Here is a 57,671-nt window from a genome sequence, read left to right as displayed (position 1 = left end):
TCAGAGGGCCGAAGGACAACTGCGCGTCATTCGCAAGGTCCTGTCGGTGCTGCCGGCAGTCAGCATCCCGGCCTGGCTGTTCGGAGGTTGGGGACTGGACGCGAGGATCGGGCGGATCACTCGCGAGCACGGTGACGTCGAGTTCTGGGTCGAGCGCCGCCACGCCGAGCGATCGAAGGTGGCGCTCGCGGACGCTGGGGCCATGGCTCTGGCGACCCAGCCGCCAGCGGAATCCTGCGAGTTCACCTGGGGCGATGTTCCGTTCAGCACCGCGTACTTCGACAGGTGGCCAGACGGGTCATTCAGTCAGCCCATGGGCCGATGGTCTGACTGGCTATTCCCACCGGGGTCCTTCGGTGAAGAGCGTGTGACGCTCGATGGCACGGCGATGTTAGTCATGAGTGCCGCTGGCATGCTCGCCATGAAGGAGCAGTTTCCGCGCCTGCGCCATGGCCGGCCATGGCGGCCGAAGGATGTTGCCGATATCGAGACACTCCGAATACTGGTCGCCCAGGAGAGGGCGGCACATCGGATACAGGTCGAGACGCGGGAGACGCGGGAGACGCCGTAGCGTGCCGGCGCGGGCACGATCGGGCCGTTGTCCGTGTAGACCACCCGAACCTCTGGCGCTTGGGGTGCCGGGGCAGTCCTTCGTCGGGCTCCGTTCCCATCAGCCGGTGGAGCCCGACGTCGGCGGCGGCTGCGCTTCCGACGCCGATACTGGATCGGTCGCGCGGGATCTCGCAGAAGATCGGGGGCCGGTCTTGCTGCCAGCGGAGGACGCTCCGCCTGGGCTTCACCGCAAAGCCGGATCTCCGCATTATCCGATCTTCGCCGGGCGACAAGCCCGCGCGATCAGCCCAGGAGGTGCCGTGCCGAGGGCGATTCTGACGCACCTCTCCGACAGAATCTGCCCAGCGGACCCGGGGCGGCTCAGACGAGACTGCCCACCTCGGCCGCGGCCCGCGCGGCGAGCAGGGTGTTGCGCAGCAGCATGGCGATGGTCATCGGCCCGACACCGCCGGGGACCGGGGTGAGCCGGCCGGCGACCTCGCGCACGGCGTCGAAGTCGACGTCGCCGCGCAGGCCCTGCTCGGTGCGGTGCATGCCGACGTCGATGACGGTCGCTCCGGGCTTCACCGCATCCGGGCCGATGATCGCCTGCTTGCCGGCGGCGACGACCAGCACGTCCGCGCCGCGGCAGACGGCGGCCAGGTCCCGGGTGCGGGAGTGGCAGATCGTGACGGTCGCGTTGCGTCCGACCAGAAGCTGGGCGACCGGGCGGCCGACCAGCTCGGAACGGCCGACGACGACGGTGGGGGCACCGCTGAGCTCCACGTCGTAGGCGTCGAGCAGCTCGATGATCCCCGACGGGGTGCAGGGCCGCAGGCCGGGCAGGCCGCGGGCGAGCAGGCCGACGCTGGCCGTCGTCAGGCCGTCGACGTCCTTCTCCGGCGGAATCCGGCCGACCAGGGCCGCTCCGTCGAGTCCCTCGGGGACGGGAAGCTGCAGCAGGATCCCGGAGACGGCCGGGTCCGCGGCGAGGGAGTCCAGCAGCGCGGCGATCTCGTCCTGGGGGGTGTCGGCGGGCAGGTGCTGGTGCAGGTCGGCCATGCCCGCCTCGACGCAGGACCGACGCTTGCCGCCGATGTAGACGGCGGACGCCGGGTCGTCGCCCACCAGGACCGTCGCGAGACCCGGCTGGCGGCCCGTGGCCGCACGGAACTCGGCGACGTCCCGGGCCACGTCCGCCCGCACCCGGGCGGCAACGGCCTTACCATCGATGATCACTGCGCTCATGTCGGCCTTTCGCCCTCACGATGTCCGGTCGGATCCGCCGTCGCGACCCCGAGCGCCGCCGTGCACCGCGACACGCGGCCGGCGTCGGCGACGGCCCGACCGAGCACGCTACGCCATTGCGCCCCGGCGTGACCTGCGGGCGTCACCGCCACCCGTCGAGGGGGCGCCGAGGGGGCTTAGCCTCGACGGGTGGCGGATTCCGTGAGCTTCGACCGCATCGCCGACCGGTACGACGCAACCCGGGGCGGTGACGAGCGGGGCCGGCTCGTCGCCGAGGCGGTCGCCCCGCGCCTGCCCGGGCAGCGGTTGCTGGAGATCGGCGTGGGCACGGGGCTGATCTCGCACGCCTTCGCCGAGCGGGGCCGGTCGGTGCTCGGCGTCGACCTGTCGGCCCGCATGCTCGCCCAGGCCCGCGGGCGCCTGCCCGGGCGGATCGTCCGCGCCGACGCGGCGGCCCTGCCGTTGCGCACCGCGACCGTGGATGCCTGCCTCGCCGTGCACGTTCTGCATCTCGTCGGGGATCCCGATCGGGTCCTCGCCGAGGTCGCCCGGGTGCTGCGGCCCGGTGGCCGGCTCGCGGTCGTCGGCGCGGGGCAGCACGCGGGACGCAGCGACGTCACCGCCGTGCTACGGGACCTCAACGAGGCGCTGCGAGCCGAGCGACCCCGCCGGGACCGGCCGGAGCTCCTGCTGCCGGCCGCGGAGCGCTGCGGGCTGCGGCTGGTCGAGGAGTTCTCCTTCGCCCGGGAGGAGCGCGAGACGCTCACCCCGGCCGAGGCCTGCGCGCAGATCGAGAGCCGGGTGTGGTCGACCCTGTGGGACCTCTCGGATCGGCAGTGGGCGACGATCGTCGAGCCGGCCATGGCCGCGCTGCGCCGGCTGCCCGACCCGAACCGTCCCCGGCCGGCCGGCCGGGGTTCCCACGCGATGATCCTGCGGTTGGTGGACGCCGCTGGCGCGCCACCACAGCGCTGACCACGCCCTTGGCCGGCGACGGCCACCTGCTGCCGGCCACCTGCTTCCGGCCACCTGCTTCCGGACAGCCGCCGCCGAACGACGGATCAGGTGCCGAGCGGGCCCGCGGACAGCGACCGCACCATCGGCAGGCTCGGGGCAGCCACGGCCCCGAGCCACAGCCGCACCTCCCGGGCGGTGCACAGCCGCACCACCCGAGCGGCGGCACCGTGCGCGTCGAGGGCCCGCAGCAGGCGGACCCGGCTGTCCCGCGGGTAGTTCCACAGCCAGCGCAGGAATGCCAGGTCCAGCTTCTCCGGGCATCCGGGGGCGGCGTCGGGACGGTTGCGGCCACGCCACCGGGCCCAACGGCGCAGCACCCGGGTCATCGTGATCCGCCGTGGCAGGTCGAGGAAGACGATGAGCTCGGCGGCGGGGATGCGCAGGTCCAGTGTGCCGCTGTAGTTGCCGTCCATCACCCACGCGGGCTTCGCGACGAGGCTGGCGACGATCGCGCGCCACTCCTCCACCGGCGTCGCAACCCAGCCGGGCCGCCAGAAGTGCCGGTCGAGATGCACCACCGGCAGGCCCGCCTGCCGCGCGAGCTCGCGGGCGAGGGTGCTCTTGCCGGCGCCGCCGCTGCCGACGACGAGGACCCGCTGGACGTCGGAGGTCATCGACGGCGGGCCCTGCGGGCCCCTCCCGAGCGCATTCACGATGCCAGTGTCCCACCGGGGCGATCGTTCCGCGTGCGGAACGTGCCGCTTCGACCCACCCGTGCCCACCCGGATCGGGCGCGCCCGGTGGCTCCCCTCAGCCGGCGAGGGTGTGGTGGGTGAAGAACTCCCACATAACGACGGAGGCGTTCGGTGCGGGCGGCGGCGGATCGGCCTGCTCGCGTGGTCTGCTGCCCCCCGGCCAGGCGTGCCCGGCGCCGGTGATGCTGTACAGCTCGACCGCGCCGCCGGGCGCGCACGGGCCGTAGACGTCGTGGACGACGGCGCCCTGCCGGGAGCGGACCGGGGTCGCCGGGCAGCCGTCGCGGCGGGTCCAGTAGGCCATCGCCTCGGCCACGGACCGGTCGGCGCGCTCATCGCCCTCGCGCAGCCCGATGGACGACTCGCCACCGTCGTAGCGGACCTTGTCGTCGGCGGTGCCGTGAAAGGCGATGACCGGCACGGGCCGGCTCGGCGTGCAGGAGGTCGTGTTCAGGGCACCGGAGACGGGGGCGATCGCCGCGATGCGCCCGGCGAGTTCGCAGCCCAGCCGGTAGGACATCATGGCGCCGTTGGACATGCCCGTGACGTAGATCCGCGCCGGATCCACCGGGTAGTCCCGCGGCAGCCGGTCGAGAAGGGCGGCGATGAAGCCGACGTCGTCGACGCCGTTGCCGTGGGCGTACCCGCAGCAGGTGCCCGCGTTCCAGGTCAGCAACGCCGTCTGGCGCCGGCCGGTGCCGTCAGGGTAGACGGCGAGAAAGCCCGCCCGGTCGGCGACGGCGCTCATCCCGGTCTGCTGCTCGGCCTGGCGGGCCGATCCGCCGCCACCGTGCAGGACGAGCACGACCGGCAGCCCGTGTCCGACCGCGGTCCCCGTTGCTGTGGCGGTCCCCGTTGCTGTGGCGGTCGCCGACGCCGTAGCGGCCAGAGTCGTGGTGCCGGGAGAGCGCGGCGTGCCGGCCGCGGTGGCGACCGAGGGCGGCACGTGGACGAGGTAGGTACGCTGCCGGCCGTCGGGGGTGGTCAGCGTGTGGCCCGTGGTGCCGGGGCGCAGTGCCGGCCCGCCGGCGCCCCCGGCCGTCCCTGGCGAGGTCGACCTCGGCGTGGCGTCGGGTACGGTCGGCCCCGAGCGGCCTGCGGCCTCCCCCGCGCCGGCCGACGCGCCGCCCCCGCACGCGGCGAGGGCCGCAAGCAGCACGGCGCCGACGGCGAGTCCGGCCACCGCGGTCCGTGTCGGACCCGGGAACCGCCGACGCCACCGCCGGCCACGCGCCGTCCCGACCGGTCTCTCGCGGTACGTCCCGGACCAGTTCCCCGGACGACCCCGCCTGGTTGCGCCGGCGGTGTCCCGCCGCATCGACGACCTCACGGGGCGACGGTAGGTCCGCCGGATGTGAAGCGGATGAGACCGGATGTGAGGGAGGTGAGCGGTCGCCCGGACGGCTCAGCCGAGGCCGCGGGAGTCCTGCTTGAGCGCCGTGTCGATGGTGAGGGCGGCGGCGACGACCATGCTGTGCAGTGGCTGCGGCAGCGGCCGGTGGAGCTGGACGACGTAGTTGTCGGCCGTGGTGAACATCGTCCGCATGAGGCCCTCCCAGGTCTTGGTGACCCGGGCGACCTCGACGTCGGTGTGGTCGACGATCGAGAAGTTCCACGCCCGCCAGTTCTCGGCCTTGATCGCGCCGATCGTCGTGCCGCCCGCCTGCAGGTCGAACCGGATCCGGCCGAAGACGTTCTGCTGTGCGATGACGCCGAGTTCGGACCCGTCCGGCAGCGAGACGATCACCTTGGACTTGAACACCTTCGCCGGGCGGTGCAGGAGCAACTGGACGGTGCCGGCGGCGTCGCGGACCTCCAGGCGGTGGGAGAGGAACTGGTCCCACGAGGTGAGCACCCGCGCGGCCTTCTTCAGCGCGCTCTGGCCGACCTCGACGACCGAGCCGATCTGGTGGCCGCCCTGATCGAAGACGGCGTACTCGTTCGTCACCTCGATGATCTTGGCTTTTTGGTTGACCACGAGCACGGGCTCGCTGAACAGCGTCCCGCCACCCGGACCCGTCGGCTGCACCCCGGCCCGCTCCTGGACCTGCCGCTGCACCTGCTCGGCGCTGTGGTTGGTGTGCACCGCACCCGGCTGCACCCCCAGCGGCGTGCCCCACGTCTGCCCCGGCACGGCCGCGACCTGGCCCTGGCCGTACTGCCCGCCCTCGCCGTACTGGGCAGCCCCGCCGCGCTGGGCAAGCGGCGCCGGCTGGGTGTGCTCGGTCCACTGGTTTCCGTCCCACCATCGGGAACCGTGCTGCCCGCTCGGATCGGTGTACCAGCCTGGCGGGACGGTCTGCGTCATGACGCCACTCTGGCATCTTCCGCCCGCGCCGGGCCAGACCGTCACCGCTGCGACACCAACCGGACTCTCCGTCCCGGCGACGCGAGGCCGGAGCCCCGCGTCACCGAGAATTCCGGAGGATGCTCCGGCCTTCAGGCCGGGGAGGAATCCGGCTCCCCGCACCCGCACCCGCGGAGCGGGGTAGGGATAGGCGATGCACCATCAGGTGAACTGCCGTGCGAACGCATCCTGTAACAGGTGGATGATTTCCCTGTTCGGTGAATAGTCGTCTTCTTTGATGGTTTCGGTGATGTGGGATCGCGGGTAGTCCGGGAATCTTGGGCCCGTCTTCTTCGCGGCCCTGGTGGTGGGTTAGGATCGGTTTATGTCGAGGTTCCGGCTGTATCCTGACGTGGCACAGGAAGAGGCTCTTCTTGTGCATTGCGGGCATGCGCGGTTCGTGTGGAATCTGTGTGTGGAGCAGCAGTCGTGGTGGAACCCGTGGCGTGGTCCCGCCCCCGGCTACGCCGAGTGGAACCGGCAGTTGACCGCGGCGCGCGGCGCGTGCGACTGGCTTGCTGCTGGGAGTGTGATCGTGCAGCAGCAGGCGTTGCGGGACTTCGCCACCGCGAGGGCGAACTTCTTCGGGGGGTCGCATCGGCGACCGACGTGGCGCCGACGCGGGCGGGGTGAGGGTTTCCGGATCGTCGCGGTCAGGTCGGGTGATGTGCGGCAGGTCACCCGCCGCTGGTCCCAGGTGCGGATACCCAAGGTGGGCTGGGTCCGGTTCCGCCGCAGCCGCACCGTCCCGGACGCCAGGTCCTATCGGGTGACGCGAGATCGTGCGGGTCGCTGGCATGTCGCGTTCGCCACCGTGCCCGACCCGATTCCCGCCCCGGGTACCGGTGGGATCGTCGGGGTGGACCGGGGTGTGGCAGTGTCGGCGGCGTTGAGCACCGGGGAGTTGCTGCGCTGCCCCGGGCTGCGCCCCGGTGAGGCGACCCGACTGGTCCGGTTGCAGCGTCGCCTTGCCCGAGCGAAGCGGGGATCGCACCGGCGGGCCCGACTGGTCGGGCAGATCGCCCGAGTGAAAGCCAGAGAAGCCGCCCGGCGTAAGGACTGGGTCGAGAAAACCAGCACCAGTCTTGCCCGCCGGTACGACCTGATCCGGGTCGAGGCATTGCCGGTCGGGGCCATGACCCGCTCGGCGAAAGGTACCGTCGCCGAGCCGGGGCGCAACGTGCGGCAGAAAGCCGGCCTGAACCGAAGCATTCTCGCCCACGGCTGGGGGCTGCTCGTCGCCCGGTTGGAGCAGAAGGCCCCCGGCCGGGTCGAGAAGATCAACCCTGCGCGGACGTCGCAGACCTGTAACACCTGCGGGACCCGGGATGGGGAGGCGCGCGAGAGCCAAGCCGTCTTCCGGTGCCGGGCCTGCGGGCAGCAGGCGAACGCGGACGTGAACGCGGCACGCAACATCGCCCTGGGACATCAGTGGGAAACCACGTGGGTGACTGCGCGGGGAGGCGACGCCGGTAGGCGGCCTGCGAACCGCGAACCTCAACACTGCACACCCCCTCTCCTGGTGGACGGGTAGATGTTGGAATCCTCCGCGTTCACGCGGAGGAGGATGTCAAAGCGCCTTCTCGGTGACGAGACCGCCGTCGACTTGCAGGCGGCGGTTGACCGCGACGGTGTCGAGCATGCGGCGGTCGTGGGTGACGAGCAGCAGCGTGCCGGTGTAGCCGGCGAGCGCCTGTTCGAGCTGTTCGATGGCGGGCAGGTCGAGGTGGTTGGTGGGCTCGTCGAGAACCAGGCAGTTCACCCCGACGGCCTGCAGCAGCGCGAGACCGGCCCGGGTCCGCTCCCCCGGCGACAGCGAGGCGGCGGGGCGGGTCACCTGGTCCGGGCCGAGGCCGAACTTGGCGAACAGGGTGCGGACCTCCGCCGCGGGCCATGTCGTCGCCCGCTCGGCGACGGCGAGGGCGGTGGTCTCGCCCCGGAACAGGCCCCGGACCTGGTCGATCTCGCCGAGCCGCACACCGGCGCCGAGGGACTGGCTCCCCGCGTCGAGCGGAAGCCGGCCGAGCAGGGCTGAGAGCAGGGTTGTCTTGCCGCCGCCGTTCGGTCCGGTGATGACGATCCGGTCGGCCCAGGCGACGGTGAGGTCGACCGGGCCGAACGTGAAGGCGGGTCGGCGCACGACCGCACCGGTGAGGGTCGCGACGACGTCGCCGGAGCGGGGGGCGGCCGCGATCGACATGCGTAGCTGCCACTCTTTGCGTGGCTCCTCGACCTCCTCCAACCGGTCGAGGCGGGACTCGATCGACCGGACCCGCGCGGCGCTCTTCGTCGCCGCCTCGATGCGCGCGCCCCGGGCGGCCCGGTCGTTGTCGGACATCCGCCGCTTGGCTCGCACCGAGCCGCGTACGGACTGCTCCCGCTGGCGCTGCGCCTGCGCGGTGAGACCGTCACGCTGGTCGGCGTAGTCCTCGTAGCGGTCGCGGGCCTGCCGCCGGGCGACCTCGCGGGCCTGCAGGTAGGCCGCCCACCCCCCGGCGAACAGGGTGAGGCCGTGCTTGTGCGGGTCGATCTCGGCGACGGTGTCGATGGTGCGGTCGAGGAACTCGCGATCGTGGCTGACGACGACGAGCGCGCCGGACACGCCACGGACGAAGCGTTCGAGCCGGTCCAGCCCGTCGAAGTCAAGATCGTTGGTGGGCTCGTCGAGCAGGGTGATGTCGAACCGGGACAGCAGAACGCTCGCGAGCGAGCCGCGGGCGGCCTGCCCACCGGACAAGGCGGTCGTGGGGCTGTCGAGGGCATCGGCGGGCAGGCCCAACTCGGCGCAGACCTCCTCGGCGCGAACGTCGAGGTCGGCGGCGCCGAGGGCGAGCCAGCGCTCCAACGCGACGCTGTACCGGTCGTCAGCGCCGGGGACGCCCGCCGACAGCGCCTCCCCGGCGTCGTCGAGTTCCCGCTGCGCGGCGCCGACCCCGGTGCGGCGGGCGAGGAACGCCCGCAGGGTCTCGCCGGGCAGCCGGTCGGGTTCCTGGGGCAGCAGGCCGACGCCCGCGGTCGGCGGCGCGAGATCGACCCGCCCCTCGTCGAGGGGGACCAGGCCGGCGAGGGCCCGTAGCAACGTCGACTTACCGACGCCGTTCGGCCCCACCACCCCGAGCCGGTCGCCGGGTGCGACGGTGAGCGAGATGCCGTCGAGAACGGTCGCCCCACCGCGGGTGACGGTGAGGCCGGAGGCGACGAGAGTTGCGGACACCTGGCCAGTCTCGCGCATAACCGGCGCGCGTCGGCCGCCCGCCCGCGTACCGCGGCCGCGAGGGCAGCCAGGCCACGCATGATCATCCCCCGAACCCGGGCAGGGCGAGCTGCTCGTCGCGGCGGCCCGGCCCGGCGGGGTCGGCCGGCACTGCCCGCTCGGCCGCTCCGTCGGGCTGCGGCGCGGACGCCGCGAAGCGCCCACCCGGACGCGGCACCGCGGCTCCGATGCGGGCCCGTTCGGCGAGCTCCCGCACCTGCGCCGCAATCCGATCCCGATAGACGCGCGGCGCGTATGCCCCGGACCCGTAGAGCCGGCGGTACGGGCCGACCAGCGCGGGATGGTGCTCGGCAAGCCAGGCCAGGTACCACTCCCGGGCGCCGGGCCGCAGGTGCAGCACCAGCGGCGTGACCGACGACGCGCCGGCCTGTGCGATCTGCTCCACCGCCCGGGCGAGCGCCGCAGGGGAGTCGGTGAGATACGGCAGGATCGGCGCCATGAGAACCCCGGTGGGGACCCCGCGCTCGCCCAGCGCCGCGCACGCCTCCAGCCGCCGCCGGGGATGTGGGGTCCCGGGCTCGACGAGCCGCCACAGCTCGTCGTCGACGAAGCCGACGGACAGCGCGACGCCGACCTGCGTCACCTCCGCGGCAGCGGCAAGCAGATCGAGATCGCGCACGATGAGCGAGCCCTTCGTGAGCACCGAGAAGGGGTTGCGGGCGTCGCGCAGGGCGGCGAGGACCCCCGGCATGAGCCGGTAACGACCTTCGGCCCGCTGGTAGGGATCGACGTTCGTGCCCATCGCCACGTGTTCGCCGCGCCAGCGGGGCGCGGCGAGCTCCGAGCGCAGCCGCTCGGCGACGTTGACCTTGACGACGATCTGGGTGTCGAAGTCGCGCCCGGTGTCGAGATCGAGGTAGGCATGGGTGCCCCGGGCGAAGCAGTACCGGCAGGCGTGGGAACAGCCACGGTAGGGGTTCACCGTCCAGCGGAACGCCATTCGCGACGCCGGCGGAACCCGGTTGAGCACGGACCGGGCGTGGATCTCGTAGAAGGTCAGACCGGCGAACCCAGGGGTGTTGAACGTACGGGTGACGGCGCCCCGGGCGAGCAGCGACGGCGCACTCGCGCCGGCCGCGACGGGCTGCTCGGTGGCGGCGAGCCGGAGGTTGTCCCAACGCATGCCTTATGGGAACATGTGTTCGACAGATTGTCCAGTCCGAGCGAGGTCCCGCCCGCAAGCAGGCCGCAGCCCGCAAGGCTGCCGGCCTGCGACGGGCGCTGACCTCGGGCAGGCGGACTTGGGGCAGGCGGACTTGGGGAGGCTGCGGGGATAGTGAAGGGATGCGGCTCAGTGGGCTCGAGGCCCGGAAGCGGTTCGCGGCGGCCCGGGTGGCCCGGCTGGCCACCGCCGGCGCGGACGGTCAGCCGCTCGTGGTGCCCGTGACCTTCGCCGTCGAAACGGGGGGCGCCGGCGGCGACCGCGGCGACGCTCGCGGCGGTGCGGACCCACCCGCGACGATCGTGACCATCGTCGACCACAAACCGAAAAGCACCCGCACCGAGCTGCGACGCCTGCGCGACATCCGCGCCAACCCGCTGGTCAGCCTGCTGGTCGACCACTATGACGACGAGTGGGCGCGGCTGTGGTGGGCCCGGGCCGACGGGCTGGCCCGCATCGTCGAGGCCGGGGATCCACGGCACGCCGCGGCCGCTGCGGCCCTGACCGCGCGCTACCGCCAGTACCGGCAGGTCCCACCGACCGGTCCGGCCATCGTCGTGGCCGTGACCCGCTGGTCCGGCTGGGCCTACTCCGAATCCCCCACGGCCCCGTGAACCGCGCCGGGTTCGTCCGCCCAGGCCCCGGGATCAGGCCCCGGGATCAGGCCCCGGGATCAGGCCCCGGGATCAGGCCCCGGGATCAGACGCGGGGACGGTCCCAGCCGGTGGGCAGCGCGTCGGGGGTCTGCCAGGATGGTTCCGGGCGGAAGTCGGTCCAGGTGCCGTCGAAGGGGAACGCGCCGGCCTCCACCAGCCGCAGCAGCCGCTCCCCCTCGGCCCGCACCGCGTCCGGATCGGGCACCCAGTAGTGCTCGGGGAAGGCGAGGCGTTCCTCCAGCTCGTGCTCGTCCTTCCACTCCCAGGTCCGCTCCGGCGTGACCCACAGGTCGAGGTCATGATCGGTGGTGTCGACACCGACGAGGCCGTCGTGGCGCCAGGCGACGGCGGGCTCCTCCAGGTTGATGTACCAGCGGACGAACCGGCCCTGCCAGTCCCAGAACCACCACACCGAGTTGGCTCCCTGCGGCGGGACCAGCATGAAGATGTTCGGCCCGCGCCAGACGGTCGTCGTCATCACCGTCGGCTGGCGGACCCACTCGGCAAAGGGCATGTCCCGCAGCCCGCGGCCGTCCGCGCTGAGCTCGACGGCCATCGGGCAGCCGTGCGGAATCCACAGCCGCAGGCCGCGCTCGTCATGGCCGACGACATGGCCGGTACGGACGAACACCAGCCGCTTCGTGGTGAACGACCGGTGCACGACCACCTCACCGGGCGTGTACGGTGCGGCCGCCGTCAGGCTCCTGGCGGCTCCCGGCGCCGCCGCGTCGGCGGCGAGGCGGGAGACCGGGTCGGTCGGGGATCTCCCCGCAGACGAGACCCCCGCCAGCGGGGGCGGCGGGGAGGCGGGACCGTTGACCGCGGCACTCTCCGGCACTGTCACCGCCTGACTGTACGGCGATGCCATCCCTGGCTGTGAAGTGCGCGGCCACCTGACAGCTGATCAGGCGTCGGTCGTCCCGTCCACTGCCGAACCATCTCCTGCGGGCGCGCCGTTGACGAGGATATCGGCCCGGCCGGCGACGTCCTCGTCGGCGAAGTACCGGTCCTCGTGGCGGGCCCAGCGTTCCCAGTGCGGGGCGAAGATGTCCCCGTCCCGGGCAAGCGCGCGCCGCCGCCGCACCTGCACCGGCGCCGCGACACAGACCAGCCCGCCGAGCAGGGGCGCCGCGGCCCGCGCACCGGCGCCGACACCCTCAACGACGAGGATCGCGGTCGACGGGTCCAGGATCTGGTCGGGGCCATAGCATCCCTGGTGCCAGTCGTAGCGACGCCAGGACGCCCGCTCCCCGCGAGCCAACGGCCGCAGGACCCGCGCGACGAACTGGTCGATACCGGCGGCGAGTCCGTCCCACCCGTCGTACAGGTCGTCCATCCGCAACACGGGCGCGTCGAGGCGTGCTGCGACGGCCTGTGCGAGCGTCGTCTTACCCGCGCCGGAACGACCGTCGACGGCGAGCACCCGGGTGTCCCCCGCCCTCGGCCGTCGACCGGCCACCCACAGCGCGATGTTCACAGCCGCCGCCGGAGTCGCCCCGACGCCCCTTCCCGCGCCGCTGTCCACCACACCGCTGTCCACCACGCCGCAGCTCCCCTCGCCGATCGCCTCCCCGCCGACCCACCCCGTTCCTGACGAGGTTCCCCTCAACGCTGGGGCCGTGCCGGCAGATCGGGTCACGAGCCGGCGCCGGATCGACGGGACCAGTCGGCGCGGCTGACGGCATAGATGGCGTGCGTCTCCTCGTGGAGATACTCGGCGCCCGTCCGGTGCATCCCGAGGCGCTGCGCGACCCGGACCGATCGGATGTTCGCCGGGACGATGGCCGCACACACTCGGTCGAGTTCGGGCCGCACCCGGAGCACCCAGGTGATCGCCGCGGCGGCCGCCTCCGCCGCATAGCCACGTCCCCACCAGGGCCGACCGATGTACCAGAGCGCCTCCACGCCCGGCCAGCCCGGTTCGTCCCATAATCCCGCCCGCCCGACGAGCGTCCCGCTCTCCCGCTCCACCACGGACCAGGGTCCGACCCCGGTGAGCAGCCAACACCCGATGCACCCCGCCATCTGGTGCCACACGGCATCCGGCGACGTGACCGGCCCGCCGACATGGCGGGCGAACTCGGGGTCGGACCAGATCCGGGTGAACCCGTCGACGTCACCGTTCTCGATCGGCCGCAGGATCAGCCGCGCCGTCGTCAGCGTAGGAATGGCCATCTCCACAACACTGCCATCCCGCCATCAGTGAACGACGAAGCGGACGGGTTCGCTCAGGACGGCGGCGGCGCCATCGAGGTCGGCGAGGCGGGCGGCGAGCGTGGCTTCGGCGAGGCGCGGGGGCAGAGCCGCGTTGAACTTCAGGCCGGCCAGGGCCTCCCTGTCCACCTCGGGCAGGCAGAGCCGTTCGGCGAGGTCCCCCGTGGCCGCACGCCACGATGCTGCGGTCAGGTCGGAGCGCAGCCGAATCCGGTCGTCCGCCGCCCGACCACGAGGGTCGACAAGATCACCCAGGGTAGCGATGAGCGTCGCGTTGGCGCGACTGCCGGCCCAGGTCCACCAGTGCACATCGCCGGTCCGCTTCCGCTGGATGACCGTGCCACCGAGATGTGCGCGGTCCAGGTACTCCTCGCGTAGCCGCGCGAGGCGCTCGGCGGCGCGCGATGTCGTCTTCACCGGTGGGTCGGCGCCAAGCAGCACGTCGCGTACGGCGCCCACCGCACCCGGCCAGGCACGTGCCCGGAACACCCGACGGCCGATCCGCGGTCAGTCTTCCCCGAGCGCCCGAGACGCGGCAGCGACCCGCTCCTCGGACGGCTCGGCATGTCACCGCAACTGCCGGCCGTTGATCCTTTCCTGGAGGACGTCGCCCGCGAGGCCAATCTGTTCCTCCACCGGCCGCACGTAACGGTATTCACGATCGCGGATGTGCGCCAGAAATTCGGGCTGGGGCGCCAAGCCGTACGCTTCGAGATAGTAGGCGATCGAGTCCGTCCAGATCCAGTTCCCATCCGTCCGGAAACTAATCGGAACCACCTTTCCACGCGAAGGATCTACAACATCCTCGGTGCGGCCGGTGGTTCGCAGCAGAAACTCTCCGGAATTCAAATAGCCGAGAACCGCGATTCTTTCCTCCCCAACGGGAAGCGTTTCACGATCACCGAAGTCGGGACGACCGTCGACCGTGCCGTAAACCCCAGCGATCTTCGGCGCTGGAAAATTCGATGTCATTGCTCTTCCTCACCGGGGCTAAATCTAATCCAAGATCCATCATAGGGTACCGATGGATACACGAGTCCATCTGGGTCCACGTCACCGGAGGTCGTATATACTTCGCCGGTTCTCCGATCGACCCAGGCCAGCTCAGTCGGAGCGAGCACGTCGACGTCAAGCTCTCGCGCAACCTCTCTCGCCACAGGATCCTCCCCCTGACCCGTCTCGCACGAGAGCAGCCGGACCGGCTGGCTGGCCCATCGGTCATCCGCGCGGATCAGCCGGCTGAGATCGCGCGCGTCCAGCGTCTGATCGCCGACGTGGAAGGACGACGGACTACCGTGAAGGTCGACGGTGTAGTAGCCGGATTCTGGCCTCGCCCTGAGCGACGACACGATGATTGAATCGCCCTTCTCGAAGAAGGCGCGGCCGGCCGGAGTCGGCACGCTCGTCTCGTAGACTGCGGCCAGTCTCGCGTCAAGAGGTTCGGGGCTGTCCGACGGGCCCGAATCGTAGTCGGCCGGCGCGGCCTTCTCCTGGGCTCTTTCTTCCGGTGCATGATTATCGGAAGGTTCAGGATTCGGAGGGGCGTCCGCCGAGGTCTCGTCTGTTTCCGCCTCCTGTGCGGATTCCCCTTCTCGCCCGTCGGCCAGCGGCGTCTCGGACGTGTCCGCCCCCGGAACGGAGTGGGTCTTCTCCGGTACTGTGTCGCGAACCGGAGCGGTCGGCTCGCCCCAGGTCTGCACCCGTCGCTGCGCCGAGCCGAGGTCTGTCCGTTCCGCCGCGCGGTCGAGGAGCGCGAGTGTGCGGTCCATGGCCGTCGGCGCCACGGCGGTGGCCTCGGCGGCGCCGCGTTCGGGGGGCGACGTGGTCTGGTCTCGTCCAAATGCCCGCCGTTCGAGCGCATCGAGCTTCGCCTCCACCGACGTTCGTTCTGGCCGGACGGCGCCCGGTTCGCGACCGGCTCCCTGGTCGTGGCCGGCTCCCTGGTCGTGGCCGGTAACGCGGTCGGCTCCGGCGGCACGATCGGCTCCGGCGACGCGGCCGTCCCGCTCGGCCTTGCCGTTCCCGGTGAGATCGCCGCTCCCGCTGGGATCGTCGTCTGCGGCACGGCGGTCCAGCAGCCGAAGCTTCGCCTCGACCGCGGACGAGGGGGAACGTTCGACCGGGGAGCCTGCGGACTCGGGCAGGTCAGAACTGCCCGTGGGGAGATCACGGGCCATCAGCGCTCACCGTGACATTATGGTCACTCTCGCGCAGCTCACGCCACGCATATCGCACTTTTTCCTCGGGACCTGAGCAGGCAAGTGGCGGGCGGCGGCCTCAGATTTCCGCGGAGGGCGGCCGCACGTCGCCGGGCGGCGACCGCAGCCCGGCAGTGCGGCGGCCAGGAGCTGCGGTAACGGGTTTCAGGTGGCCGAGGGCGCCTTCTTGCGGCGTCCTCGGGCCGCCGTGGTGGGGCGCCGGGTGGTGAGGGCGTCGTCGGTGAGCTGGAAGCGGTTGGTGTAGTCGGCGAGGAGTGGAGTCGTACACCTCGACGGGGCTGCCGTCGTAAGTCAGGGTCGAACTCGCCGTGCCACTGGTACACCCACGGCAGGAGTTCGCGCAGGCCCGCGAGCAGCGGCGTGAGCCACTGCGCCCCCCAGCCGTCGGTCTGCTCCCGCTCGGTGATCAGCATCGCCAGCGCCTGGGCCTGCTCGCGATGGTCCCAGCCGGCCCAGCCGAGCAGCAGGTGGGGATCGCCGTCGCGGGAGGCCTCCGGGTAGGAGATGAACCGCTCCTTCGGCACGTCGAGCTTGCCCCGCTGGCGCCAGAAGCTGGGTCGGCGGAAGTCCGCCGGGGCATACTTCGGCGGCAGCGGAATCGCCTCGCGGTAGGGCCGGTGCACCTCCTCGGCCCCGGGCAGCTCGTGCTTCAGCCGGATCAGCGTGGCCTCCGCGGCCGCCTTCGCCGCCGCGTCGGCACCGGCGTCCCGTGCGATCGCCTCCGCGGACTTCTTCTCCTCCCGCAGCTCCTCGACCCGGGCGAGATACGGATCCTCGATCCGCTGCAATGCCCAGACGTTCTCCCACACCGCGCGCGTCACCAGCCCGGTATCGGCGTATCGCAGCGCGGCGAGATAGGGGACGTGCTCGGAGGCGACCAGTTCGGCGATGGTCCGGGTCAGGTCCTGGGTCGGGCGATAGAGCTCGGCGACGGCGACGGCGACGACGTCCCGCAGCAGCTCGTCGGCCAACTGGGCGGTGGTGAGCAGGCGCGGCTGCTCCATCCCGTCGATCTGGTGGAACCACAGCTAGCGGCGTTCACACCGATCGAGCAGCCAGCCCTGGATCGCCCGTTCCTGCAGGATGTCTCAGCCCTCGGTGGACCAGCGCCGCTTGCACTCCGGCCGTTCGATGAGCGCCAGGCTCCGATTCGACTCGATGACGGCGATCCGCTTCTCGACCACCGCCCGGTACTCCGCCGGCCAGTGCTCGGGCAGCTCGGTGATCGGCGTCGACCTGTGCCGGACGAACCATTCCGACTCCGCCTCCCCCGCCGCGATCCGCCGCGCCAGGACGATCTCGAACGCCCGCTCCCCCAGCTTCAGTTCCGGCACGACCTCGGCCGGCGCGGTCAACTCGTCGGCCAGCAGGTCGTAGAGCCGGTAGACCTGCCAGTCCAGCTCCTCCTGCAATGCGATCATCCGCGCTCTGGTCGCCTGCCACTCCCCCGCGCCGACGCCAGCCCCGCCCGCGTCGGCACCTCCCGCTCCGCCACCGTGGCCGGCAGGCGGCCAGGAATTGCAGGAGCTTGATGCCGGTTTGTCGCCCCACGATCGGCATCGGCCTCCAGCAATTCGCCGTGCAACCAGGTGCCGCGTCACTCCGGCGGCACGGTCCGATCGAGACCGGCGCTGCCGACGCGGCGGCCCGGACTACGGACACGTCAGCTAGTGGTGCAGGCCGCGCGGGCTGGACCACCAGATCTGGTGCCGGCCCAGGGCTGTCTCGGCAGTGCCGGTCAGAGCGGCCGGCGTTGTACGCCGCGCCTTCTGCGCCCAGCGCAACAAGCTCGGTCGTGACGGTGACGGTGGCACGGGCGTCGCAGACGAAGGCGCCGCGGGCGACGACGCGACGGGCGGCGGCATGCGGGCCGGGGAATCGGCGGACGCGGAAGCCGCCGACGACACCACAACCGGCACTACCAGCCCGACCGCGTCTGCCGAGCGTGCCCGAGGCGCCGGCCGCCGGAGGGCGACGCTTCGGGCGAACCGGGATGAACGAGCGGCGAGGGACGGGGCCGGGCGGGCGGCGCGGCGGCGCAGGGCGGGGATGGTGGCGGCGAGCGCGCCGAGGGCGAGGGCTGCGGTATGGCCGATCCCGTCAAGCTCGCCGTCGGTCACTCCGTACATCATCGCCGGGGCGATGGCGACGAGGGTAACGCCGGCGACGGTGCGCAGCCGGCGGGGAGTGGGCAGCGCGACCAGGGCGGCCAGGGCGGCACCGGCGGCGTAGCTCGGGCCGACGTCGAGCACGTGCAGCGCGCTGGACGGCAGGTCGCCGGTCACGACCCGAAGCCCCAGGATCCCCTCGGAGATCAGCGTCGCCGCGGTATGACCGCCGAACGCGACCGCGAGCGCCGCCACGCTCCCGACCGTGGCCTCCAAGCCGCCGACGGCCAGGGCGGCGAACGCCAGCCACGGCGCCACCGGCCCGTCGGTCACCCAGGGGATGCTGCCGGCGAGGACTCCGAGGGGGTGGTGCAGCATCTGGTGCAGCGTCGTGCTCGTCGCCCACTGCCAGCGGGTGGCGCGATCCGGGTCAACCCCGCGTAGCACGCGCGCCGCGAGGAGCACTGCGAGCAGGACGGTCGTCACCGGGAAGCGCCGCAGCTCCGAATGCAGCCACGACGTCGCCCTCGCCGCAGTCCGGCGGGCAGCCGACCCATGGCGCGATGCCGGTCGCGGTGGCGATGCCGGTCGCGGTGGCAGGGCGGTGCTGCGCAGCGCAGCGACTCTCAGGTGCTGAGCGCCATGGCATCCACCCGGCAGCATCACGGAACACCCCCGCCCCACGAGGATCACTGTCACCTTCATGACATCGTGACCTGCCACGGCATTCCCCGCCACGTGTTGCGGCCGCGTGGATGTGCCCACCGCCACACCTCGCCCGCGGCAGACGACGGGCGACAGACCGCGCCGTCCGCCTGGCCGGTCCGCGCCGACGACGCCCGCGCGCCAGTCCAGTCCGCCGGCCGCGTCCGAGGTCAGGCCGCCGTGGCGACCCGGATGCCCGGGCGGAGTGCCGTGGGGCGACGAATCGTCGACCGCCGTCCGGGTTCGACCGCCGTCCGAGTCTGCTCGCCAGCTGCGGTCAGGGCGCGCCCGGCGCCTGCGTCCGGTCCTCCTCAGGCAGGTGGCACTCACGGCGGGGGCGGCGGGCGGCGGCGAGCAGCGCGCCGGGGCGAGGAAGATGATCGCGCCAGCGGGGCCAGACGAGGAACGCCTCGGCCTCGAGCATCGCCAGGGCGATCCGCGGCAGTTCGGCCGTCGCCGGATAGCAGACGAAGCGGGGCTGCCAGGTGGGCTGGAACTTGGCGTTGAACCGGTAGAGGCTGTCGATCTGGAACCAGCGCGACAGGAACAGCAGCATGCCGCGCCAGGAGCGGACCACCGGCCCCGCGCCCAGGCGCTCGCCGCGTTCGAGGGCGGAACGGAAGAACGCGAAGTTCAACGACACCCGCGTCACGCCGAGCTGCGGCGCCTGGCGCAGGGTGCTGACGATGAGGAACTCGTTCAGACCGTTGTCGGCCGAACGGTCGCGCTGCATGGCGTCGAGGGACAGCCCGTCGCGCCCCCACGGCACGAAGTGCAGCAGCGCACGCAGCCGCGACTCGGCGTCGGACGGGAGCCCCCCGCCGGACGACGCCGACCCGTCGGGCGAAGCCGCGGCGCCGCTGTCCTGCGCCGTGTTCTCGTAGGCGAGGACGACGACGCAGTCACCGTCCTCGGCATCGCCCAGCCGGCCGAGTGCCATCGAGAAGCCGCGTTCGGTCTCGCTGCCGCGCCACGCCGCCGCCTGCGCCTTCAGCCGCGCGACGTCGGGCGGGGCAAGATCGCGGACCCGGCGGGCGACGGCCGTGTACCCGGCGCGTTCCACCCGCGCGACGGCCTGCCGGACGTTGCGCATCGCCCGGCCGTCCAGGGTGAAGGTGGCCGCGTCGACCACAGCCTCGTCGCCGAACTCCAGCGCGCTCAGTCCGGCGCGGGTCCACGCCGTGCCGCCGGCCTCCGAGCAGCCGATCACCGCCGGAGTCCAGGCATGATCGGCGGCCTCGCGCAGGAACTCGCGGATCGCCCCCGGCCACGCCTCCCGGTCCCCGAGCGGATCGCCGCTGGCGAGCATCACGCCGGAGACCACCCGGTAGGCCACGCACGCCTTGCCGGACGGCGACCAGATCACCGACTTGTCGGAACGCAGCACGAAGTAGCCGAGCGAGTCGGCGTCGCCGTGCCGGCCGAGCAGCGTCCGCACCCGCGCCCGGTCCTCCTCGGTCAGCCGCGGCTGCGGCCGGGGTGGACGCAGCGCCAGGTAGCCGGTGGTCCCGATGGTCACCACGCCCAGGGTGAGCAAGACCCGGTCGGCAAGGTCGGCGAACCGGTCGGAGGTGAAGTGCAACGGGCCGGGGACGCCGACGAGCCCCAGCACGATCTGTTCGAGCTGGGCCGACCAGGCGTGCGGGCCGGCGATGCGGTGCTCGCGCAGGTGCAGCAGCAGGAAGCCGATCGCGATCGAGACGACAGTGAGCAGCAGGCCGGCGCCGAGTGCCCGCCAGCGGGTCGTCGGGTCGCCTTTGGCTCGAAACTCCCCGCGCACCAGCACGAGCGCGCCGAGCAGGGCGGCCGACGCCGCCGCCTCGTCGTAGTCGAGCCCCTTGGCGACGTGCAGCAGGACGCCCAGCCCGAGCAGGACGACGACGGCTCGCCACGCCCGCCGCTTGCGCCGACGCAGCCCGGCGGCGAGCAGGACGAGCAGCATGCCGACGACGACGGTGAAGGCCGCCGCCTGCCGGGAGGCCGCCGCCGGCAGCAGAACCCGCAGATCCGCCAGTCGGCTCCGCCATTCGGGGGTCAGCGCGGACACCACGTCGCCCAGCCCGACGGTCAGGGTGAGCAGCGCCGCGACCCGCGGCACCCACGGCCGGCCCCACGCCGGCAGACCCGGACGCCGGCGCCTGCGGGCGTCCCGCGGACCCGGCCGGACGGCGCCGGGGAGCCCGCCGGTGTCGCCGGCGGCGTCCGGGCCCGGCTGGGCCGCACGGGCCACGGCCGACCCGGGCACCCGGGCGGTGAGCGGCGTGCGCCCCCGCGCACGCCGTCGGCCGAGTTCCGTGCCGGGTCCGGCCCCGCTGGAGCTACTCATGTATGGCATCGTCCCCCGAGGTGGTGACAGTAACGGCACATGGTCGCCGAGACGATAAACCGCCGCTCGATTGCTCCCGCGACGAACCACCCGAACGTGACCGTCCGGTACTGGAAAGCGGGCAGGACGACGCTGGAGACCTGCGACTTCCGCGACGGTGGTAGCGCCAACATCACCCACCGTGCCCCCAATACGGGGTGGAACGCACCACTACCGGTCAAGGTGTACGCATCGCGGCCACCCGGCACGGATCCACGCTCAGGCCGCCCGAGCATCTCGTGATGTGCTGTCCGGCATCCCCGCCGGCACGGGTCACGCAGGGCGCGGGAACGGGTGGCACCGCAGCGACGGGGGAGACGGATGGCCCGGTCAACGACGGAGCACGGGAGCGGATCGCCGTGCGGGTGATCTCGGTCGTGAACTACAAGGGCGGCGTCGGGAAGACCACGCTGACCGCGAACATCGGCGCACAGATCGCCGCCTGGGGGAAGCGGGTCCTGCTCCTCGACCTGGATCCGCAGGCCAGCCTGACCTTCTCGTTCTACCGACCCGAACAGTGGCGGGCTGGGCTCGCCGACAACCGGACGATCAAGCAGTGGTTCGAGGCGTGGCGGATGGACGGCCCGGTGCCGCCGCTCGCCCCGCTGATCACGTCGCCGGCGGTGGTGAACTCCCGGATCGCGCAGGGCAGCGGGGCGCTCGATCTGATCGCCTCCCATCTCTCCCTCGGCGACGTCGAGATGAACCTCGCCGCGCGCCTCGGCGGCGCGGAGGTGCACCGTTCGACCCGCCACTACTTCGACGTCTACCTGCGGCTCGCCGCCGGGCTGGCGACCCTCCCCCCGACCACCTACGACCTGGTCCTGCTGGACTGCCCGCCGAACTTCGGCGTCATCACCCGCGCGGCGGTCGCGGCCAGCGACCAGTTGCTGATCCCCGCCCGCCCGGACGAGCTGTCGACCCTGGGCATCGAGCACCTGCAGTCCCGGCTGCGCCGGTTCATCTGGGAGTTCAACCGGATCGTCGACCTGCAGTCGGATCTGCATCCGGCGGTGAAGAAGCTGGAGCCGATCATCCTCGGGGTCGTCTTCACGATGGTGCAGTACTACTCGGGCAAGCCGATCGCGGCCCTGCGCCCCTACATCGCGCAGACCCGGCAGCTCGGGCTGCCGGTCTTCGAGGCGATGGTCCGCGAGAGCAATCACCACTTCGCCGGCGCGGCGCGCACCCAGCTTCCCGTCATCCTCTCCGACCAGGTCACCCCCGCTCTCGCCTGGGAGCTGCACCGCCTCGTCGAGGAGTTCCTCAAGCGGATCAGGACGCCTCAGCCATGACCGACGCCCGCAACGCCCCCGAAACCCCCGAAACCCCCCACGCCCCCGAAGCCGCCCGACTGAGCACACTGCTCCTGCGCCAACTCGCCGACCTGGTGGCCGGACTCGACGAGCAGCAGATCGGCGAACTGCTGGCCGGGCGGGCGCGGCTGACCGTCACGGCCGCGCCCGGTCGCCCGGCGAGATCGACGCCGACACGGGCGACGCCAACGCAGCAGACGCCGGCGAGGCAGACGCCGGCGTCGAAAGCAACACCGGCGACGCGGCGGCGGACGACTCGCCCGGAGGCGGGCTCGAAGACGGAGACGGGCCCGAAGACGGGGGCGGCGCCTCCGGCCTCGGTGGACGTCGAGGCTCTGCGGGCGGCGCTGCTCGGCGCGGCGAGTCGGGAGGAGGCCGCCGAGCGCCTGGCCGCCCTCGGCCGGGTGTCGGTGCCGCAGTTGCGGGCGCTGGCCGGCGCCCTCGGAGTCGACGGGGTCGGCGGAAAGGACCCGAAGGCGACCGTCATCCGCAAGATCGTCGACGGGACCGTCGGCTTCCGGCTCAGCTCACAGGCGATGCTGAGTGAGGAGGCCGACCTCTGAACGAGAGGAGACCGGCCTCAGCGCGAGCAGGCCACTCGGAGGTCACGCCGGACCGGTGCGAGCCCGTCCGGGGGCCCGCACCGGCGACCGGCGGGATCAGCCGACGTGTGCCGGGGCACCCTCCACGTTCACCGCGGACTCCCGCCCGGCGCGGATGAACACGAAGATCACCACCGCGGCGATCGCGATGAGGATCGCGCCCCAGAGGAACGCCGTGGTGTATCCCTCGATCTGCGACTGCGCGAGGGCGGCCGGACCGTGGCCGTGGCCGTCGAGGTAGCTGCCGACAGCGGTCGCGTAGACCGTGTTGAGCAGGGCGGTGCCCAGCGAGCCGCCGATCTGCTGGGTGGTGTTGACCAGGGCGCTCGCGACCCCGGCGTCGTGCGCGGCGACGCCGACGAGGGCCAGGTTCGACAGCGGGACGAACGAGAAACCCATGCCGAAGCTGATGAGCAGCTCCGACGGCAGCACGTGGGCGACGTAGCTGGAGTCGACCCCGATGGACATGAGCAGCGCCATGCCGACCGCGGCCATCGCCGTCCCGACGCCGGCGAGCACCCGCGGACCGATCCGCGGCAGGAGCTGGCTGGCCGTGCCCGCGGAGAAGATGATCCCGGCACTGAACGGCAGGAAGGCGAACCCGGTCTTCAACGCACTGTAACGCAGGGTCTGCTGGAAGTAGTAGGTCAGGAACAGGAACATCGCGAACAGCCCGGCGCCGATCAGCAGCGAGGCCAGGAACGACCCGCCGCGGTTACGTTCCCAGGCGACCCGCAGCGGCAGCAGCGGCGCGGTGGAGCGCGCCTCGATGACGACGAACGCGGCGAGCAGCGCCACCGAGCCGATGAGCAGCCCGAGGGTGCGGACGTCGCTCCAGCCGTCCTCGGCGGCCACCGTGAAGCCGTAGACGAGGGCGACGAGGCCGGCGGTGACCGTCACCGCGCCGGGAAGGTCGTAGCGGGCCTCGCCCTGCGCGCGGCTCTCCCGCACCACAGGCACCGCGAAGGACGCGGCCACGAGCGCGATCGGCACGTTCACCAGCAGGCACCAACGCCAGGAGGTGTACTCGGTGAGCAGGCCGCCGACGATGAGCCCGATCGCCGCACCGCCGCCGGAGATCGCGCCATACACCCCGAACGCCTTGGCCCGCTCGCGGCTCTCCGTGAACGCGACGGTGATCAGGGACAACGCGGCCGGCGCGAGCAGCGCGGCGAACGCCCCCTGCAGGGCCCGGGCGGCGAACAGCATGGCGGCGTTCGGCGCCAGCCCGCCGAGCGCCGAGGCGAGCGCGAAGCCGATCAGCCCCCAGACGAAGGCCCGCTTGCGGCCCAGGTAGTCGGCGATGCGCCCGCCCAGCAGCAGCAGGCCGCCGAAGGCGAGGGTGTACGCGGTGACCATCCACTGCCGGTTGGCGGTGGAGATGCCCAGGTCTGCCTGGGCGTGCGGCATCGCGATGTTCACGATCGAGGCGTCGAGCACGACCATGAGCTGCGCGACGGCGATGATGCACAGCGCCAGCCACCGCCGGGGATCGGGCTCGCCGTCGGCCACGCCCACCGGGGGATCCCCAGCCTTGCGGTCGACAGTTGTGGTCACAGGAGGCTCCTTGCCGAGGAAGACGAGCTGCCGGGACATCGAGCGAGACATTCACATCAAGCGGGGCGTTCACATCGAGCGGGCGTTGACGAGCGGGACGTCAGTCCCGCGCGGGCAGGGGCGACCGGCGCGCGGGACAGCGACGCGGCGGCGAGCGGACGCGGATGCAGGCCGCCCACATCGGGCCGGCAGCAGGTGATGGAACCCGCACAGGGTGGGACGCGGCGGGGTGGGGCGGGTGTGACACGCGGGCTGGGTCGGCGCCATCTTCGCCGCCCCTGGTCGATCTCTCCACTCGTTTTCAGGTCCGCTGGGCGGCACGCCCAGACCACTCCACCTTCGCTCGGGTGTTCGAGACAATATTAGCTCAGACGTTCGATCCCCATCGCGGGCGGGGTCGATCGACCGGCGAGCAGCGGAAGCACCACGTCATCGACGACGTGGCCGGCGAACGCCTCGTCCAGCGGCTCCCCCGTGACGAGCAGACGGGTGAAGATCATGGCGAGGATGACCTCGACGAGCACCTCGGGTTCGGTCTTCGCGAGCAGTTCTCCCCGCTGCGCCGCCCGCTCGAGCAGGCAGCGGCCGAGCTCCACCTTGCGTTGCAGGATGTTGGCCTGGATCACCGCGGCCAGCCGAGGGGACTCGCTGGCCGCCCGCAGGACGCCGACGAGCAGCGCCCCGTCCTGACCCGAAACGGTATCGATCATGAGGCGGACCTCGGCGGCCACGTCGTCTCGCAGGCAGCCGGTATCCGCGGGGACGTGATCGGCGGGACCATGCCGACGCAGCGCCTCCACGACCATCTCGTCCTTACAGGACCACCGACGATAGATCGTCGCCTTGCTGGCCCGGGCCCGGGCCGCGACAGCAACCATGCTCATCCGCTCGTAGCCGACCTCGATGAGCAGCTCCAGCGCCGCGTCCAGGATCGCCTGCTCGCGGGACTCGTCCCGGGGCCGACCCCGACCGGCGGCGGCCGGCGGCGAAATAACTCGCCACCCCCTTCCTTCGGATCAACGCCCGGCGGACACTCCGGGGCGGGTCGCAGGCCCCACCAGGGACTTCCGCGCGACCATGAAAACAGTACCGTACTGTACCGAAAAAGTCGTCCCACGAACTCGCATGGCGTCGCTCACATCCCGCCGGCACCTCGAGCTCTCATCCCGGGTCGGACTGGCGGCAATCGCGCATATCCGGGCAGGCATGATGGCACGCGACCAGCCAGTCGCCGGGACCGCCAGCCGCCGCCCGGCCCCCGAGAGGACCGCCGCCATCCACCACGTCCCGCACCGCCTCATGGCCGCGGCCACGGGCGGCCTGCTCGTCCTGGGCCTCGCCGTCGCTGCCTGCTCCCGGTCTGACACCACCCAACCGGCAACGTCGACGCCGACCAGCGGCCCCGTCCGGCTGGACGGCCCGGCGGGGACGCCCGACAAGGTTGACGGGATGTGGGTGCTGCGGGATGTGCCCTACGCGCCGGTCTCGCCCGCCCAGCGTCTGGATCTCTACCTGCCCGAGGAACCACCCGCCACCGACGCACCGTCCGCCGCCGACGCATCCCGCGCCGGGACGGGGCTGCCGGTGGTCATCACCATCCACGGCGGCGCGTTCGCGCTCGGCGACAAGCACGACGACCTGCCCGTGGTTCGCGCTCTGGTGCGCGCCGGCTATGCCGTCGCCAGCCTGAACTACCGGCTCTCCGGTGAGGCCCGTTTCCCCGCCGCGGTCCAGGACGTCAAGGCCGCGGTGCGCTGGGTGCGCGCGCACGCCGCCGACCACGGTCTCGACCCGGACCGGATCGCGGCGAGCGGGGCGTCGGCCGGGGCGTACCTCGCGGTCATGCTGGGGACGACGCCGGGGGTCACGATGTACGACGACCCGGCGCTGGGCAACCCCGGCGTCTCCAGCGCCGTGCAGGCCGTCGTCGACTTCTACGGCCCGGTCAACTTCAGCTCCATGGACGACCAGCTCCGCGCGAACGAGCGCTGCGCCGCGTCCGACGCCGGGCACGGCCGCCCCGACTCGCCGGAGTCCCGTTTCCTCGGCCGCACGGTGGCCGCCGTGCCCCAGCTCGTCCGGGTCGCGAGCCCCCTGAACTACCTCGGCCGCGCCCCCCTGCCGCCGTTCCTCATCGAGCACGGCGACGCCGACTGCACCGTGCCGCACCGCCAGTCCCTCGAGCTCGCCGACGCGCTGCGGGCCGCCGGCGCGCCGGCCGTCGAGGTCACGATCGTGCCCGGCGCCGGCCACGGCGGCGCGTTTCCGACCGCCGAGCGGATGCCCGCCGTCCTCGCCTTCCTCTCCCGCGCTCTCGGTCACTGACCTGCCCCTGCTCACCACCTCACGCCCTCGGTCACCGGCCACCACCCGTGGTCCCCGCTGTCCTTCCCCAGCAAGGCAAGGACCGGGACCGGGTCAAGGGCCCTCCGGCCCTGTCCGGCCCGGCCACCCGGCCGTCCCTCGGATGGCGTTCGGCGTGTCGCCGCAGGTCACCGCACGGGCATGGTGGACGGTGTCGGGAATCACGGTGGCGAGAAGGGTGACAACGATGGCGCAGACCACAGGCCGCACGGACGGGGCGGACCAGTCGAACGTCACCGGCCAGTCGGACACTGCGGGCCAGTCGGGCACCGCCGCGGCTCAGCCGGGCGTGGTTCGGTCAGACGCGGTTCAGCCGGACGCGGCCGGCACGGGCGGCATCGTGGTGGGGGTCGACGGCTCCCCGGAGTCGATCGCCGCCCTGCGCTGGGCCGTCGACGAGGGTGCGCGGCGCCGGCTGCCGGTGACGGCGGCGCTGGTCTGGGACGCCGTCGGGGAACCTCGCGCGGTCTTCGACAGGGCGGCCGGCGCCGACCGCGCGGGGCTGGAGCAGGCGGCACGGCGGGTCCTGGCGGACACGGTGGCGGCGGTGCGCGTCCACGACCCGGCGGTCACGGTGACCGAACGCGTCGAGGAGGGCAGCCCGGTGCCCGAGCTCCTGGGGATCGCGACCGGCGCGCAGCTCGTCGTCGTCGGCGAGCGCGGGCCCGGCGCGCTGCACCGGCTGGTGGCCGGGTCGGTGTGCCAGGGAGTCGTCCACCACGCGCCACTGCCGGTCGTCGTGGTGCGCGGCGGCGCCGACCGGTCCGGCGGGGCAACAGGGGCGACAGACGCGGTGGGCGCGGACACGACGTCGGTGGACGAACGCCCGGTCGTCGTCGGCGTCGACGGGTCGGCCGGCTCGCTGCGGGCACTGCGCTGGGCGGTGGAGGCCGCCGCCGCGCGCAAGACCGCCCTGCGCGCCGTGCATGCCTGGCATCTCGACGTGCCGGTGTACCCGGGGATCTACGCGGACTTCGGCTCCGCGCTCGCCGAGCAGGCGCAACGCACCCTCGACGACGCCGTGAACACGATCATCGCCGAGCATGGCGGCGGGCTGCCGGTCCCGGTGGTCAAGGAGGCCGTCGCCGACGGCGCCGCCCGGGCACTGCTGCGCAGCGCCACGGACGCGCAGTTGCTCGTCGTCGGCAGCCGCGGCCACGGCGGGTTCGCCGAGCTGCTGCTGGGCTCGGTCAGCCACCAGTGCGTGGCGCACGCCCCCTGCCCGGTGGCCGTGATCCGCTAGCAGCCGGCTACGTCACTCGCGCCAGCAGGATCGTTCTGATACAGATATTCTCTGTACCAGAACTAATTTTCTGACCTGTGAGGCGCCGTGAGCCCGTTGGCCGAGATCGTCGCCATCACCGCCGTCTGCGTGGCGTCCGGCTGCCTGGGCAGCCTGCTGGGACTCGGCGGCGGCACCTTCGTCGTCCCGATCCTGACGCTGGCCTTCGGTCTCGACGTGCGGCTGGCGATCGGCGCCTCGGTGATCTCGGTGGTCGCCGGCAGCGCCGCGGCGTCACCGCGCTACCTCGACGAGGGCTTCGCGAACCTGCGCGTCGCGGTCACCCTGGAGGTGGCGACGGTGATCGGTGCCGTCGCCGGGGCGCTGCTCGCCGGGCACCTCAGCGCCCGCACGCTCTACACGGTGTTCGGTGTCGTGCTGGTGTTCAGCGCGGTGCAGATGCTGCGCAACCGGCAGGACCGCGCCGGCACGGCCGTGCCGGCCGACCGCATCGCCGACACCCTGAGCCTGCACGGCACCGGCACCCACACAGCCGCCGGCACGGCCGTCCGCGACGTCCGGCCCTACCGAGTCACTCGCACCGCGACCGGCCTGACCATGATGACCGCCGCCGGGGCGGTCAGTGGCCTGCTCGGCATCGGCTCGGGGGCGATGAAGGTGCCGGCCATGGACCTCGCGATGCGGCTACCACTCAAGGTGTCGACGGCGACGAGCAACCTCATGATCGGGGTGACCGGCGCGGCGAGCGCCGTCGTCTACCTGCAGCGGGGCGACGTCGTGCCGGCTCTGGCCGGCGCGGTGGCGCTCGGGACCGTCGTGGGCGCGCGCCTCGGGTCGCGGCTGCTGGCCGTGGTGCCCGTGGGGGCGCTGCGGGTGATCTTCCTCGTCGTCCTGCTCGTCATCAGCGTCCAGATGCTGCTGCGGGGCCTCGCGTGAGGGCGGTCCGGTGGCCCGGCCGGCGGTCCGGCCAACGGTTCACCGCCCCCGGGCCCCACCCCCCGGGCCGCGGCCCCTCGCCGGCAGTTCCCGGAGAGGCAGTTCCCGGAGAGGCAGTTCCCGCCATGGTCCCGGCGCCGACATCCCCGACGTCGACATCCCCGACAGGGGCATCCGAGACGGGGGCATCCGAGACGGGGGCCCGTCAGGTCGCGCTGGTGCTGCGGATCGGTGGGGCGCTCGGTGCCGCCCTGGTGCTCGCCGGGCTCGCGGTCGCCGTCGCCCAGGGCGGCGCGGGCTGGCTGCACGGCGCGGGCGGGGATCCGCTCGGCGGCGGCGCGGCGATGCGGCTGTCCGACCTGGGTGGCGGGCTGCGCCACGGGCGGGCCGGCGCCGTCATCCTGCTCGGCATGCTCGTCCTGGCGGCGACGCCGGCCGCCGGCGTCGCCGCGGCCGGATGCGCCTGGCTGCGAGCGCGCCGGGCGTGGCTGGCGGGTGTGGCCGTTATCGTGCTGCTGCTGCTCGTCCTCGCCAGCGTCCTCGGCGCCGCCGAGTAGCGCGACATCACCGAGCGCCCTGAGCCGACCGAGCACCCTGACCCGACGGAGCGCCCTGACCCGACGGAGCACCCTGAGCCGACCGGGGACGCAGGGCACGTAGCAGATCGAGGGCACGCTCGGTGAACTCCTCGGAGCGCCACGTCAACCCGCCGCCTGCCCCGGCCTGCGTCGTCCCCCGGACGAACGACGGCTCCAGCCGGACGTAGAGCTGGACCGCGGTGACGCCCGGCTGAACGAAGGCGGCGATCTGGTCGCGGCACTGCTGCGGCGTGCCGTGGATGAACAGCCGATCGATGACGTCGTCGGGCAGGGCCGCGGCTGCGCCGTGCTGGTCGCCGGCGCGCCAGCGTTCGTGGGAGGCGGCGAGCAGGTCCCCGTTGCCGAGCCATGCGTGGAAGGCGTGGTACGGCGTCTGGTTGAGGATCCAGGCGAGGAACGGGCGGCTGCCGCGGCGGGCCGCGTCGGCGTCCGCGGTCGGGCTGACGAACACCTTGACGACCAGTTCCTTGCCGGCCGGCTGCGGGCCCACGGTGGCGCGCACCGTGGCCAGGTCCTCGGCGGACAGGAGGTTGGTGACCGCACCATCTCCCTCGGTGAAGCCGAGACGGAGCATGCCCGGCCGCAGCGCACCGAGGATGACCTTGGGGGTTTCGGCCGGCGGTTCGGGCAGCGCGAAGCCGCGAACGGTGAACGTGTCGAACGCGCCCGACACCACCTCCCCCCGCAGGGCTCGGGTGAGGAAACGCAGCGTGTCCCGGGTCCGGCGGAACGGCTCGTCGAACGGGATGCCATTGAGGTCGGTCACGTGGGCGGGCACGGACGAGCCGATGCCGAGGACCAGCCCGCCGGCGGTGAGATCGGCCAGCGTCGTCGCGGTCTGGGCGAGCACCGCCGGCCCGCGGGTGTGCACGGGCACGATGGCACTGGCCAGGCGCAGCCGAGGATCCCACGCCGCGGCGGCCGCGAGCGGGGTGAAGGCGTCCGCTCCCCCGCCCTCGGCCGTCCACACGTCGCTGTAGCCGGCGTCGACGAGTCCGGTGACGATGCGGCGGTGCTCCCGCAACGGAATGCCGGGCAACGGCAGGGTGACGCCGAAACGAACCTCGGTCATGGAGACACCTCGTGGATGCTGGTCGGAACCCGGCGGCACCGCCGGGGGCGGGTGGTGGGGGTCGCGGATGGGGGCCGACGCAACGGCCACCCCGGACCGCGTTACGCTCATCATCGACTTCCCTGCGCTCGTGCCTGAGGACCATTCCAGGCGGCTCGCCGCGGACCGTCCAGAGGCATCCCGATGCTGCTACCGGCGCCTACCGGATGATGACGCCCGACGGGTAACACCGTCTTGACCGTCGTCGAACATGACACCCAATCTGAGCATGAGTTCTTTCTCGCCGCATTCCAGCCGGCGCCGACGCCAGCCGGCCAATCCCACCCGCATGAATTCCCGGACGGCCCCATTCCCCGGGGCACATCCAGCCCGCGATACGCGGGGGCATGGCGACCAGGCAGCCGTCCCCCGATCCCTATCGACCGCCGGGGCCACCAATACCGCCGCACCCGCCAACGGCGGAACCGATTGTCGGCTTGCCGCCGCCCGCGACCACGGCTTCCACCGAGGCGTTACCATGCCATCTCGCCGGTGGTTCCACCGCCGTAGGCGCATTTGGGGCGGTGCAGGTGGCACAGGTTTTCATCAGTCACGCCAGCGTCGATTTCGCCATCGCGGAGCGGCTGTCGGCCTGGTTGCGGGCAGCTGGTCACCGGACGTTTCTCGATCACGACCTGGAAAGCGGTCTCGGAGTCGGTGACATCTGGGCCAGACGACTGTTCGAGGAGCTGTACGAGGCGGACGCGCTCGTCGCCGTCGTCACCGACGCCTTCGGGCAGTCGCCCTGGTGCGCGGCGGAGGTGGGCATCGCCCTGGCCAACCGGCTGCGGCTGCTACCGGTCCGGGTCGACACGCACGTCGACCACCGGCTGATCTCCAACGAGATCCAGTGGACCGATCTCGACGGCGATGGGGAGTCGGCGCGCGCGGCCCTCCTCGAAGCCCTGCGGCGACTCGACGGTGTGGACAGCGGGCCGTGGTCGGCGGACCTGACCGTGTACCCGGGCCTGGCCGCGTTCACGGCGGGCCAGGCTCGGATCTTCTTCGGCCGGGCGGCGGAAAGCCGCCAGCTCGCCGAACGGGTCCGTGCGCAGGCCGGGCCGCGCACGGACGAGCTTGTCCTGGTCATCGGCCCGTCCGGCTGCGGGAAGTCGTCGCTCGTCCGGGCCGGGCTGGCGCCGCACCTGGCCGCGGATCCACAGTGGCTCGTCCTGCCGCCGCTGGTCCCCGCCGCGCGCGAGAAGGCGACGGCACTGTCCTCCCTCGCCAGCCTGCTCGCCGTCGAAGGCCGCCGTGGCCTGGCCTGGCGGACCGACGCCCTCGTCGATGCGCTCGACGACCCGGGGGAGATCACGCGCCTGCTGGAGGTCCTCCTCGACGCCGCCGGGGCGCGCCGGCTGCTGCTCATCGTCGACCAGGCGGAGGAACTGCTGGTCGAGACCAGCGAGGAGCAGCAGATCCTGTTCGCCTCGGTGCTGCGGGAGGCGGTGCGGGGACCGGCTCGGGTGGTCGCAACCGCCCGGTCGGAGTTCGTCCACCCGCTGATGTCGCTGGCCTCCCGTACCCGCCTTCCCGTCGACACCTTCTCGGTCAGGCCGCTGAGCCCGCAGACGCTCCCGCTGATCGTCACCGGACCCGCCCGGCATGCCGGCATCGAGGTCGACGACGAGCTGGTGGCCCGCCTGGTCGCGGACACCGGAAGCGGCGACGCCCTGCCCCTGCTCGCCTTCGTCCTGGGGGAACTCGCCGCCGGCGTGCCCCGCGGCGGGGCCCTGTCCGCCCAGCACTACGAGCGGCTCGGCGGGGTTCGGGGCGCCCTCGTCCAGCAGGCGAACAGGGCGCTGTCCGACGCGGCCCGGGAGGGCGGGCGCACCCGCCGGGAGGTCCTCGACAGCCTGCTGCAGCTCATCACCATCGACGACCACGGCCAGTTCACCCGTCGACGGGTCCCTCTTGACGACCTTCCCCCTCTGATCAGGGCTGACCTGCGATTCTTCGTCAACCGGCGGTTGCTCACCATCCACCGACCGGCCAGCGACCCACCCGGCGGCGAGGCCAGGTCCGGCGGCGAGGCCGGAGAGGACGGCCGGCCCGGCCGAGGCGATGACGGGGGGAGCGCCATCGGCGCCGGGCCCGGTCGAGGGCTGCAAACCGGGACCACGGGGTGGCGTGCTCGGGGCATCCTCGGTCGACGGCGGGCACCCGGGGCCGGCGCGGCGCAGCCGACCGGCGACGCCGCGGACACCGGGCAGGTCATCGCCATCGCCCACGAGCAGATCGTCACGGCGTGGCCGCCGCTGGCCGACGTCATCCAGGCATCCACCGCCCGGCTCCGGCTGGGCGCGCAGGCACTCGACGCCGCCGGTCACTGGGCGCAGGAAGGCCACCCGGCCAGCCACCTGTGGGACGCCGACCGGGCCCGACGAGCCGAACACACCCTCGGCGGCCGCGCGACGTTCCCGAACTCACCCGGATGTTCCTGGCCGCGAGCCGGCGGCGCAGGCGGATTCAACGGCGACGGGTCGCCCTCGTTCTCGCCGCGACACTCCTCGCGGCGGGCCTGATCGCGGCCGAACAGCACGGCGTCGCCCTCGCCCGCGAGCGGTCCGCCATGACCCGCCTGCTGGCCGCTCGCGCCGAGCAGGTGGACGACGGCGACCTGCCTCGAGCGCTGCGCCTGGGACTCGCCGCCATCGCGCTACAGGACACCCCGGAGAACCGACAGAGCCTCGCGGGTACGGTCGCGGGCACGTCCTGGGCAGCCAGCGTCGACGCCGGCATGGGCGACGAGGTGACCGCCACGGCGGCAGTCGTCAGCCCGCACGGCGACGTCCTCGCCACCGGCGGCCGGTACCGCTCCGATCTCAGCGAGCCGCGACGACGCGGGCGGATCTGCTGGATGCCCGCGGCCCGACTGTCCTCCCCCGCCGTTGCCGCACCTGGCGGGTCGATCGGAGTCGACGTCCCGGTCACCGCCGGCTGCGTCGACGATGACCAGGAACCCGCCGCGCTGGCGTTCCGCCCCGACGGCCGGATGCTCGCCGTCCTCAGCCGAAACGTCGACCGGCCCGGCGGCTGGCTGCGGCTGTGGAACCTCGCCCACACCCGCCCGCCCGCCCTCGCCGCCAAGGTCGAGATCCCCAGGGAGACACCCGCCGCCCTGACGTTCGGCCCCGACGGTCGCCTCCTGTCTGCCGGCCAACTCCCCGACGGCGGCGGCAGCCGGCTTCGCCTGTGGTCCTTCACCAGCCCCGGCACCCTGCGCCTGGCAGTCTCCGCCGACGACGGCAGGGAGTTCCTCACCTCGGTCGCCAGCGACCCCGACGGACGCTTCCTCGCCACCACGGGCCGCCGCCGCGACGGCCGGGGCGGACTGCTGCGCCTGTGGGCCATCTCCGGGGCCGACCGCCTCCGTCCCGGCTCCACTGTCCGCCTCGATCCGCTCGCCTCGGTCGACGACGACCAGGCTCTGATCGGCGTCAGCTTCGGCGGCGGCCGGCTCGCCACCGTCGGCCGAGGCGACGCCGCCGGCGGCGGACGGTTACGAATCTGGGACACCACCGGCCAGCGCCGCCCGTCTCTGCTGGCCGAGGTCGACGACGACCAGCCCCCGACCGCGGTCGCGGTCAGCCCCGACGGACAGACCGTCGCGACCGCCGGCGACATCGGCAATGGCACCGGCGGCCGGCTGCGGCTGTGGGACCTCGCCGATCCAGGCCGTCCCAGACCCGTCGCCAGCCTTGACGACGACCAGCTCCTGACCACCCTGACGTTCAGTCAGGACGGCCACCACCTGATCACCGCCGGTGCCTACCCGCCGGGCACGGGCGACGGCGGGCGCTGGCGACGCTGGGATCTCACCGACCTCGGCCGGCCGGGGCGCGTTCTGGACATGGGAACCGACGGCGGCATCAACGCGGTCGCGTACGGCCCCGACGGCTACACCCTGGCCACCGCCGGCCGCACCGGCTGGATCACGCTCTGGAACGCCGCCAACGTCCGCCATCCGGTCCGGACCAGCACCGTCAACGCCGGCGGGGCGACGACAACGACCGTGACGTTCAGCCCGGACGGCCGGCTGCTCGCCACCGTGGCTGTTCAAGGCACGGCCGGAACTCGGGGACGGCTGTGGGACGTCACATCGCCGCGCTCGCCCCGCTGGCTCGTCGACCTGCCCGAAGAGCAGAAGCTCACCGCGCTCGCGTTCAGCCCCGACAGCCGCACCCTCGTCACCGCGAGTGCCATGGCTGACGGTGGCATCGGTGGCCGGGTGCGGCTGTGGGACGTCACCCGTGCCCGGACCCCCCGTCTGCTTGCCGACCTGGCCGACGACCAGCGGGTCGCCGCGGTCGCCGTCAGCCCCGACGGACACACCCTCGCCATCGCCAGCGGCCGGCCGTACCCTGTGCCCGGTCCCNCCCCCGCCGCGACGGACGTCAGCGGCCGGCTCCGGCTGCTCGACGTCACGGACCCCGGGCGTCCCGTTCCGCTCGCCGCGGTGCGAGTCGCGGACAACCTCTCTGCGGTCGCGTTCAGCCCCGCCGGTGACACCCTGGCCGCCACCAGCCGTCCCGCCGACGGCGGGGACGGGCACCTACGCCTGTGGAAGATCGCGGACCGCCGGGTTCCCGCCCTGCTCGCCGACGACCGGCATCACGCCAGCCCCCACGACGAGGGCGACACCGTGCCCGCCCCCATCTCCGCGGCGGCGTTCAGCCCCGACGGACGCGTCCTCGCCACCAGCAACTTTGCCGACGACAAGCGCCGACCCGAGGACTGGTTACGACCGGCTCGGCCGGGGTCGGACCCGCGCGTCCGGGCCTGTGCGGCCGCAGGTGGCGGGCTGTCGCGGTCGCAGTGGGCCCGCGAGGTGCCGGGCATCGCGTTCCGGCGAAGCTGCGGCTGAGCCGCGTCAGACGACACCCGCCCGCGGGAATTCGGGTTTTGCTAAAGTTCCTCCCACGTCTTGAGCGCCAGCGTTCAGCCCCGGCTTGCTGGCCGGCAACCCTCCTTATGCAGCGGGGTGCCCCGGGTGGTGACGAGGCCGCGGCAACCCCGCCGACGGCAAGTGCCGACCCTTCGTGGGTCCTACCAGGAGCGATGATGACGTCGATCATCTCTGCCGTGCCCCCGTCCCTCGCCCGGCAGGCCTGCCCCGCCCGGCCGACCGGACGGCAGGCCGGCCGGGCGCCCACCGGCGACGAGGCCGCCGGCGCCGAGCCCACCGGCGACGAGCCCACCGGCGCCGCCGCGCCCGGCCTTCCGAACCCGCACCAGAGGCAGCACCCCGCGCCCGGCGCGCTGCTGGCGGTGCAGGGAGCGGGGCTGGGCGTGCCGCTGGTCGGCGGCGGGTGGGCAGAATACGCCAACCTCGACCACGCGGCGAGCGCACCGTGCCTGACCGCGGTGGCCGAGCACGTCGCCCGCGTGCTGCCCTACTCGGCGAGCGTGCACCGCGGCGCCGGATTCGCCTCCCAGGTGTGCACGACCCTCTACGAGGGCGCCCGGCGCGACGTCGCCCGATTCGTCGGCGCCCGCGACGGTGACCTCACCGTGTTCACCCGCAACACCACCGATGCAGTGAACCTGCTCGCCCGGTGCCTGCCCGCCGCCGACGCGGCCGGCGGGGTCGTCGTGTTCGACGTGGAGCATCACGCGAACCTGTTGCCCTGGCGCGCCCGCGCGGGCTACCGATCCGTCGCCGCCCGATCGACCCTGGCCGAGAGTCTCGCCGCGCTCGAGGCCGAGCTGACCGCGGCACCGACGGCTCTTCTCGCGGTGACCGGTGCCTCCAACGTCACCGGGGAGACGCCCCCGCTGGCCCGGCTGGCCCGGCTGGCACACCGCGCCGGCGCACGGATCTTCGTCGACGCCGCCCAGCTCGCCCCGCACCGCCACCTCGACATGGCCGCCGACGACGTCGACTACCTGGCGTTCTCCGGGCACAAGCTGTACGCGCCGTTCGGCGCGGGAGTGCTGGTCGGCCGGGCCGACTGGCTCGACGCCGCACCCCCCTACCTGGCCGGCGGCGGGGCCGTCCGCGAGGTGAGCACCGACGCCGTCGACTGGGCCACCGGCGCGGCCCGCCACGAGGCCGGCACCCCCAACCTCGCCGGCGCGACCGCGATCGCCGCCGCGTGCCGCACGCTTGCCGCGCTCCCCCCGGGCGCCTGGGAACGCCACGAGTCGGACCTGCGCACGCGGCTGCTGGGCGGGCTCGCCGGGCTGGACGGCGTCGTGATCCACCGCATCTGGTCCGACCCCGAGGCCACCCCGAACAGCGCTGGCGGCCCGAGCACGGACGGCGGCCGGCGTACCCGCGACGGCGCCGGAGCCTGGCAGGACGCGGTCGGCGTCGTCACGTTCTCGCTGCCCGGGCACGACCCGGCCCGGGTGTCGGCGTACCTGTCCGCCGAGCACGGCATCGGGGTGCGCGCCGGCCGGTTCTGCGCGCACCCGCTGCTGGCCCGGCTGGGGGCGCCGGGCGGGGCGCTGCGGGCCAGCATCGGGGTGGGCACGACGGACGATCATGTCGACCGCCTGATCGCCGCGGTGGCGCGATACCTGCGGGTCGGGCCCGGCTGGGACTACGCCCTGCGCGACGGGCAGTGGCAGCCGACCCCGGACGATCGGCGTCTTCCGGACTGGGCCGAACAGTACGCGGCCGCGGCCGCCCACGACCTCCCCGCCGCTCCCTGCGGGACCTGACGATCCCGGTGACCCGGCGGGCGGGCTGCGGCTCGCCCGCCGCCCGCTCCACCGGGTCACGCCAGGGCCGGGCCCGCCGGGTTGCGTTCCTGGGTGACCGCCACCAGCAGCTCCTCTGCGCTGGACGGGGCAAGCCCGTCCGACCTGCCGGCGAAGTAGCGGCGGGCAAGGCTCGTGGCCGACACGTGCCGTGCCGCGCCAAGGCCGGCGTCGCGGGCCAGCGCCAGCATGTCCTGCGGGGCGTAGAAGCTGACGAAGGGCGTGCCGGCGGCCCGCGCGGCGCGTTCGGTCGCCTCCCGTAGGGGGCGCTCCGCCGGTTCGACGAGCTCCAGCGGCAGCATGAACGTCATGGCCAGGGTGGAGCCGGGAGCAAGGGCCGCGACCTGGCCAAGCGTGGCCGCGATGGCGTCCCCGGTGAGGTACATGGAGACGCCGGCGGAGGCGATGACGGCCGGGCGGCCCGCGTCGAAACCGGCGGCCACCAGCCCCTGCCGCCAGGAGCCGCCCGCCTCGAAGTCCACGGGCACGAACCGCAGCCAGGGCGGGGCGCCGAGACCGAGCTCGGTCAGGCGCCGCCGCTTCCACTCCTGCGGACCCGGCTGGTCGACCTCGAACACCCGCATGCCGGCGGCGAGCTGCGGCCGACGCTGGGCGAAGGTGTCCAGGCCGGCGCCGAGGATGACGTACTGGTCGACACCGAGGCCGGCCTGTTCGACGACCAGATCCTCGATGAGGCGTGCACGCGCCACGATGGACGCCCGGATGCGGCTCGTGGCGGAGGGGTCCATGTCCGGACGGCGCAGCCATCCGCCGTCCGGGGCCGCCAGCCGCAGCCCGATCTCGTCCTCGAACACGTGCGGCGGCGGGTCGACCTGGACGTGGACGGCCCGCCACAGCGCGACCCGCACCGCCGTGTTGTCCGGCTCCGCGGTTCGCAGCCCGTTGATCATTTTGCCGTTCCTCTCGACGATTCCATCTGCGGCGGCGCCCGCTTCACCGCTTCACCGCGCGGATGGGCATCGGCGCGCAGGCGCACGTCGATCACTCCGGGCTGCCGCTAGGTAGGATGCTAGCATCCTAGATTGACGTGACGAGTCTTTTCTCGAGACGAGGGGGGCAACCGACCGCCGGAAGGCACCTGGGATGCACGCCGGGCCCGGCACAGGGTGATCAACCGATGACGGAACGTAGCAGTCGCCGGCGATACCTTGACGATCACGACTGAGGGTTACGTAAACCTGGATCCAGGGTCACCATGGTCGAAACTCATCTTTTATCGAGCGGAAATCGCCCGTAGACCGCCGGGCTGGACAGTGTTGGCGTGATGAACATCGGAGCGGCTGCGGACGCCACCTGGCGTGGCGCGGTCGCCCGGTGTCCCAAGTCGCCCGGTGTCCCAACAGGATGGACCACGGCCCCTGTGGAGGAGTCCAGTCCGACGGTCGCTGCGAGGTCCCGGAACTCGGCCCGTGCCCCTTCCTGGACGCCCTCGACGCCTGGCCGTACCTCGACCAGCCCGCCATCGCCGGCCGATCGGTCCGGCCAGCATCGGCCCGCTCCGCGGCGGCCGCGGCGTTCCTCGCGGCCGCGGGGGTACGACCGGTGATCGTGGCCGACCTGCCGGCGGCGGCGATGTCCGCGAACAGCCTGCGCGCGTGCGGCGCGGAGCTCGCACCGGTGGCCGACGCCTGCCTCCTCGGCGATCACGGCGGTGCCCGCGTCCAGTTCCCGCCGTCCTACCGGGCCAGGCTGCTGACCGACGCCGGCGTGTCCGTCCGGGCCGGGGTCAACTGCCGGGACCGCAACCGGGTGGCGATCGAGGGCGAGATCGCCCACCGGATCCTCGGCACGCGGGCGCGGACGTCATGAGCTGGCTTCGGGGCGCGATGACCGCGCACGGCGACGTGGTGGACGTGGAGCTGTCGGACGGCGTCATCGGGCGGGTCGTCCCGAGCGGCGCGGGCGTCGACGTCGCCCGGGTCGGCCCGGGCGACGTCGACCTCACCGGCCAGGTGCTGCTGGCGTCGTTCGTCGAGCCGCACGCGCACCTGGACAAGGCGCTCACCGCGTCACTGGCCCGCAATGTCACCGGCGATCTCGCCGGCGCGATCGAGGCGATCCAGACCCTGCTGCCCGGCTCGACGGTCGAGGACTTCACGACCCGGGCCGAGGCGGCGCTGCGCATCCAGCTCGCGATGGGCACCACCCACATCCGCACGCACGTCAACGTCGGGGTGCAGTCGGGCATGCGGGCGCTGGAGGCACTCGTCGACGTGCGGGAACGCTGGCGCGGCCTGGTCGACCTGCAGCTCGTCGCTCTCGTGTCGAACCCGCTGGACGGCCAACCCGGCCGCGACCTGCGCCGCGCGCTGGCCGAGGGAGCCGACGTGGCCGGCGGCTGCCCACACCTCGACCCCGAGCCGCACCGCGCGGTCGCGATCTGCCTGGACGCGGCCGGCGAGGCCGGCCGCCCGCTGGACCTGCACACCGACGAGACCCTCGACCCGCGGCTGCTCACCCTCGCCACGCTCGCCGACCTGGTCGGCCGCACCGGTTTCCCGCACGGCGTGACGGCCAGCCACTGCGTCAGCCTCGCGATGCAGCCCCCGGACGTGCAGGACAGGGTCAGCGAGCAGGTCGCCGCCGCCGGCATCGCCGTCGTCGCGCTACCCCAGACCAACCTGTTCCTCCAGGGGCGCAACCATGCGGTCGGCACCCCGCGCGGGCTGACCGCCGTCGCGCCGCTGCGCCGCGCCGGGGTGACCGTGGCGGCGGGCGGCGACAACCTGCGTGACCCGTTCAACCTCGTCGGCCGCGGCGACGCGCTGGAGACCGCGTCGCTGATGGTCACCTGCGGGCACCTCGCCCCGGACGAGGCGCTGGTGGCGGTGAGTGGCGCGCCGCGGCGCGCCCTCGGGCTGCCGGCCGTCTCGATCACCTCGGGCAGCCCGGCCGATCTTGTCGCGCTGCCGGCGGCGAACGCCCTCGAGGCGCTGGCCGCGGCCGGCGAGCAGCGGACCGTGTGGCGGGCCGGCCGGGTCGTGGCCCGCACCACGGTGCACTCGGAACTCACCGAACCGCGCCGACCGGCCCCGCGCGCCGAGCCGGTCCGGCGCCCCGGGACCGAGCCGTACGACGCCCAACCGGACCAGTGGGAGGCCGCCTCATGACGATCGCCGACACCGCCGCCGGCGCCACCGCCGACGCCACCGGATCCGGCGCGCCGGCCCTGTCCGGCGCGCCGGCCCTGCACTTCGCGGGGGTGCGCAAGCGGTTCCGGGACGGCACCGTCGCGCTCACCGACACCGACCTGACGATCCGCCCCGGCGAGTTCGTCTCGATCGTCGGACCGTCGGGGTGTGGCAAGAGCACCCTGCTGCGCATCGCCAGCGGGCTGGACGAGGCCACCGACGGAACCGTCGACGTGGCCTCGAAGAACGTCGGCTACGTCTTCCAGGACGCCACTCTGCTGCCCTGGCGCAACGTCCGCGACAACGTGCGGCTGTTCGCGGAGCTGGAGCACCTCGACTCCGTCGAGCGGGGGCGTCGCGTCGCCGACGCGATCAGCCTCGTCGGGCTCGCCGGCTTCGAGGAACATCTGCCCCACGAGCTGTCTGGCGGCATGCGGATGCGCACGTCGCTGGCCCGCTCGCTCGTGCTCGACCCCTCGATCTTCCTGTTCGACGAGCCGTTCGGCGCGCTCGACGAGATCACCCGCGAACGACTCAACGACGAGCTGCTGCGGATGTTCATGCTGCGCCGGTTCGCCGCGCTGTTCATCACCCACTCGGTGGCGGAGGCGGTGTTCCTGTCCACCCGGGTGGTGGTGATGAGCGGTCGGCCGGGACGGGTGAAGGCGGATCTCGCCGTCCCGTTCGACTACCCACGCTCGCCGCACCTGCGTTACAGCGCCGAGTTCGCCGCCCTGTGCGGCGAGGTCTCGCACCATCTCAGGAGCGAGTCTTGAGCGTGACGGTGCCTTCCGCGGTCGAGACGGACGCGACCGGCGACGCGGCCGCGGCGACGCCGGCGATCGGCGCGACACCGCCCCGCCCCCGATCTCGCCGGCGCGGCGCCGGGCTGGTCAGCTTCGTGCTGCTGCCCGGGGCGGTGTTCGCGGTGTTCATCGGCATCTGGTACGCGGTGTCCGACGGGGTGCTCAACGACCAGCAGCGGTTCATGCTGCCGCCGCCGCACGAGGTCGTCCGGGTCGGCTTTCTCGACTGGTCGAACTTCACGACGATGATGAGCGCGCTGCGGTTGACCTGTGAGGTCACCTTCGCCGGCCTGGCCATCTCGATCGTCATCGGGGTCACCGTCGCGGTGGCGATGAGCCAGGCCAGGTGGATAGAGAACTCGCTGTACCCGTGGGCCGTCGTGATCCAGACGGTGCCGATCCTGGCGCTCACTCCGGTGCTGAGCTTCTTCTTCGGTTTCGCCCTGACCAGCCGGATCATCGTCTGTGTCATCATCGCGTTCTTCCCCATCGTGTCGAACACGCTGTTCGGGCTGCAGTCGGTCGACCGGGGCATGCACGAGTTGTTCAGCCTGCACCACACCAGCCGGCTGACCCGGCTGTGGAAGCTGCAGTTGCCAGCGGCGCTGCCGTCGATGTTCACCGGGTTCCGCAACGCGGCCGGACTGTCGGTCATCGGGGCGATCGTCGGCGAGTTCTTCTTCAAGCAGGGTGAGCCGGGGCTCGGCACGAACCTGTCGGTGTTCACCTCCCGGTTGGAGGGCGAGCGCCTGTGGGCGACCACGCTCACCGCGAGCCTGCTCGGCGTCGCGGTCTTCGTCTTCTTCGGCTGGCTGGCGCGGCGCGTGGTCGGCCGCTGGTACCAGCCGAAGCGCGGCTGACCCCCTCGGCGCGACCCACGCGACGGCGCACCCTGCGCGCCGCCGCTCCCTGCCGCCGCGCCCCCACTGCACCGCACCCTCCGGCCCGAACGGCCGATGAACTCGGGGAGACCTAGTTGACCAGATCTCGGCGACGGCCCGCGCGGCTCGTTGCGCTGACCGCGACCGCACTCGCCCTCACCGCCGCCGCCTGCGGCAGCAGCGACGGGGGGGCCACCGGCGCGGCGGCCCCGTCCGCGGCGGGCGCGGCCCCGGCGGCGCTCAACCTCAAGGCCGCCGGCTGCCCGTCGACGATCGTGCTGCAGACCGACTGGAACCCGGAGTCCGAGCACGGCGGCCAGTACAAGCTGCTCGGGCCGAACCCGAAGATCGACGCGGGCAAGAAGTCGGTCACCGGTGAGCTGACGGCCCACGGCGGCGTCGACACCGGGGTGAAGCTGGAGATCCGCGCCGGTGGCCCGGCGATCGGCTTCCAGACGGTGACCTCCCAGCTCTACAAGGATTCCGGGATCACGCTGGGCTACCTGGGCACCGATGAGCAGATCGCCCTGTCCAAGACGCAGCCGACCGTGGCGGTGCTGGCGGGTCTGGAGAAGAGCCCGCAGGTCATTCAGTGGTCGCCGGACAAGCACCCGGGCTGGAAGACGATCGCCGACATCGGCAGGACCGACACAAAGGTCCTGTACTTCCAGGGCGCGTCCTACATGGACTACTTCACCGGCTCCGGCATCCTGAAGAAGGGTCAGGTCGACGGCAGCTACGACGGCACGCCGACCAACTTCGTGGCCTCCGGCGGCGCCGACGCCGTGCAGGGCTTCGCGACGTCGGAGCCCTACACCTGGTCCCACGAGGTGCGCTCCTGGGACAAGCCGTTGAAGTACCAGCTCATCGCGGACGCGGGCTTCGACTTCTACCAGCAGGCGATCGGCGTCCGCAAGGACAAGCTCGACGCGCTCAAGCCCTGCCTGAGCAAGCTCGTCCCGATCATGCAGCAGGGCGTCGTCGACTTCATGGCCGACCCGGCCGCGACCAACACGCTGATCCTCGACCTGGTCGACAAGTACAACAACGGCTGGGTCTACTCCCAGGGCGTCGCGGACTACGCGGTGCAGACGATGAAGTCGCTGGGCATCGTCGGCGACGGCGCCAACAGCACCCTCGGCGACTTCGACGACGCGCGGCTGCGGAAGCTCATCGAGATCCTCGACCCGATCTACCAGTCGCAGGGCAAGCCGGTCCTGTCCGGGCTCAGGCCGGCGGACCTCGTCGACAACAGCTTCCTCGACACCAAGATCGGGCTTGGTACCTGAGCGATGTCGGATTCGACCCTCGCGGCGTCGCACGGCCGGGCCGGGGAACGCGCGCTCCCCGGCTTCGGCCGGGCGGCGCTGCCCGCCGTGACCCCTCTCGACCCGGCTGTGCTCGACGCGCTGACCGCCGAGCTCGCCACCCTGGTCGGCGCCGACGCCGTGCTGCGCGACGAACCGGCCCGCCTGGCGGCCTCGACGGACTGGGCGCACATGAGCCCGGTGCTGGCGCCGCTGCTGCCCGGCGGTGTCGCCGACGTGGTGATCCGCCCGCCCGACGCCGCCGGGATCGCGGCGGCGGTCGGGGCCGCGCACCGCCACCGGGTGCCGGTGACCGTGCGCGGCCAGGGCACCGGCAACTACGGGCAGGGCATCCCGCTGTTCGGCGGGCTCGTCATCGACACCACGGCGGCCGCCCGGATCCTCGCGGTGGAGAACGGCTGGCTGACCGCGGAGGCCGGCGCGTCGTTCGTGCTGATGGAGAAGGCTGCCCTGGCCACCGGGCAGGAGCTGGCAATCCTGCCGTCGACCGTGGGCAGCACGGTCGCCGGATTCATCGCCGGCGGCTCCGGCGGCACCGGCTCGATCGCCAACGGCGCGATCTGGGACGGCTACCTGCGCTCGCTGCTCGTCGTGCCGTGCACCGACGATGCCATCCCGGTGGAGGTGCCCTTCCCGGACGACACCGCGATGGCGCACGCGTTCGGGGTCAACGGGGTGATCGCGCAGGCGACCGTGGCGCTGCGCCCCGCGCGCCGCTGGACCGGGCTGTTCGCGTCCTTCCCGGAGCTGGCCGGCGCGGTCGCCGCGGGCGAGGAGCTGTTCGACCTGGAGCCGACCCCGCGGCTGCTCTCCCTCGACGAGGCCGGGATCATCGCGACCTACCGGCCGGTCGACCCGGCGATGCCCGCCGGCCGGGTCAGCGTGCGCGGGATCGTCACCGAGGACAGCGTCGCCGCGGCGACCGCCGTCGTCGAGCGGCACGGCGGGCGGGTCGACGCCGTGCGCCCCAGGGGCCCGGCGCACATCGCCTCGCTGTCGTACAACCACACCACGTACCGCGTCCGCAAGGTCCGCCCGGAGCTCACCCACCTGCAGTGCATGGGCCCCGGTCTCACTCGGCGCCGCGCCGAGGTCGCCGCACTCGCCCCCGAGTCGCTCATCCACCTGGAGGGCTTCCTCACCGCGAACGGCCGCGACTGGGTCTCGATGCTGTTCCTGCGCTACGACGGGCCCGACGACCTGTACGAGCGGATGGCCCGCCTGGCCGACGTCGAGGTGTACGTCGACGACCCGCACACCTGGGAGCTGCACCACGGCCGCCTGGACCTGGTCCGCGAGGCCGCCGCCCGGCTCGACCCGGACGGCCTGCTCAACCCCGGCAAACTCCCCGCCCCCACCCCCGCCACACCGTCCTGAACCGTCACGCCGACGCACGGCAACGAGCGCCAGGGCGAACAACCACCGTGCGAGGGGCGGCCAAGGACGGGTGGCGAAGGTCATGCATCAACGCTAGAGCCGACACGGCCCGAATGTCGAACGTATGTTCGGATCCGTGACCGGCTGGCCGCGGGATCAGCCGAAGGTGTTGACCTTCGTCGGGGTCACGGCGATGCTGTAGCGGTGCTCACCGGGCGGGGTGAGCTTGCGGATGTCGTCGGCCGTGCGGCCACGGCTCTCGGCGATCTTCGCGGCCCAGGTGTAGTCGTCGTCGAGGATGACCTCGGCGGTGCCGCGAACCTCCACCGTGCGGTAGACGTTGGTGATGTCCAGCAGGAACAGCGAGCACTGCGGCGTGCGCTGCAGGTTCTTCAGCTTCTGCTTGTCCGAGCTGACGGAGATGCGGAAGACGCCGTCGTCGAGCAGGTAGCCCACGGCCGTGGTCTGCGGGGCACCGTCGGGGCCGAGGGTGGTGAGGATCGCGACCTCGGCGTTCTGCGCGAGGTCGCGGTGGGTCTCTGGGATGAGGGTCACCGGAAAATCGTACGCACACCGCGCTTCAGTCCAGGCCTGGATGCACCGCGCGCTATGCCTGCCCGTTGGGGTTCCTGAACGCGAAAGTGCCCTCCGAGCTGGGAGGATGGGAGTTCTCTATGCTTCCGTCCACCGGATCGAGAGGGCACTTCGCAGGTGCGCTTGTTGCATGCGGCCTCGGGGACACACGCGCGGTTCGACAACGCTGATGCGTCGGCGCCTGAACAAGCTGATCACCACACATCTGCGCATCTGCGCATCTGCAGTACACCTTCGGACGCTGGCAAGCGAGATGGGAGCTGGTGCGTTGCGCGGAGTCACAGCATGACGCGCCCTCCCGAACGGCTGATCAGACCGCCCGAGCGAGCCCGGCGACGGCAGCGGGCCCCATCGCGGCCAGTGTCGCTGCGGCGGGACCAGCGCGACCAGCGCCGCTGCGACATGGCCGGCGAGATGGAGGAAGCCCGGCCGGGCCCGACCTACTGGGCGGTGAGCCCGCCGTCGACGATCTGCTCGGTGGCGGTGACGTACGACGACTCGTCGGACGCGAGGAACAGCACGACCTGGGATACCTCGTCGGGCTCGGCCATCCGTGCAAGGGGCACCAGGGCGGCGATGCCGCCACCCTGCTCGTCGGTGGCCGCAGCCATCATCGGCGTCTTGATGTAGCCGGGGTGCACCGAGTTGACGCGGATGTTGTCCTTCCCGTACTGCGCGGCGACGTGCTTCGTCATCCCTCGGGAAGCGAACTTGCTGCCGACGTAGGCGAGGTTCGGCGCGCCGACGATCGAGACGATACCCGCGATCGAGGAGACGTTGATGATCGAACCGCCTCCGGCCTTCTGCATCGCGGGGATGACCGACTTCATCCCGTAGAACTGGGAGTGCTGGTTGATCGCGCAGACCTTCAGGTACGCGTCCTCGTCGAGATCCACCGTGGAGACGATGGGCCCGAGGACGCCCGCGTTGTTCACCAGGACGGTGGGCGGGCCGAAGGTCGCCTCGGTCTCGTCGACGACGCGGCGCCAGTCGGCGAGGGACGCCACGTCGTGGACGACGAAGTGGGCGTTCTCTCCGAGCTCGACGGCGATCTGCTTCCCGCGCTCCTCGTTCAGGTCGGTCAGGACCACCTTGGCGCCCTCGGCCACGAACCGGCGCGCGTGCGCCTCGCCCATGCCCTGTGCAGCACCGGTCACGATCGCGATCTTGCCGTTCAGTCTGCTCATGTGCCCCTCTTCCTCCTCGTTGACCTGGGGGTCCGAGATCGGAAAGTCAGCGTCGAGCTCAGACCGAGCAATATGGTACTCGATACCGAAATTGGTGTGACCGCCGATGCACGGTCGTTTCGCCCTCCCGCGCGGCTGCGGACGACGGGTAGACTTGGCGGATGGCCGGCGCGAGCAACGGCTCACGCGGTGCCGGGCGGCCACGGGTCACGTCTCCCGAGGCCGTCGAGCAGGTGGCCATCCAGCTCCTGCTCCGCGAGGGCTACGCCAACGTCTCGGTCGACCAGATCGCGGCCGCGGCGGGCGTCGGCCGGACGACGTTCTTCCGCTACTTCCCCTCGAAGGCGGCCGTCGTGTGGAGCGCGTTCGACCACACCAACCGCCGCCTCGCCGAGCTGCTGGCCCGAGCCGACGGAGCCTGCCCGCCCATGACGGCTGTGCGAGAGGCGGTCGTGGGTTCCACACGCGACGCCGTGGACACGCGCGGTGTGTGGCTGGAGCGCTTCCAGCTTCTGGACACCTCAAGCGCCCTACGTGCCAGCGCCGCCGAGCACTGGGAGACGTGGCGGGCAACCGTGGCTGCGTTCATCGCGCAGCGAATCGGCGCGGCGTCCCAGGATGTCGTGCCGGCCGCGATCGCCGGTGCCATCCAGGGCGCATACATCGCCGAGCTACGAGGCTGGCTGCTCCTGACAACCACGACCGACGACCTGCTGGAGCGCTTGCGGCGCAGCCTGACCACGGTCGGCGACGCCCTCGAGGCGCTGACGGCACCCCCGCCCATTCCGTCGGCCGGCTGACCGAGGTGCTGACCTGAAAAACCTGGAGCACCGTCAACCGAGCCATCCTGGCCCGCGCTTCAGAGAACCGGGATGAAAAAGGATCAATGATGTGCAGGAGTGGGCATCCCCCGTCTTCAGCAGCAGGCGGGGGAGGACGTCAACGCGTCGATCGCGGGTCGAACCGGGCGATCTCGGCGAGCGACTGGCCCGCCGCGACCACCATCGCCTCGTAGAGTCGTGTGCCGCGCTCCGCGGTGGCCCCGGTCGGGTCGCCGATGGTTCCGTCGGTGCCGAAGTCGTCACTGAGCCACCCGAACGAGACCGCACCGCCGAAACGGACCCGATCGAACGAGGCGAGCTGCTCGGGGACGCTGCGCACCCCCAGATCGAGGCGGACCAGGTCGGGACGCAGATGCAGCAGCAGCGAGGTCTCGTCGATGCCGGCGTGGATGCCCATGCCGAGCTCGGCGGCCGGCGAGGTGCCGCCATGGTCCGCCGGCAGGGACGGGTGCATGACGAACGTGCGCAGCCCGTGCGCAAGACGGATGTCGCGGCTGGCGACCTGCAGCAGCGCGCTGTTGCCGCCGTGGCCGTTGAGGAACACCAGCCGACGCACCGGGGTGGTCGCGAGGCAGCGGGCCAGATCGTCGAGGACCGCGAGCAGCGTCGTCGCCGACAGCCACATCGTGCCCGGCGACCAAGCGTGCTCGTTGGACTTCGTGTAGGCCAGCGCCGGCAGCAGCCACAGGTCACAGGCGTCACCGAAGGCGTCGACGGCGTCCCGGGCGAGCGTCTCGGCGACCACCAGGTCGGTCGACAGCGGCAGGTGGGGGCCGTGCTGCTCGATCGACCCGACGGGCAGCACGGCGACCGCGTCCGGCGAGAGCCCGGCGGCCTCGGGGGCCCGCAGGTCGGCGAAGTACCGGGTCATCCTGGCTCCTCAGCGGTCACGGTCACGGTCCCGGCCGCGGCCGGCAGCAGGGGCACCACGTCGCGGACGAAGCGCTCCATCTGCTCGCGGGCCCGGTCGTAGGGGTCCCCGGGCATGGCCGGGAAGATCACCAGATCGGTGAGGCCAAGCAGGTCGTCGAGGGCGGCGATGTGCGCGGCGACGTCGTCGGCGGTGCCGACCGCCCACGGCCCCTGCGCCATCGAGTCCTCCAGAGTGGGGATGAACGAGCCGTCGGCGGGCCGCCCGTCCGGGCCCACGTAGCCCCGCCCCCAGCCGTAGGGGGCCAGGAAGCGCCAGAACTCGTCGTGGCCCGCGCGGACGGTGGCCATCGCCTGCGCGCGGGTGTCGCCGACGGCGACGTTGAGCACGAGCATCCGGCGTTCTCCGCGTTCCAGCGGGCGGCCGTGGACCTGCTCGAAGGTCTCGGCGAACGCCCGCCAGTCGGCGGCGAGCCGGTGGCGTTCGCGCAGCCAGAAGACGCCGCCGAAGCCGCGGGTCGGCGCGGCGCGCAGCGTCGGCGGGCTGGTCACCGCCTGCCAGGTCTGGAACGGATAGCGCGGACGGGGGACCAGGGTGAGCTCGCGGACCTCACCGCCGCGGTCCGGGATCCCCGGCGGCGGCAAACAGAAGTGCCGGCCCGAGTAGCTGAACCGCTCGTGGGTGAACGCGGCGTGCAGGACGTCGAGGCTCTCCTCGGTGATCTCCCGGTTGAGCCGGTCGGCCGCCGCCGCCGACGGGTTGTCGTAGGAGCCGACGGACACCGTGCCCGCCGTCAGCGGCAGCATCTCGCGGGGCACGGTCCCGCGACCGACACCGAGGATGCCGCGCCCGCCGCTGAGGTTGTGCAGCAGCGCGAAGTCCTCGGCGAGGCGCAGCGGATGCCACTGGCCGACCACGTTGAACATCGTCCCGATCCGAATCCGGCCGGTGCGGGCGGCGAGGAAGGCGGAGAACATCAGCCCGTTCGGCACGACCTCGTAGCCCTCGTGCTGGAAGTGGTGCTCGGTCAGCCAGAAGCTGTCGTAGCCCAGCCGGTCGGCCAGCTCACCGCAGACCAGCAGCTCCCGGTGGGCGTGCTCGATCGCCGCCTGGTCGTAGCGGCGCTCGGTGGGCTCGGTGCCGCCGATCCCGGCGTCGGCCATCTCGACGCCACCGAAGAGGAACACGCCGATCCGCACGCTGCCTCCGAATGTTGACGGGATCAACATCGTCGCGCGGGTGCGTGACGGGACCGTCAGAGCCGAATGTCGGCGGCGCTAAACCTGACCCCGCAGGTGGGACGGTCAGGCGTTCTGCTGGACGACGACGAGGCGCACCTGCTCGCCGTCCAGGCCGCGCCAGCGGTGGCGCACTCCCCCGGCGTAGTAGACGCTCTCGCCCGCGGCCACGGTGTGCAGCACGCCGTCGACGTCGACCTCGATGCAACCGGAGACGACGTAGACGAACTCCTCGCCGTCGTGCTGGAAGTAGTCGTGGAACGACGCCGGGGCGCCGGTGTACTCCGAGGGCAGCATCGCCCGGGCGCCGCGCACGAGGCTGCGCACCGACCCGCCGGGCGAGTCGACGGAGACGGTGTCGTGGCGCACCACGCTGACCGGTTCGACGAGGGGGACGCTCGCCTCCGCCGCGGCCATCAGGGCCTGAGCGCTGGTCCCGAGCGCGGAGGCGATCGCCGTCAGCGACCGCATGCTCGGCCGGGCCAGCCCCCGCTCGAGCTGACTGAGGAAGGGATGGCTCAGTCCCGCCCGGCCTGCCACGTCGACGAGGGTGAGGCCGAGGGCATGCCGCTGCGCGCGAACCGCCCCGCCGAGCCGGACGCCGACATCCTCGGCGAAGGCGGTCACGACGCGGCCGTGCCGGCAGCGGCCACCGCCGCGTCGAGCAGCGCCCGGTCCGCACCGGGCGGGCCGACCAGGGCCAGTCCGACCGGAGCTGGTCCGACCGGGCGGCGCGGCGACCCGGCCGCTGCGGGAAGGGGGTCGCCGCCCTGGGTCATCCGGTCCGGCACGACACAGCTTGGCAGGCCGTACGCACTAGCCATAACTGTCCAGCCTAGCGTCGCCATACGCCAGGCGTCCCGATCACCTGTGCCGCTGCGACGAAGGTGCCCCGGGCCTCCGGCGGCGGGCAGCGCGAGCCAGGCGTCCGTGCCGAGCCGGTCCAGCAGCCGCTCCCGCCCGGCGGCGATCTCCCGCCGGGCGTCGCGTTCCACGTCGGCGTCGACCTCGGCGCCGAACCGGAATCGCGCCTCGACGTCGGCGCCCAATGCACCTGGGTGAGCGGTGATCCAGGCCCCGTGCAGCCGCCACGCCTCCGCGGCCTGCACCGCGCGAAACGCCGCCAGCAGCCGCGGGACGTCATCGAGTTCGCGCAGCGGCCCGAGGTCGAGCTCCGCGCCCAGCGCGTCGGCGAGCGAACATACGGCCTCCTCCGGCGGGTGCACGGCGACGAGCAGGCGCGCCACCGACCCCGCGGTCCCGGCCGGGCCCGCCGACCCGGACGATCCCGCCGGCAGCAGAATCTCCCCGACCGCGCGCAGCAGGCCCGGATCGGCGGTGAGCCAGCCGACCGTGTCGAAGGACGGGGCGAGCCCCAGCACGCCGCCCACCGCCACTGCGCCGTGCGTCGGCCGCAGCCCGTACAGCCCGCAGACCGAGGCGGGTACCCGAATCGACCCGGCTGTGTCGGTGCCGAGACCGACGTCGGCCTGCCCGGCGGCGACCGCCGACGCGGGCCCGCTGCTCGACCCGCCGGTCACCCGGTCCGGCGCCGCCGGATTGGGCGGGGTGCCGTAGTGCACGTTCACGCCGGACAGGGAGAAGGCAAGCTCGTCGGTCTGCGCGATCCCGACGATCGCGGCGCCCGCGGCCCGCAGCGCCCGGACGGCCTGCGCGTCAGCCGGTTCCACCGGCGCCTCGGCGAGCCAACGGGGATTGCCCGCACCGATCCGGTACCCGCCGACGGCGAACAGGTCCTTCACGGCCACGCGCAGCCCGTCGAGCGGGCCGCTGCCGGTCGGCGCGAGCAGCGGGTCGCCGCGTTCCCGCCAGACGGCCGGCGCCCACCCGCCCGTCGAGTTCACCGGCCACCCGCCGGGGAGAGGTCGTCCGTGGGATTCGGGTCGCTCATCGGTGCGACGCAGGCGGCGATCACCCGCCAGCCGTCGTCGGTGCGGGCCCACACCTGGGTCTGGGTACTCAGGCCGACGATCCGGCCGTCAGCTCCCAGCCGCTCATTCGTCGACACGGTAATGATGGTCTCCCCGGGGCTGCGCATCGTGTGCAGCGCGCGCAGCCGCCGCGGGCCGGGGGTGGGCCGGGCGGCCCGGTAGGCGGCGAGCGCCGACGGCCCGACGAGGGGCCCGTCCCCGTCGACGCGCACCACGTCCGCACTGGCGGAGAAGGACTCCTGCTGGGTCGCCACGTCCCCGGCCAGCAGGGCCCGCTCGTACCGCGCGAAGGCGGCGCCGAGCTCGGGGTCGATGGCGGCCAGCTCCGCCGGTGCCCCATCAGTCTCCGACGTGGCCGCCGCCGTCTCGATGCCAAGGGGACGCAGAATGCTGAAGTCGGCGAAGTCGTGCCGCAGCGCCGGGCGGCGCAGCAGGTCGGTACCCGGCCGGCCGGGCGCCTCCCCGGCGGCGACCGCCTCGAACGCGTCGGCGGCTCGGCGCAGGAAGTCCGGGCCCACCCGGTACCGCAGGGTGTGCGCGGGATAGATCTCCCGCACCGAGCCGGCCAGCCGCGACGCGAGGCCGCGCAGGGTCGCGGCGAACACGTCGATCTCGGCGTCGGGCAGGTGCACCCAGAAGTCGCCGGTGACGAGGGTGTCGCCGGCGAACAGCAGACCGTCCCGCTCGTCGAACAGGCACAGCGAGTCCGGCGAATGGCCGGGGGTGTGCAGCACGGTCAGCTCCCGGCCGCCCAGGTCGAGGCGCTCGCCGTCGACCAGTGCGGCCGGCGCGGGCCCCGCGGGCACGGTCCAGGCGTCGGCGGACGGCGGCAGCGGTCGGGGCGTCGTGTCCTCGGTGAGCAGGTGGAAGAACCGCTCGTCGTCGGCGCGCAGCCGTTCGTAGGCGGCGTACTGCTCGCGGGCGACGGCGAGGTAGGCGGCCAGCCGCTCGGCGGGCACCGGTGTCCTCAGCGACGGCGCCGCCAGCGGGTGCGCCGCGACGTCGCGGAACAGCCAGTTGCCGCCGCGATGGTCGTCATGCCCGTGGGAGTTGACGGCGAGGATCGGCCGGCCGGTCAGGGACCGGGCCGCCGCGTGCACGTCGGCGAGGCCCAGCCCGGTGTCGACGAGCACCGCGCGCTCGTCGCCCTCGACCAGGAAGCAGTTGACGTGGCCGGGCTCGGCGACCAGCCAGGTCCGGGCCGCCACGGGCCGCAGCGCGAACCAGTCCGCCGCCATGGCCACCGCGTCGCCGCCGGTCATGGCGCGGCGGACGGCGCGGCGGCCAGGACGGCGCGGTCCTCGTCGTCGGTCCCGGCGAGGGGCCCGCGGCGCACCATCGCCGCGAACCCGTCGTCCGGGCTCATCAGGGTCAGCGCGTACAGCCGGCCCGGTCCCGTGTTGGTGATGTGGTGCACCGACGTGGGCGGGAGCACCAGCGTGCCGCCGGCGGCGACGGCGACCTCGGTGCCGTCGCAGACGGCCACCCCGCGCCCGCGCAGGAACACGAACAGCTCGGTGGACGCGGGATGGCTGTTGGGCGGCTGGGCTCCGCCGACGTCCCAGGACTCCAGGATGACGGTGACCGGCGAGGCCTCGGGGCCGGCGAGCACGCCGAGGCGCACGGTGTCCCCGGCGCTGATGTGGTGCATCTCCAGGGCGTCCGGGGTGATCAGGATCGGCGTCGTCGGCACGGCGTCACCCCTGCCCGGCGGGGTTGGCGGGGTCGGCGGGGTCGGCGACACCGGCCGCGGCCGCCGGATACCGCGCATCGGCGGTCCCGGCGAGGCCGTCGGTGAGCGCCGCGGAGGAGGCGACGAACCCGAAGCACTGGGCGACGTTGTAGACGGCGGCGTCGTGGCAGAACGGCGGTGACGTCGTCGCCGCGCAGTCCTCGAGCAGCACGACGTCGTAGCCGAGGCAGGCCGCGTCGGTGAGGGTCGCCAGCACGCACTGGTCGGAGTTCACCCCGGCGAACAGCAGCGTCGTCACCATGAGGTTGCGCAGCACGGCGTCCAGCGGCGTGTCGAAGAAGCCGCTCATCCGGTACTTGTCGACGCGCACGTCGCCGAGGGGCACCGGCAGCTCGTCGACGATCGCCGCCGACCAGCTTCCGGCCTGCAGCGTCGGGCTGCCGCCGGGGCGGGCCGGCGCGCCGATGCCGCCGCTGGCCCCGTCCGGGTTGTAGACGTGCAGCACGCCGGGCGGCAGGTTCGCCGCGTCCGGCCGGTTGCCCCAGTTCAGCCAGACGACGGCGACGCCGGCGGCGCGCAGCACCGGCAGGGCGCGGCGCAGCGGTGCGATGGGGCGGCGCGCCGGGGTGATGTCGACGCCGATCGAGGCGAGCCAGCCGTCGGGATGGCAGAAGTCGTTCTGCATGTCGACGACGACGACGGCGGTGCGGGCCAGATCGAGGGTGAGCCGCTGCGGGCGGGCGTCGACGGTGACCGGCAGCGGCGCGACCGGGGCGCGGCGCAGATCGACGTGTTCGGACGACACCGCCCACGAGTTCCGGGGGCCGCCCAGCCGGATGTTGACCACGTGAACATCCTGCGGCCGGTCGTTTGCCTCGGCATTACCGGCCAGTTGCGTCGTGGTGGCGCCCGGGGTGGACCACGCCTCGCCGTTCGCGGGACGGACGCGCTGGTCACACCGCAGGCGGCGGGCCGGTGACCGCGTGGCGCGGTAACGAGACCGACACCGGGGTGTGGCAGCGTGCCGGCCCGTGACCGTTCTGCACAGCGGGGTCGGGATTACCGCGGGCGAGACGTACCTGCCGGCCCGGCCGGACGAGGTCTGGTGGGGGCTGCTGCCGAACGCGGCGAGCCGACCGGTGCTGACCGTGCCGTCCGGGCAGGCCATCCGGATCGACACGATCAGCCACGAGGGTCTGCTCGCCGACCAGGGCGGCGACCCGCGGACCTTCTTCGGCGCCGCGGGCATCCCGGCCGACGCGCTGCTCGACGACGTGCTGGCGCTGGCGGGCAGCGGCCGGCGCCACCAGCCCGACGTCGCCGGCCCGCACGTCGTCACCGGCCCGGTGGCCGTGCGCGGGGCCCGACCGGGCGATGTCCTGGAGGTCGAGGTGCTCGACCTGGTCCGCCGGGCTCCCTACGGGGCGATCAGCAACCGGCACGGGCGGGGGGCGCTGCCCGGCGAGATGCCGATCGCGCCGCCGGGCCTGCCGGCCGGGGCCGCGGTGCCGCCGGTGTGCCTGGTCGCGCACACCCGGGGCGAGTCCGGGGTGCTGCCCGTGGGCGACGGCCGACAGATCCGTTTCCCGCTGCGTCCCTTCCTCGGAATCATGGGGGTGGCGGCCGCGACGACCGACCCGGTCCACTCGGTGCCACCCGGCCCGCACGGCGGCAACCTCGACATCCGCCACCTCGGCGTCGGCGCCCGTCTCTACCTGCCCGTCCAGGTCCCGGACGCGCTGTTCTACGCCGGGGATCCGCACTTCGCCCAGGGCGACGGGGAGGTGGCGCTCACCGCGTTCGAGGCGCCGCTGCGTGCCCTGCTGCGGCTGACCGTGCGCTCCGACGAGACGGTGCGCCGCACCGCCCGCGCCCTGAGCGCACCGTGGGCGCAGACCGACGCGCTGCACATCGTCGCCGGGCTCGACCCGGACCTCGGCGCGGCGATGCGCGCGGCCACCCGCAACGCCGTGGCATTCCTGGGCGAACGGTTCGCGCTGCCGCCGCACGTCGCCCTCGCCTACCTCAGCGCCGCCGGCGACTTCGCGGTGAGCCAGGTGGTCGACCAAGTCGTCGGCGTGCACTGCTGCATTCGTCGCGACGACCTGCGCGGGCTGGACGAAGCGAACGGGCTGGACGAAGCGAACGGGCTGGGCGGGCCGGACGGGCCGGACGGGCCGGACGGGCCGGACGGGCCGGACGGGCTGGGCGGACCGGACGGCGACATCGGCGGATGAGACGACGCCGCAACGGATACCCTCGGCTTCTGAGCGGTTCCGCGGGCGTCGGAGGGTGGTCCGGGTGGCGATGGCCGAGCAGGTCGAGGTCCCGTTGCTACGCGGGCTGATCGGGCGGGCGCTGCGGCGCCGCCGGCTGGCCCAGCAGCGCACCCTGCGCGACGTCGCCGCGGCGGCGCTGGTGTCGATGCCGTACCTGTCCGAGATCGAGCGGGGTCGCAAGGAGGCCTCCTCGGAGATCCTCGCGGCGATCTGCCGCGCGCTTGGCGTGCGCCTGACGGACCTGCTCGACGAGGTGCGCCTCGAACTCGCCCGCATCGAGCCCGAGATCGCCCCCGCCGTGCCGGCCGCGCCGGCGTCCGAGGTCGCCGGGCCGGTCACGGCCCACCTCGGCGTCCCGGCCCCGACGGGGCTGGCGCGACCGTTCGAGCCCCGTGCCGCCACCGGCGGCCCCCTCGAAATTCGCGGCTCCATGGCAGTTGGCGGCTCCATGGCAGTTGGCGGCCCTGTCGCGGTTGGCGGCCCCATGGCAGTCGGCAGCCCGATCGCAATGGGCGGCGCCATGGGGGTGAGCGGCCCCATCGCGATGGGCGGCCGGCCCGCGGTGGACGTCTCGGCGGCCTGGGACGGCGCCGGTGCGCTCCCGGTGCTCGACTCCCCGGCGCACCAGCACGGCGTGTCCCCGAACCTGGGGTTCTCGGCGGGGTTCGAGGCGGTCCTCGGCGCCGGCCGGATCGTGGTCCCAGCCGGCGCGCGGTTCGCCCGCCGATCCTTCCACCAGCCCGCCGCCGGAGAGATCCGCGCCTCCCGCCGCGGTCGCCCCGCGCCGGCCGGCCGGACCTGCCCTACCGCGAGCCCGCGGTACCCCGCCGGGCGGGCCGGGCGGACCACCCGGCGATCAGTCTCGGTCGCCTCCACACGCTGACCGTCGACCACTCCCCGGGGAGGCACCATGCGGTTCCTGGTCATCACCCTGATCGTCCATCGGCCGGACCCGGTCACCGGCGTCACGCCGTCGACCCGGGACCGGTTGCGCGAGGTCGTCGACAGCGCGGTGCTCGCCGAGGAGCTGGGTTTCGACGGGTTCGGCGTCGGTGAGCGGCACGAGCGGCCGTTCATCTCCTCCTCGCCGCCGGTCGTGCTCAGCCACCTCGCGGCGCGTACCTCGCGCATCCGGCTGTTCACCGCGGTGACGACCCTGAGCCTGCTGGACCCGGTGCGCGCCTACGAGGACTACGCCACCCTCGACAACCTCTCCGACGGCCGCCTCGAACTGATCATCGGCAAGGGCAACGGCACGGCGCAGCGGGAACTGTTCGACGTCACCCCCGAGGACCAGTGGGATCGCAACGCCGAGTCCTACGAGCTGTTCCGGCAGATCTGGCGGCAGGACACGATCACCGCGCAGCCGCGCTACCGGCCCGCGCTGCACGAGGCCGAGGTCTGGCCGCGCCCGTTCCAGCAGCCGATCCGGGTCTGGCACGGCAGCGCCACCAGCCGGGAATCGGTCGACCTCGCCGCCCGCTACGGCGATCCCCTGTTCTCCGCCAACGTCACCAACCCGATCGAACCCTACGCCGAACTGGTCCACTACTACCGGCAGCGCTGGGCAGAGTACGGCCACGACCCGGCGCTGGCCGCGGTCGGCGCCGGCACGGCCGGTTTCCACGTGGCCCCCCGCTCCCAGGACGCCGTCGCCGCCTACGCGCCGGTGTTCGCCGGGCAGCTCGCCTTCCAGCGTTCGATGGGGATGGAACCGGTCTTCCCGACGCTCGAGGACTTCATCGAACGCAGCTCCGCGCTGATCGGCAGCCCCCAGCAGATCGTCGACAAGGTGCACCGCTACCACGAGCAGTTCGGCCACAGTGTGCTGCACCTGCACGCCGAGGCCGGCGGCCTGCCCGCCGCCGAGCACCGGGCGAGCCTGGAACTGTTCCAGTCCGAGGTCGCCCCGGCGCTGCGCCGGAGCATCCCCGACCCGCCGTGGCCCTGGGCGCCGGTCCTGCCCGGGGCCGCCGAGGCTGCGGTCGCCGGCTGACCAGCCTCCCGCAGCAGGATCCCGGTCCGCTGTCGAACTCGAAGCGGACATCCGCAAGTGGATCAACGACTCGGCACACTAGTGCAGCGCCTCGGAAGTCCGCTTCCCGTCCAGCCTTTCGCGCTGCGTGACGTCGCCGTGTGGCTGCGAGGGTCGCTATGGGGGCGACGGCTCGCGGTTCGGGGCGGATGCGTGGGAGAGCCGCCACCGTGGTCCTTCTATACGGTTCAGCGTCCGATTTATCCATACAGAACAACCACGTGGCTCCGCTCCCACGCACACCTCTCGCGAGGCGGTTCCGGCGAACCATCCGGCGGCGAGACGAACGCCGTCTGACATCACAGGCCGTCACCGCACACCGGAAAGGGACCTATGAGCGGCTGCACTAGTAGACCGTCGCCACTAATGTTTGGGGTATAGGTGGCGGAGTTTGGTGCGGGCGTCGGCGGTGGTGAAGTGCCAGTGGACTTGGCGCTG

The 57,671-nt window shown here is 73.0% G+C and carries 49 protein-coding genes, 2 pseudogenes and 1 riboswitch (1 of these 52 running past the window's edge); of the genes and pseudogenes, 23 read left to right on the top strand and 28 right to left on the bottom strand.

Annotated features, from left to right (window positions below):
* On the top strand, positions 1-571 hold the 3' portion of the coding sequence (locus tag FF36_RS17440; RefSeq protein ID WP_055867844.1) for a nucleotidyltransferase domain-containing protein. Its footprint begins 5 nt before the window's first position; 571 of the gene's 576 nt are visible here — the last part of the coding sequence; its start codon lies beyond the left edge, outside the window; its stop codon occupies positions 569-571.
* A gap of 362 nt (positions 572-933) precedes the next feature.
* On the opposite strand, the gene folD is transcribed toward FF36_RS17440, so the two are convergent.
* A complete protein-coding gene (gene folD, locus FF36_RS17435) occupies positions 934-1,800 on the bottom strand; it encodes a bifunctional methylenetetrahydrofolate dehydrogenase/methenyltetrahydrofolate cyclohydrolase FolD (RefSeq protein WP_044886147.1) in 867 nt (288 codons plus the stop codon).
* A 201-nt stretch (positions 1,801-2,001) separates the two neighbouring features.
* Here folD and FF36_RS17430 point away from each other — a divergent pair, with 201 nt between their 5' ends.
* Entirely contained in the window at positions 2,002-2,775 is a 774-nt protein-coding gene (locus FF36_RS17430; RefSeq protein ID WP_313954357.1) for a class I SAM-dependent methyltransferase, read from the top strand.
* Positions 2,776-2,861: 86 nt separating this feature from the next.
* Here FF36_RS17430 and FF36_RS17425 read toward each other — a convergent pair whose 3' ends face one another.
* From FF36_RS17425 to FF36_RS17415, 3 genes are all read right to left on the bottom strand, one after another.
* Positions 2,862-3,431 carry a P-loop NTPase family protein gene (locus FF36_RS17425; RefSeq protein ID WP_044886145.1) on the bottom strand — a complete coding sequence of 190 codons (570 nt, stop codon included), beginning with the start codon at positions 3,429-3,431 and terminating at the stop codon, positions 2,862-2,864.
* Between the two features lie 136 nt (positions 3,432-3,567).
* Positions 3,568-4,695: an extracellular catalytic domain type 1 short-chain-length polyhydroxyalkanoate depolymerase gene (locus FF36_RS17420; protein WP_236705844.1), complete on the bottom strand. Its 1,128-nt coding sequence runs from the start codon at positions 4,693-4,695 to the stop codon at positions 3,568-3,570.
* A gap of 222 nt (positions 4,696-4,917) precedes the next feature.
* Complete coding sequence (locus tag FF36_RS17415; protein WP_044886144.1) at positions 4,918-5,820, bottom strand: LURP-one-related family protein; 903 nt, start codon at positions 5,818-5,820, stop codon at positions 4,918-4,920.
* 364 nt (positions 5,821-6,184) lie between these two features.
* Between FF36_RS17415 and FF36_RS17410 the strand changes: the two genes are divergently transcribed.
* Entirely contained in the window at positions 6,185-7,393 is a 1,209-nt protein-coding gene (locus tag FF36_RS17410; protein ID WP_044886143.1) for an RNA-guided endonuclease InsQ/TnpB family protein, read from the top strand.
* Positions 7,394-7,429: 36 nt separating this feature from the next.
* Here FF36_RS17410 and FF36_RS17405 read toward each other — a convergent pair whose 3' ends face one another.
* Together FF36_RS17405 and FF36_RS17400 are read right to left on the bottom strand one after the other, a co-directional pair.
* Complete coding sequence (locus tag FF36_RS17405; protein WP_044886181.1) at positions 7,430-9,073, bottom strand: ABC-F family ATP-binding cassette domain-containing protein; 1,644 nt, start codon at positions 9,071-9,073, stop codon at positions 7,430-7,432.
* An 82-nt stretch (positions 9,074-9,155) separates the two neighbouring features.
* Positions 9,156-10,256, bottom strand: coding sequence for an Rv2578c family radical SAM protein (locus FF36_RS17400; RefSeq protein WP_044886142.1), 1,101 nt, complete (start codon positions 10,254-10,256; stop codon positions 9,156-9,158).
* A gap of 161 nt (positions 10,257-10,417) precedes the next feature.
* Between FF36_RS17400 and FF36_RS17395 the strand changes: the two genes are divergently transcribed.
* Positions 10,418-10,909 (top strand): TIGR03668 family PPOX class F420-dependent oxidoreductase, encoded by a 492-nt coding sequence (locus FF36_RS17395; protein ID WP_044886141.1) that lies wholly within the window; start codon positions 10,418-10,420, stop codon positions 10,907-10,909.
* An 85-nt stretch (positions 10,910-10,994) separates the two neighbouring features.
* On the opposite strand, the gene FF36_RS17390 is transcribed toward FF36_RS17395, so the two are convergent.
* From FF36_RS17390 to FF36_RS17340, 9 genes and pseudogenes are all read right to left on the bottom strand, one after another.
* A complete protein-coding gene (locus tag FF36_RS17390; RefSeq protein WP_236705842.1) occupies positions 10,995-11,795 on the bottom strand; it encodes a ribonuclease FAU-1 family protein in 801 nt (266 codons plus the stop codon).
* A 60-nt stretch (positions 11,796-11,855) separates the two neighbouring features.
* Positions 11,856-12,494, bottom strand: coding sequence for a nucleoside/nucleotide kinase family protein (locus FF36_RS17385; RefSeq protein WP_236705841.1), 639 nt, complete (start codon positions 12,492-12,494; stop codon positions 11,856-11,858).
* A 92-nt stretch (positions 12,495-12,586) separates the two neighbouring features.
* Positions 12,587-13,126 carry a GNAT family N-acetyltransferase gene (locus FF36_RS17380; protein ID WP_044886178.1) on the bottom strand — a complete coding sequence of 180 codons (540 nt, stop codon included), beginning with the start codon at positions 13,124-13,126 and terminating at the stop codon, positions 12,587-12,589.
* 24 nt (positions 13,127-13,150) lie between these two features.
* Entirely contained in the window at positions 13,151-13,654 is a 504-nt protein-coding gene (locus tag FF36_RS17375; protein ID WP_044886140.1) for a hypothetical protein, read from the bottom strand.
* Between the two features lie 78 nt (positions 13,655-13,732).
* Positions 13,733-14,137 (bottom strand): hypothetical protein, encoded by a 405-nt coding sequence (locus tag FF36_RS17370; RefSeq protein WP_044886139.1) that lies wholly within the window; start codon positions 14,135-14,137, stop codon positions 13,733-13,735.
* Positions 14,134-15,342, bottom strand: coding sequence for a hypothetical protein (locus tag FF36_RS34945; protein ID WP_128423327.1), 1,209 nt, complete (start codon positions 15,340-15,342; stop codon positions 14,134-14,136). The genes FF36_RS17370 and FF36_RS34945 overlap by 4 nt, the downstream gene beginning before the upstream one ends.
* Positions 15,343-15,380: 38 nt before the next feature.
* A pseudogene (pglX, locus tag FF36_RS36000) lies at positions 15,381-16,805 on the bottom strand (BREX-2 system adenine-specific DNA-methyltransferase PglX).
* A 246-nt stretch (positions 16,806-17,051) separates the two neighbouring features.
* Positions 17,052-18,155, bottom strand: a complete 1,104-nt coding sequence (locus FF36_RS31595) for a rhomboid-like protein (RefSeq protein ID WP_339325612.1) — start codon at positions 18,153-18,155, stop codon at positions 17,052-17,054.
* A gap of 319 nt (positions 18,156-18,474) precedes the next feature.
* A complete protein-coding gene (locus FF36_RS17340; protein ID WP_370657134.1) occupies positions 18,475-20,532 on the bottom strand; it encodes a phosphatidylglycerol lysyltransferase domain-containing protein in 2,058 nt (685 codons plus the stop codon).
* A gap of 389 nt (positions 20,533-20,921) precedes the next feature.
* Between FF36_RS17340 and FF36_RS17335 the strand changes: the two genes are divergently transcribed.
* Both FF36_RS17335 and FF36_RS17330 read left to right on the top strand, forming a co-directional pair.
* Positions 20,922-21,857 carry a ParA family protein gene (locus FF36_RS17335; protein WP_044886134.1) on the top strand — a complete coding sequence of 312 codons (936 nt, stop codon included), beginning with the start codon at positions 20,922-20,924 and terminating at the stop codon, positions 21,855-21,857.
* On the top strand, positions 21,854-22,441 hold the full coding sequence (locus FF36_RS17330; protein WP_044886133.1) for a hypothetical protein: 588 nt from the start codon (positions 21,854-21,856) through the stop codon (positions 22,439-22,441). The genes FF36_RS17335 and FF36_RS17330 overlap by 4 nt, the downstream gene beginning before the upstream one ends.
* 96 nt (positions 22,442-22,537) lie before the next feature.
* Here FF36_RS17330 and FF36_RS17325 read toward each other — a convergent pair whose 3' ends face one another.
* Positions 22,538-24,037: an MFS transporter gene (locus FF36_RS17325; RefSeq protein ID WP_044886175.1), complete on the bottom strand. Its 1,500-nt coding sequence runs from the start codon at positions 24,035-24,037 to the stop codon at positions 22,538-22,540.
* 362 nt (positions 24,038-24,399) lie between these two features.
* A complete protein-coding gene (locus FF36_RS17320; RefSeq protein ID WP_255354287.1) occupies positions 24,400-24,969 on the bottom strand; it encodes a TetR/AcrR family transcriptional regulator in 570 nt (189 codons plus the stop codon).
* A 277-nt stretch (positions 24,970-25,246) separates the two neighbouring features.
* Between FF36_RS17320 and FF36_RS17315 the strand changes: the two genes are divergently transcribed.
* The 4 genes from FF36_RS17315 to FF36_RS17300 all read left to right on the top strand — a co-directional run bounded on the left by FF36_RS17315 (position 25,247) and on the right by FF36_RS17300 (position 29,137).
* Entirely contained in the window at positions 25,247-26,362 is a 1,116-nt protein-coding gene (locus FF36_RS17315; RefSeq protein WP_242422581.1) for an alpha/beta hydrolase, read from the top strand.
* 226 nt (positions 26,363-26,588) lie between these two features.
* Complete coding sequence (locus FF36_RS17310; RefSeq protein WP_236705837.1) at positions 26,589-27,644, top strand: universal stress protein; 1,056 nt, start codon at positions 26,589-26,591, stop codon at positions 27,642-27,644.
* An 87-nt stretch (positions 27,645-27,731) separates the two neighbouring features.
* Positions 27,732-28,580, top strand: a complete 849-nt coding sequence (locus FF36_RS17305) for a sulfite exporter TauE/SafE family protein (RefSeq protein ID WP_044886131.1) — start codon at positions 27,732-27,734, stop codon at positions 28,578-28,580.
* A gap of 218 nt (positions 28,581-28,798) precedes the next feature.
* On the top strand, positions 28,799-29,137 hold the full coding sequence (locus FF36_RS17300; RefSeq protein ID WP_236705835.1) for a DUF1634 domain-containing protein: 339 nt from the start codon (positions 28,799-28,801) through the stop codon (positions 29,135-29,137).
* A 7-nt stretch (positions 29,138-29,144) separates the two neighbouring features.
* Here the strand turns inward: FF36_RS17300 and FF36_RS17295 are convergent, their stop codons facing one another.
* The gene (locus tag FF36_RS17295; RefSeq protein ID WP_044886129.1) at positions 29,145-30,251 is read right to left on the bottom strand and encodes an LLM class F420-dependent oxidoreductase; all 1,107 of its coding nucleotides are present in this window, start codon (positions 30,249-30,251) and stop codon (positions 29,145-29,147) included.
* 569 nt (positions 30,252-30,820) lie between these two features.
* On the opposite strand from FF36_RS17295, the gene FF36_RS17290 reads away from it, so the two are divergent.
* From FF36_RS17290 to FF36_RS17280, 3 genes and pseudogenes are all read left to right on the top strand, one after another.
* Positions 30,821-32,815, top strand: coding sequence for an nSTAND1 domain-containing NTPase (locus FF36_RS17290; RefSeq protein WP_199865423.1), 1,995 nt, complete (start codon positions 30,821-30,823; stop codon positions 32,813-32,815).
* Positions 32,725-34,668: pseudogene (locus tag FF36_RS40905) on the top strand (WD40 repeat domain-containing protein); the annotation flags it as partial. The gene FF36_RS17290 and the pseudogene FF36_RS40905, both read left to right, overlap by 91 nt.
* A 545-nt stretch (positions 34,669-35,213) precedes the next feature.
* A riboswitch (SAM riboswitch) is annotated at positions 35,214-35,328 on the top strand.
* A gap of 26 nt (positions 35,329-35,354) precedes the next feature.
* On the top strand, positions 35,355-36,959 hold the full coding sequence (locus tag FF36_RS17280) for an aminotransferase class V-fold PLP-dependent enzyme (RefSeq protein WP_052681198.1): 1,605 nt from the start codon (positions 35,355-35,357) through the stop codon (positions 36,957-36,959).
* Positions 36,960-37,015: 56 nt separating this feature from the next.
* Here FF36_RS17280 and FF36_RS17275 read toward each other — a convergent pair whose 3' ends face one another.
* On the bottom strand, positions 37,016-37,909 hold the full coding sequence (locus tag FF36_RS17275) for a class I SAM-dependent methyltransferase (protein ID WP_044886127.1): 894 nt from the start codon (positions 37,907-37,909) through the stop codon (positions 37,016-37,018).
* A 424-nt stretch (positions 37,910-38,333) separates the two neighbouring features.
* On the opposite strand from FF36_RS17275, the gene FF36_RS35995 reads away from it, so the two are divergent.
* From FF36_RS35995 to FF36_RS17245, 6 genes are all read left to right on the top strand, one after another.
* Positions 38,334-38,828 carry a methylenetetrahydrofolate reductase C-terminal domain-containing protein gene (locus tag FF36_RS35995; RefSeq protein ID WP_242419043.1) on the top strand — a complete coding sequence of 165 codons (495 nt, stop codon included), beginning with the start codon at positions 38,334-38,336 and terminating at the stop codon, positions 38,826-38,828.
* The gene (locus tag FF36_RS17265) at positions 38,825-40,129 is read left to right on the top strand and encodes an amidohydrolase family protein (RefSeq protein WP_044886126.1); all 1,305 of its coding nucleotides are present in this window, start codon (positions 38,825-38,827) and stop codon (positions 40,127-40,129) included. Before FF36_RS35995 ends, FF36_RS17265 begins: the two co-directional genes overlap by 4 nt.
* Positions 40,126-40,926, top strand: coding sequence for an ABC transporter ATP-binding protein (locus FF36_RS17260; protein ID WP_052681197.1), 801 nt, complete (start codon positions 40,126-40,128; stop codon positions 40,924-40,926). Before FF36_RS17265 ends, FF36_RS17260 begins: the two co-directional genes overlap by 4 nt.
* Positions 40,923-41,816, top strand: a complete 894-nt coding sequence (locus FF36_RS17255; RefSeq protein WP_052681188.1) for an ABC transporter permease — start codon at positions 40,923-40,925, stop codon at positions 41,814-41,816. Before FF36_RS17260 ends, FF36_RS17255 begins: the two co-directional genes overlap by 4 nt.
* Before the next feature lie 116 nt (positions 41,817-41,932).
* Entirely contained in the window at positions 41,933-43,126 is a 1,194-nt protein-coding gene (locus FF36_RS17250) for a hypothetical protein (RefSeq protein WP_044886125.1), read from the top strand.
* A 3-nt stretch (positions 43,127-43,129) separates the two neighbouring features.
* Positions 43,130-44,542 carry an FAD-binding oxidoreductase gene (locus FF36_RS17245; protein ID WP_052681187.1) on the top strand — a complete coding sequence of 471 codons (1,413 nt, stop codon included), beginning with the start codon at positions 43,130-43,132 and terminating at the stop codon, positions 44,540-44,542.
* A 156-nt stretch (positions 44,543-44,698) separates the two neighbouring features.
* On the opposite strand, the gene FF36_RS17240 is transcribed toward FF36_RS17245, so the two are convergent.
* Positions 44,699-45,097, bottom strand: coding sequence for a PPOX class F420-dependent oxidoreductase (locus FF36_RS17240; RefSeq protein ID WP_011605381.1), 399 nt, complete (start codon positions 45,095-45,097; stop codon positions 44,699-44,701).
* A gap of 479 nt (positions 45,098-45,576) precedes the next feature.
* On the bottom strand, positions 45,577-46,323 hold the full coding sequence (locus FF36_RS17235; RefSeq protein ID WP_044886124.1) for a glucose 1-dehydrogenase: 747 nt from the start codon (positions 46,321-46,323) through the stop codon (positions 45,577-45,579).
* A 161-nt stretch (positions 46,324-46,484) separates the two neighbouring features.
* Here FF36_RS17235 and FF36_RS17230 point away from each other — a divergent pair, with 161 nt between their 5' ends.
* Entirely contained in the window at positions 46,485-47,123 is a 639-nt protein-coding gene (locus FF36_RS17230) for an acyl-CoA-like ligand-binding transcription factor (RefSeq protein ID WP_052681186.1), read from the top strand.
* Positions 47,124-47,262: 139 nt separating this feature from the next.
* On the opposite strand, the gene FF36_RS17225 is transcribed toward FF36_RS17230, so the two are convergent.
* From FF36_RS17225 to FF36_RS17195, 7 genes are all read right to left on the bottom strand, one after another.
* Entirely contained in the window at positions 47,263-48,036 is a 774-nt protein-coding gene (locus FF36_RS17225; protein WP_044886123.1) for a creatininase family protein, read from the bottom strand.
* Positions 48,033-49,235, bottom strand: a complete 1,203-nt coding sequence (locus tag FF36_RS17220; protein WP_242422579.1) for an LLM class flavin-dependent oxidoreductase — start codon at positions 49,233-49,235, stop codon at positions 48,033-48,035. Before FF36_RS17220 ends, FF36_RS17225 begins: the two co-directional genes overlap by 4 nt.
* A gap of 105 nt (positions 49,236-49,340) precedes the next feature.
* Positions 49,341-49,901 carry a helix-turn-helix domain-containing protein gene (locus FF36_RS17215; protein WP_044886121.1) on the bottom strand — a complete coding sequence of 187 codons (561 nt, stop codon included), beginning with the start codon at positions 49,899-49,901 and terminating at the stop codon, positions 49,341-49,343.
* Complete coding sequence (locus FF36_RS17210; RefSeq protein WP_044886120.1) at positions 49,898-51,139, bottom strand: amidase family protein; 1,242 nt, start codon at positions 51,137-51,139, stop codon at positions 49,898-49,900. The genes FF36_RS17215 and FF36_RS17210 overlap by 4 nt, the downstream gene beginning before the upstream one ends.
* Positions 51,136-52,488 (bottom strand): AtzH-like domain-containing protein, encoded by a 1,353-nt coding sequence (locus FF36_RS17205; RefSeq protein WP_044886119.1) that lies wholly within the window; start codon positions 52,486-52,488, stop codon positions 51,136-51,138. The genes FF36_RS17210 and FF36_RS17205 overlap by 4 nt, the downstream gene beginning before the upstream one ends.
* A complete protein-coding gene (locus tag FF36_RS17200; RefSeq protein WP_052681196.1) occupies positions 52,485-52,919 on the bottom strand; it encodes a cupin domain-containing protein in 435 nt (144 codons plus the stop codon). The genes FF36_RS17205 and FF36_RS17200 overlap by 4 nt, the downstream gene beginning before the upstream one ends.
* 4 nt (positions 52,920-52,923) lie before the next feature.
* The gene (locus FF36_RS17195) at positions 52,924-53,766 is read right to left on the bottom strand and encodes a cysteine hydrolase family protein (protein ID WP_044886118.1); all 843 of its coding nucleotides are present in this window, start codon (positions 53,764-53,766) and stop codon (positions 52,924-52,926) included.
* Between the two features lie 184 nt (positions 53,767-53,950).
* Here FF36_RS17195 and FF36_RS17190 point away from each other — a divergent pair, with 184 nt between their 5' ends.
* The 3 genes from FF36_RS17190 to FF36_RS17180 all read left to right on the top strand — a co-directional run bounded on the left by FF36_RS17190 (position 53,951) and on the right by FF36_RS17180 (position 57,194).
* Positions 53,951-55,156, top strand: a complete 1,206-nt coding sequence (locus FF36_RS17190; RefSeq protein ID WP_044886117.1) for an acetamidase/formamidase family protein — start codon at positions 53,951-53,953, stop codon at positions 55,154-55,156.
* A 70-nt stretch (positions 55,157-55,226) separates the two neighbouring features.
* Positions 55,227-56,081, top strand: a complete 855-nt coding sequence (locus FF36_RS40900) for a helix-turn-helix domain-containing protein (RefSeq protein WP_095212238.1) — start codon at positions 55,227-55,229, stop codon at positions 56,079-56,081.
* 27 nt (positions 56,082-56,108) lie between these two features.
* Complete coding sequence (locus FF36_RS17180) at positions 56,109-57,194, top strand: LLM class flavin-dependent oxidoreductase (protein WP_044886116.1); 1,086 nt, start codon at positions 56,109-56,111, stop codon at positions 57,192-57,194.
* Positions 57,195-57,671 lie beyond the last annotated feature (477 nt).

Source organism: Frankia torreyi, assembly GCF_000948395.1.
In the GTDB taxonomy this organism is placed as follows: domain Bacteria; phylum Actinomycetota; class Actinomycetes; order Frankiales; family Frankiaceae; genus Frankia; species Frankia torreyi.
This window is presented reverse-complemented; position numbering and strand designations above follow the sequence as displayed.

Coding starts and splice junctions, on each gene's coding strand:
- folD (WP_044886147.1), bottom strand. CDS start 1,800: ATGAGCGCAGTGATCATCGATGGTAAGGCCGTTGCCGCCCGGGTGCGG.
- FF36_RS17425 (WP_044886145.1), bottom strand. CDS start 3,431: ATGACCTCCGACGTCCAGCGGGTCCTCGTCGTCGGCAGCGGCGGCGCC.
- FF36_RS17415 (WP_044886144.1), bottom strand. CDS start 5,820: ATGACGCAGACCGTCCCGCCAGGCTGGTACACCGATCCGAGCGGGCAG.
- FF36_RS17410 (WP_044886143.1), top strand. CDS start 6,185: ATGTCGAGGTTCCGGCTGTATCCTGACGTGGCACAGGAAGAGGCTCTT.
- FF36_RS17400 (WP_044886142.1), bottom strand. CDS start 10,256: ATGCGTTGGGACAACCTCCGGCTCGCCGCCACCGAGCAGCCCGTCGCG.
- FF36_RS17395 (WP_044886141.1), top strand. CDS start 10,418: ATGCGGCTCAGTGGGCTCGAGGCCCGGAAGCGGTTCGCGGCGGCCCGG.
- FF36_RS17380 (WP_044886178.1), bottom strand. CDS start 13,126: ATGGCCATTCCTACGCTGACGACGGCGCGGCTGATCCTGCGGCCGATC.
- FF36_RS17370 (WP_044886139.1), bottom strand. CDS start 14,137: ATGACATCGAATTTTCCAGCGCCGAAGATCGCTGGGGTTTACGGCACG.
- FF36_RS34945 (WP_128423327.1), bottom strand. CDS start 15,342: ATGGCCCGTGATCTCCCCACGGGCAGTTCTGACCTGCCCGAGTCCGCA.
- FF36_RS31595 (WP_339325612.1), bottom strand. CDS start 18,155: ATGCTGCCGGGTGGATGCCATGGCGCTCAGCACCTGAGAGTCGCTGCG.
- FF36_RS17340 (WP_370657134.1), bottom strand. CDS start 20,532: ATGCCATACATGAGTAGCTCCAGCGGGGCCGGACCCGGCACGGAACTC.
- FF36_RS17330 (WP_044886133.1), top strand. CDS start 21,854: ATGACCGACGCCCGCAACGCCCCCGAAACCCCCGAAACCCCCCACGCC.
- FF36_RS17315 (WP_242422581.1), top strand. CDS start 25,247: ATGGCACGCGACCAGCCAGTCGCCGGGACCGCCAGCCGCCGCCCGGCC.
- FF36_RS17310 (WP_236705837.1), top strand. CDS start 26,589: ATGGCGCAGACCACAGGCCGCACGGACGGGGCGGACCAGTCGAACGTC.
- FF36_RS17295 (WP_044886129.1), bottom strand. CDS start 30,251: ATGACCGAGGTTCGTTTCGGCGTCACCCTGCCGTTGCCCGGCATTCCG.
- FF36_RS17280 (WP_052681198.1), top strand. CDS start 35,355: ATGACGTCGATCATCTCTGCCGTGCCCCCGTCCCTCGCCCGGCAGGCC.
- FF36_RS17275 (WP_044886127.1), bottom strand. CDS start 37,909: ATGATCAACGGGCTGCGAACCGCGGAGCCGGACAACACGGCGGTGCGG.
- FF36_RS17265 (WP_044886126.1), top strand. CDS start 38,825: ATGAGCTGGCTTCGGGGCGCGATGACCGCGCACGGCGACGTGGTGGAC.
- FF36_RS17260 (WP_052681197.1), top strand. CDS start 40,126: ATGACGATCGCCGACACCGCCGCCGGCGCCACCGCCGACGCCACCGGA.
- FF36_RS17245 (WP_052681187.1), top strand. CDS start 43,130: ATGTCGGATTCGACCCTCGCGGCGTCGCACGGCCGGGCCGGGGAACGC.
- FF36_RS17235 (WP_044886124.1), bottom strand. CDS start 46,323: ATGAGCAGACTGAACGGCAAGATCGCGATCGTGACCGGTGCTGCACAG.
- FF36_RS17230 (WP_052681186.1), top strand. CDS start 46,485: ATGGCCGGCGCGAGCAACGGCTCACGCGGTGCCGGGCGGCCACGGGTC.
- FF36_RS17225 (WP_044886123.1), bottom strand. CDS start 48,036: ATGACCCGGTACTTCGCCGACCTGCGGGCCCCCGAGGCCGCCGGGCTC.
- FF36_RS17205 (WP_044886119.1), bottom strand. CDS start 52,488: ATGACCGGCGGCGACGCGGTGGCCATGGCGGCGGACTGGTTCGCGCTG.
- FF36_RS40900 (WP_095212238.1), top strand. CDS start 55,227: ATGGCCGAGCAGGTCGAGGTCCCGTTGCTACGCGGGCTGATCGGGCGG.
- FF36_RS17180 (WP_044886116.1), top strand. CDS start 56,109: ATGCGGTTCCTGGTCATCACCCTGATCGTCCATCGGCCGGACCCGGTC.